This is a genomic window from Streptomyces sp. NPDC002958, assembly GCF_055563255.1.
The window spans coordinates 1-57,671 of sequence record NZ_JBVHDS010000026.1 but is presented as its reverse complement, the minus strand read 5'-3'; the positions used below and the strand labels follow the sequence as shown (position 1 = coordinate 57,671).

Genomic DNA, 57,671 nt, shown 5'->3' with positions numbered 1-57,671 from the left:
CCGCCCGCGAAGGGGAAGCAGTACAGACTGTGCGTCGCTGCGGCGGAACGGAAGCGGCGGTCGAACCACAGCCGTGCGTCGGGCCGGTGTACGGGGTGACGGCTCACCGCGCTTGCGTTTTCCGGGGAGTGAAGCGCACGGGCATGCTCTTGTAGCCGGGTACGAAGTGGGAGGCGACGTGCTGTACCTCGCCGGCGATCTCGACGGTCTCCACCAGGTCCAGGAGCTCGTCGAGGAAGATCTCAAGACCGACCTTGGCCAGGCCCGCGCCGATGCAGTAGTGCGGCCCCAGGCCGAACGCGAGGTGCTTGTTCGGCCGGCGCGTGACGTCGAAGGTGTACGGGTCGGGGAAGACGCGCTCGTCGCGGTTGGCGGCGCCGATCCAGGCGCTGACCGGCTCGCCCGCCCGGATGGTCCGGCCGTGCATCTCCACGTCCTTGACGGCGTACCGCATAAGTGCGGTGACCGGGGACGACCAGCGCAGGAGCTCCTGGAGGCAGGTCGCGCGGAGTTCGGGGTTCTCCCGTACGGCCTGGAACTGCTCGGGGTGCTCGGCCATGAGCGTCATCAGGGTGCAGAGCGCGTGCGGCGTGGTGACGTTGGCGCCGATGAGCAGCACGAAGGCGTTCAGGAGGACCTGTTCCTGCGACATCGGCCCTTCCGACAGGTCCATCTGGACCATCGCGCCGATCACATCGGGGTCGACGTCCTCGCGGGTTCGCTGCGCGTACTCCTTCTGGAAGTACTCGAAGAGCTCGTGCCGGGCCTGGCGCACGGTGGCCTGCGCGTTGCCGGTGGAGTAGTCCGGGTCGTCGTAGGCGATCGTCATCATGACCAGCTCGGCGAGCCTTTCCCAGGACTCGGGGGGAAGGCCCATGAGCGTGCCGGTGACGGCCATCGGGAACATCATCGTCTTGTGCGCGATGTCGTACACATCGGCGTCGAGCGTCGTCTGGATCAGATCGCGGGACAGGTCCCTGAGCAGCTTCTCCTGGGTGGCGACCACGGTCGGGGAGAACGCCTTGTTCAGCGGCTCCCTGAACTCCCTGTGCCGCGGCGGGTCGGTGTCGGCCATCATGTTGTCGGATGCGATGTCCGCTGTCTTGAGGTCGAGCACGCACAGGATCGTGCCGCGTCGTGAGGAGAACTCGCCGTGGCTGCGCAGGACCCGGCTGACGTCCTCGTGGCGGGTCACGACCCAGAACGGCTCACGGCCACCGCCGGGTTCCGCCCGGTAGAGCGGCTGGTGCTCCCGCATGTCGGCCCAGAGCGCGTGCATGTCCGTCGAGGCGTGGAAACCTGAGTCGAGCAGGTCAGAATCCTGGAACTGCACGGGGCAGAACGGCGGCTTCGAAATGATCATCTACCGTACCTTTCGGATTCGATCAACCAGGGCGCAGAAATTCATGGGCGAATCGGTGTGGGGAATTCAGGAGATCCGGAGCCGCCGCTCCCACAGGTACGTGTAGAACGGCAGGTGGTGTTCGTGGAAGCGCCGCAGCAGGGCGTCGTTGTCGATCGTCCTGTCATAGGTCCGCTCACGGCGCTGCACCGTGGAACTGACACTGACATCGGCGTGCCAGCGGGCGGACTGGCTCCACTCCGGTCGCTCCCCCGGCTGCCATCGCAGCGCGTCCGCGCGGAAGGGCAGGTCCACCGCCGCGCAGTATTCCCGAACCGCCTGCTCCGGGTGGTCGACGAAGTCGTCGGAGTCCAGGACCACCGGATTGCCGCCGGCTTCGAGCACTGCCTGGTAGATCCTGTACAGGTACTCGATGCCCACTTCATGGAGGGCCATGTCCGGCTTGAGTGCCGCGAACGACGGAATGATCTCCCGCGGGTTGCGCAGCAGGAAGGCGTGCCGTCCGCTCTTGAGGAAGTCCGGGCGCTCGAATATCGAGTCGTAGACGCAGTCGGTGGTGTCCTTGAAGAACACGGTCCGCTGAGCGGAGAGTTCGATCAGGGTGTCCGTCAGGGCGTCCGTGGAACGCACCACACGGTCACCGACCTCCGTACTGTCGTCATTGGCAATGTTGCAGAACGGTTCGTGCAGGGTCAGGAGGTCCTGGCGTTCCACCATCATCCGGAAGAACACGGTGGAGCGGGAGCGGGGCGCGCTCCACAGCGCGAGCAGCGTGGGGCGGCCGGCGGTCGTGCTCATTGCGCCGGCCCTTCCCGCGCCTCGATCTCGCCGACGGCCCAGTCGACGATCGATCCCGCGATGTCCATCCCGGTCGCGTCGATGGCTCCGTGGAACTCGGGGGTGTGGTTGACCTCGTTCGCGTACAGCTGCTCCTGCTGGTCGATCAGCAGGTCGACGCCGAGGAATCCGCCGCCCACCGCGTGTGCCGCCGCCACGGCGAGTTCCGTCAGTTCGGGGGTGATCGGGCAGGGTGTGGCCGCGCCGCCGATGGCGGTGTTGGTCCGCCAGTCGTCGACCGCGTTCTTGTAGATCGCGGAGATCACTCGGTCACCGGCGACATAGACCTTGATGTCGCGTCCGGGCTTGTCGATGTGTTCCTGCAGATAGAACACGTGCTGCTGCGGATTGGGCAAAGCGGCCCGGTGTTCGAGGATGGTCCGGCCCTGCTCCTCGTTCTGAACCCTCGCGGTCAGATGGCCCCACGATCCGGTGACCGGTTTGATCACCACGGGGTATCCGAGCTTGGGCAGGGCGTCCAGGGCGGAGTCGGTTCCCCAGGCGACCGCGGCCTGCGGCATCCGCAGTCCCGCGGTGTGGAAGGCGAGCGCGGTGCGGAGCTTGTCGCCGCAAGTCTCCAGTACGGCCGGCTTGTTGTACGTGGGAACTCCGAGCGCTTCCAGCGTGGCCGCGACGGAAGCGGCACGGCTGTGGCTCACCTCGCGCATGAGGGCTGCCCGGTAGGGCGGCTGGCCGTCGGTGAGCAGCACCTTCAGCTTCCGGGGATCGACGTGCTCGCAGCGCAGACCGCGCTTTTCGAACGACTCGAGGATCAGTCGCTCCTCCCGACGGATCCGGGAGGCGACGACGGCTATGGGCATGGCGGTTGTGTCCACGAGGGCCCTTCCCGATCCGCGCCGTACTGCCATGCGGTGCGGATCGTTTTCGGTGCAGATCGATGTCGGATGGGGGGGTGCCGTCGGCCTGCCGCAGGTCAGGTCCGCCGGGACAGCGCGTCCGCCGCGAGATCGAGCTGATCTAGGGCGACGTCGAGACGGCGGACGAGTTCGGTGCTGTGGCGGCGCAGCTCGTCGGGCCGGTGCCGCTCCCAGACCCGCCAGTGCGCGCCCGTCATGCGCACCGCGGTCCAGCCGTGTGCGACGGCGTCCACTCCGGCCGCGGCCTCCGCCAGTTCGGGGATCCGCCATTCCACCGACCGGGTACGCAGGAACTCGGCGTGCAGACCGGCCTGGGCCTGGATGTTCCAGCTGATGACGTACAGCTCGCTCAGGGCCTCGGAGGCGGCGTCCGTCCCGGGAGTGAGCGCGCACAGCTGGTCGAGGTAGTGACGCAGTCCCGCCTCCCCGGTCTGGGTCGGTGCGGTGGACCCCTGCCGGTACCGGGCGACGTTCTCCCGGATCACATGACCGACCCAGTCGGGGTCCGGTTCCGGAGTAGGTCCTTCCATGCGCGTCCGCAGCCAGCGTCGGCCGCTGGGGCTGGCGCTGAAGAACACGTCCGCGTCGTCCGGCGGGTTGAGCGAACCCCAGCTCGCCAGGAAGTCGGCGATGGGGATGGCGCCCTGGAAAGCGGGCGGCTGGGCGTCGGAGACGTACACCTCGGTGTCGGTGATCCGGTAGACCACCAGGAGGTGTGCGGCGTGCACGTCGTGGAAGGCGGGGCGGAACGGCAGATGGAAGTTGTCGACCGCGGCGATGGGCAGGTCGCCCGCCGCCAGCGCCTCGCGCAGATCGTCCAGTCCGTCGCCGCGCTGCCAGGTCGACTCGAACGGATGGAAGAGCGCGAGTCGCCGGGCCAGCGAGTCGGGCTCCGAGAAGAAGAAGTACTCCTCCGAGCTCCAGGCCCCGGGGTGCCGGCGGAACTCCCACGGTGCGCCCAGGACGGTGACCGGGTCATGGCCGTCGTGGATCAGCGCCGTCGCCAGAGTGCCGTGCAGGCAGCTGCCCAGATCGCGCGTCCAGAGCCGGACGGGCCGTGCGGTGGTGTCCGTGGTGGTCATATCGAGCCCTCCTCTGCGCGTCGCACGTCGACTCCCGTCAGCAGGGTGAGGGCGAAGACGTGGATCGCGACCGACCGCGGCAACCGCAGGGACACGGCGGTACCTCGGCGCGGCATCCCCACCCGGGTGAGCCACATCGTGGTGGGCAGCCGCTCCTGGACGTGGTGCGGGTAGTGCATTCGGGAGGTACGGAAGGCGGAGACCTCTCCGAACGCCGGCGTGCCGTCCAGGAAGTCCGACACCCCCACACGGAGCGGATCGGCGTGCCCGTCGTCGTAGTGCGCCCAGATCGTGTCCTCGCTGCGCCGTTCGGAGGCGGCGAGCAGATAGATCCAGTCGTACTGGCCCGGCGGGATCTCGATGAGCTGGGCCTCGCACCGCACGTTGTCCCCTTCCGGGGTGGCGCGCGCCCAGGTGAAGGGGATGCCGGCCACCTCGATCAGGGCGCCGGGCTTCGGGAGTTCATCCGCGGGGAAGGAGTTTCCCCATGCGTTCAGCCTGCCGGAATCTAGGTCGGAGGTGCTGGTCGTCGCTCGGTTGTTGAGCAGATCGTCGAGGTCGACCATGCGGAATTCCGCTGCCGACGCCGTTGCGGGCAGCCTGTGCACGCGCGGACCTGGCTTGGTGCCGGTGAGTACCGAATCGGTTGCCACTTGAGTCATCAATCCCCCAGTCACTGGAGCGAGCCGTGCGTGCGGCCTGCCACTCCAGCCGGATCAGGCACGGTGTTGAAATCGACGATCATGGTGTCGCGCCAGGCCGACTCGGACGTCTCGTCGGGCCGGATCTCGCTGACGTCGTGCTCCATCGCCGTGTCGGACAGGATCAGGGTTTCCAGTGGCTCGGTCATGGTGACCGAGTGCTCCGCCTGCGACGCGCCGTTCCGGAACACCTGGTTGCGTCCCCCGACACACTGGTGCCGGTCGATCAGGTGGATGGCCACGTAGGAGTGACCGTCCGAGTGGCGGCCCTCCGGCGCGGGTTCCGACCCTTCGTCGGCGTCCGCGAGGACGCGGATGAAGTGGATGCCGAGTTCCCAGTCCTGCTTCCCCGCCACCTCGTTGACCAGAGCGATGGTCTCGCGGAGTACACGAGGGAAAAAGCTGCCGGCCAGCACGGTGTCGGTCAGCGGCTCGAACACGCGCAACTGATCACCGAATGCCTGGTTGATCTCTTTGCTCTGGAAGAACTCGGTGCCGTGCAGCGGCTCCAGAGTGCCGTCGCGATGGGCGAGCACCCGGCCGAACCGGCGATTTCGACGGCACCGTTCCTGTCCGAGATAGGCATCGGGAACCAGTTCGTTCCATGAGGAGGCGAACTGCGTCCACTCGTGTCCTTCCGCCGGCGTGCGCAGGCGGCCGTGTGCCCAACCGTGTTGAGCGAAGTGATCGGCGCGCAAGCCTCCGGGCGTCGATGTATCGATCAGCACTGAGTCCTGACCTGGCATGCGCGGCTCCCCCTGGCGGTTCGACGTCAACACAGAACCCACGGTCATCCCGATCATTATACTACAAATACCACATGAGCGTCTTGTTGACTTTTCCGAGACTCTACAGTGGGCCGGGCACGGGACACGGATGGATCACACGGTCCCGGGCCCGGCAGGAGCGGGGTGGTGAGGTCGCCACCACCCCGGGTCGAACCGCCTGTCAGCCGGCAGCCGCCGTGGCGACTTCCCGCTGCCCCTGCGCGTCCGACTCCTCGTCGGCCACGGTGAGTTCGTCCGCTTCGCCCCCGACCTCGGTGGCCAGGAACTCCGCCAGCGCGCGGACCGTGGGGTTGCTCCACAGGATCGTCGGCGGCAGGTCCACCGCGAAGCACCTGTGCAGTCGCACCCGGAGCGCCACGGTGAGCACGGAGTCGACACCGAGTTCGAGCAGCGGTCGGTCGATCGCGATGTCGTCCACCGCGAGGTTGAGCTCGGCGGCCACCTGCTCGTGCGTCTCCTTCAGCACCAGCTCCGGCAGTTCCTGCGCCGGTACGGTGGCCCAGTCCACGCCGCCTCCGCCAGTGCTCTCCGCGCCAGCGTCGGTGACCGAGAGGTGCGAGAACACCGGCAGCGTGTGGTCGGGCATGACCCGCATCACCGCGACGTACGGCAGGCCGAACCGGTCGGCGTACGCCCAGCTGCGCAGCGCCTCGGAGACGGTGATCCCACCGAGTCCGCGGGACTCGGCCTCCAGGATCGTCGCCCTGCCCGTGGTCTCGCCCATGCCGCGGCCGATCCACTGCGCCCAGGCGAAGCTGGTCGTGCCTGGCTCGCCCTGGGAGCGCCGCAGTGCCGCGAGCGCGTCCAGGAAGGAGTTCGCGGAGGCGTAGCTGACCTGGCCGGTGAGCCGTGCCAGCTGGCCGCACGAGGAGAACATGGTGAAGAAGTCCAGCGTGCCGGCCGGGAAGAGCCGGTGCAGGACCATCGCGCCGTCGGCCTTCGGACCCATGGTGGTGTCCAGGTTCGCCGCGCCGGTCTTCTCCACCAGCGCGTCGGACACCACACCGGCGCAGTGCACGATGCCGCGCACGGGCGGCATGTCCAGGGCGCCGGGGTCGAGGGCGCGAGCCGCCGCCTCGGCATCGGAGATGTCCAGCCGCAGAACCCGCACGGTGGCTCCGGCCGCCTCCAGGGCGACCACCTCGGCGATCTGCGCGGCCACCGCCGGGTCTTCCACCCGGTCCCACTCCGACCGGGACGGAAGGCCCCGGCGGCCGATGAGCACCAGTCGCCTGGCACCCTGCTCGGCCAGGTGCCGCGCGGCCTCCAGGCCGAGCGCGCCCAGGCCGCCGGTGACCAGGTACGTGCCGTCGGGACGGCAGTCCACCGGCTCGCGCTCCGCGGGCCGCTCGACCTGCCGCAGCCGGGCCGCCGAGACGCCCGAGGGGGCGAGCGACAGCACGTCCTCGGTTGGCGGCAGGGCGCCGACCAGCCAGGCCACCTGCTGCGGCTCGACGCCCTCCGCGACGTCGATCACGCCGCCCCACAGGTCGGGACGCTCACCGGCGACGATACGCCCGGCGCCCCACAGCGGAGCGTGCGCGAGGGCGGCCTCCGTGAGACCCGCCCGTACCTCCTGGGTGAGCACCCACACCTTGGGCCGGCGCTGCTCGTCCGGGATCGCCGCCACCTGCTGCACGGCGTCGACGAGCGCCTGCGTGTTCCGGCGGGCCGCCTGCTCGGGGGCCTCCCCGGGCAACAGCGCCTCGGGCGCCACGATCACCACGTCGTCGGAGGTCAGCAGGCCGTCGCCGATCCCGGCCGCGTCCGTCACCGCCCAGGTCTCCACGCCGCGCGCGGCGAGTGCCTCGACCAGCGCGGAACCGGCGGCGGGCTGGCCCACCAGGAGGGCCTTGGCGGGCACCCGGGCGTCGGCCGGCACCTCCACCGGCTCCCAGACCAGCTCGTGCACCAGGTCGCGCGGGCCGACCGCGCCGGACCCGATGTCCTGGACCTTGACGTAGCGCAGCCCGCGGGCCTCGCAGACCACCGTGCCGCTCTCGTCGGCCACCGTCATGCTGATGGTGTCCGGCGTACGCGGGTCACGGACGGTGTGGACGTAGATCCGGGGCGGCGGGGGGCCGACGAAGGACAGCGACTCCAGGTGTGAACAGGTCCGCAGGACATTGGAGTTCTCGTCCATTACCAGCACGCCGCTGGCGGTCAGCGCGGCGTCGACGACCGCGGTCCAGCTGGACGGGTGCAGCTTCGGCGTGTGGTCCACGGTGATCGTGGACAGCTGCTCGTCCTCGCCGCGCAGGAGCTCCTCCACGACCCAGGGGAAGGTGTAGCCGTCCACGCCCATGGTCCGGAAGATCCCGTCGACCTTGGCCCAGGTCCACGACTCCGGGCAGCGGGCCCGGATGACGTCCGGGTCCTCCATCGGGGTCGCCCCGACCTCCGGCTCGTGCACGACGGTGGCGGTGGTGTGGGTCAGCCACTCGTCGTCGCGGATGCCGCCGCTCTCCTGGTCGCGTTTGATGCGGCTGGCGATGCGGACCTTGTCCTGCTCCATCACGACCTGCACGACACGCGTCGGGTGCGCGGCCAGCGGGATGCGGAACACGATGTCGCGGAGGCCGCAGGCCGGTTCGCCCTCGTTGGTGGCCGCGCGGATGAACGAGTTGAGCACCACGGAGGCGGGCACCGTCTCCACGCCGACGACCTTGTGCGACTGCGCGTAGGGGCGGTTCTCCATGTGCAGCTCGGTCTGCCAGACCCGCTGGACCGGGGCGCTGGCGACGGTGGTGCGTGCGCCGATCAGCGTGTGGGTCTCCGGGTCGTGGCCGAAGCCCGCGCCCTGCTCCGGTGCGGTGTCCGGGAAGATCCAGTACGACCTGTGCCGCCAGCGCACCGCCGGGACGTCCACCAGGTCGCCGTCGTACGACCACGCAACCGGGCTGCCGAGGCTGTGCAGGCGGGCCAGGCCAGCCAGCATGGTGCGCTGTTCCGGCTGCTCCCTGCGCAGGGTGATCACCACCTGTGCGTCGGAGATCCTCGCGTCCAGTGCGGTCTCGGTGATGGAGTGCGCCACCACCGGGTGCGAGGAGACCTCCAGGAAGACCCGGGTGCCGTCGTCGAGCGCGGCCCGTACGGCCTGGTGGAAGCGGACCGGGTCGGCCAGGTTGGTGGCCCAGTACTCGCCCTCGCGGGCCGCGTCGGAGCGCGGGTCCTGGAGGGCGGTGCTGTACAGCGTCACCCGCGGGGTGGCGGCGTGCAGCTCGCCGGCGGCCTGCCTGACCTCGTCGAGCACGTCGTGCACGTGCGGACTGTGGAAGGCGACGTCGGTGTTCACCCGGCGGGCCTGGATGCCCTCGGCCTCCAGGTCGGCCAGCAGCGCCTCGACCGCGTCGGTGTCACCGGACACCACGGTGGACAGGGGGCTGGCGGCGATCGCCGCGACCACGCCGTCCCGGTCGGCGACCCGCTGTTCGACGTCGGCGAAGGCCATCGGCAGCATCGCCATGGCGCCGCGTCCCGCGACCTGCTCCAAGGCGCGGGCGCGACGGCAGGCGAACCGTGCCGCCTCCGCCCGGTCCAGGCTTCCGGCCACCACGGCGGCGGCGATCTCGCCGACCGAGTGTCCGATGATCGCGCCGGGGCGCAGGCCCAGTTGCGACCACACCTCGGCGAGGGCGACCTGCATGGCGAAGGTCATCGCCTGGGTGCGGGTGACCGTCCAGGGGCCGCCCGCCTCGATCGCCTCACGCGGGGTCCACCCGAGCTCCTCGGCGAACACCGGGGCGAGTTCGTCGATGACCTCGGCGAACACGGGCTCGGTGGTGAGCAGTTCCTGTCCCATCCCGGCCCACTGCGCTCCGTGCCCGGAGAACACCCAGGCCGGTCCGGCCGCGCCGCTGTCGCCGAACGCGGACGCGGACTCCAGGGCCACCGCGGGCGAGGTCTCGCCGTCGGCCAGCGCGTCCAGTCCCGCCACCAGTTCCTCGGTGGTGCCGGCCACCACGGCGGCGCGGTGGGCCAGGTGGGAGCGGCGGGCGGTCAGGGTGTGGGCGAGGTCGTCCAGGTCGGCCTCGGGGTGCGCGCGCACCCACTCGGCGACCGAGCCGGCCAGTCCTCGTACGCCCTGCTCGGAGGCGGCGGACACGGGGAGGACCCAGGGTCGGGCGGGCCGCTCGGCGGCGGGGCGCTCCGCCGCGTCCGGGCGCGGCGGTGCCTGCTGCAGGATGGCGTGCGCGATCGAGCCGCCCACGCCGTAGCTGGAGACTCCGGCGCGCATGCCGTGCTCGCCCTGCGGCCACGGGGTCGGTTCGCCGACCAGGCGCAGCCCGGCGGCCTCCAGGCCGAGTTCGGGGTCGGGCTCCTCGTGCACGCTGGGCGGCACTTCGCCGTTCCGCATCCCCAGCAGGACCTTGATCACGCCGGCGATGCCGGAGGCGGCCTCGACGTGGCCGACGTTCGGCTTGAGGGTGCCGATCAGCAGCGGGTTGTCGCTGTCCCGGCCGGGGCCGAAGACATTGCCGATGGCGTGGGCCTCCGCGGCGTCGCCGAGCCGGGTGCCGGTGCCGTGCGCCTCGACGTACTGCACGGTGCCCGGGTCGATGCCGGCCCGCTGGTAGATCTCTTCCAGCATGCGCTGCTGGGCGGCACCGTCGGGTGCCATCATTCCGTCGGAGCGACCGTCCTGGAAGACGCCGCTGCCGATGATGAGCCCGTGCACGGGATCGCCGTCACGGACCGCGTCGGACAGGAGCTTGAGTACGACGACTCCGCCGCCCTCGCCGCGCCCGTAGCCGTCGGCGGCCTTGTCGAAGGACTTGCTGCGTCCGTCCGGCGAGGTCGCGGAGGCCGCGTCCAGGGCCACGACCAGGGCCGGCGAGGCCATGATGTTGATGCCGCCGACGATGGCGACGTTGGTCTCGCCGCTGCGCAGGGCCTGGCCGGCCACGTGCAGGGCGGTCAGCGAGCCGGCGCACGCGGTGTCCACGGCCATGCTGGGCCCGTGCGTGTCGAGGAAGTACGAAATGCGGTTGGCTATGCCGTAGAAGGTGGTGCCGTTCACGGCCCAGGCACCCGTACGGTCCAGGTCCTCGAGCAGTCGGCGGCCGTAGTCGTTGGAGTTCGCCGCCACATAGACACCGGCGTTGGTGCCGGCCAGTGAGGACGGCGGCAGTCCGGCGTCGCAGAGCGCTTCCCAGGCCATTTCGAGCATGATCCGCTGCTGCGGGTCGATGTACTCGGCCTCGCGCGGGGTGATCTGGAAGAACTCGGCGTCGAAGCCGTCGATGTCCTGCATGAACGAACCCTTGCGGGTGGTCTTGCGCAGGATCTCGCGGGTCCGGCTGTCCGTCTCGTACGGGTCCCAGCGCTTGTCGGGCATCTCGCCCACGACGCTGCGTCCCGCACGCAGGAACTCCCAGAGCTGGCCGGGGGTGTCGAGGTCGGGGGCGAACCGGCAGCTCATGCCGATCACTGCGAGGGGCTCCACGGACGAGTCCGGAGCCACGGACGGGTTCTGCACATTCTCAGCCAACGCGATCCGCTCCCTTGTCGACACCGGCGCGGCGCAGACTCAGCGGCCGCAGATCAGTCCATACCTGGGCGATGTGCGCCAGGCATGCGCTCTTGGGGCCGTCGAAGCCCTCCGCGGCCCAGCCCTCCGGGATGTTCTGCCCGGCGGGCCAGATCGAGTACTGATCCTCGTGGTTGCGCACCACGAGGTACGTACGCTCGTCCGTACTCACTCCCACTCCCATCGATCATGCTGTGATGTGCGGTCCTGCTGTTCAGCCGTGCGAAGGCCGGGCATCCTCCCGGCCGGTTCAGATCGCCGGAGAGGACGCTTCGAGCGTCCGGATGTACCCGGCCAGTTGGGCCGGGGAGTTCAGGGCCCACGTGCGCAACAGCTCGTCCAGCTCGCCCGGTTCTCCGGGGGCGGTGAAGCGGCGCAGGGTGCGGGGGGCCGCGACGGAGGGATCCGCGGCAAGCCGGGCGGCAACCTGGCCGGCGATGCCGGCCACCCAGACCCGGTCGGGGTCCAGGTCGCCCACTGCGGAGTACCACGCGTGGTCCGGGCGAGGACTCAGCGTGTGGCCGGCGGCGCGGATCGCCGCCACCAGGTCGCGGGTGGAGCCGACGGCCGCCGGGACGGCGTCCAGGTAGCGGGTGCCCGCCTCGGTGTGGTCGCGGTCGGCAAGCAGCACCGCCCGGGCGACGGCGTCGGCGGGCAGCGCCTGGAACAGCTCATTGCCCTCCAGCTCGAAGCTCTCCGGGAAGCCACCGGTGTCGATCATCGCGCGGGACCAGCTCCACACCGCGTCGGCGGGGTTGATCTGGAACCGCCGCTGGTCGCCGAAGACGCTGGGGATCCGGATCACCACGGCGGGTACGTCCAGTTCGGCGGCCAGGTGGAGGTACTGCTCGGCCATCGCCTTGGACCGTACGTATCCGTTGGCCGCGGACGGCAGTGCCCGCAGCGGCCCGGGCGGCACGGTGGAGCCGGGCGGGTGGGCGGCGGAGTCTGCCACCGAGCTGGTGGACACCAGGGTGAGGACGCTGCGCCGGCCGAGGGCCGCCAGTTCCAGCAGACCGGCCATGCAGTGGGTGTTCGTGGCGGCCAACTGATCGTACGGGTATACGTGGTTGACCCAGGCCGCGGTGTGGATGACGCGGCCCGCCTCCCGTGCCAGCCGGTCGCGGTCCGGTCCGGAGAGGCCGAGCCCGGGCGCGGCAACGTCGCCGTCCACCAGCTCCAGTCGAGCGGCGTGCTCCTCGTGCCACAGTCCGAGGTCCGTCATCCCCGCCACCAGCCGCTCGCGGCGGGCGGCCCCGCCGCGGACCAGACAGATCACCCGGCCGCCGTCGGTCAGCAGTCCGGCGAGCACGAACCGGCCGACGAACCCGGTGGCCCCGGTGAGCAGGACGGTGTTCCGGTCGGCGTCGGTACGCGGCCCCGGGCGCGGTATCCCGGCGGTGCGGGCGGCCAGGTCCTCGCGTACCTCCGCGAGCTCGGCCGTCGCGTCCGTTCCAGGTCCGGGGGCCGCGGTGCTCGCCGCGGCGGCGCGCACCTCGTCCACGGCGTCGGCCAGCGGCTGCAGCCGGGGGCAGCGGAAGAGGGTCTCCATCGGCATCTCGACGCCGAGCGCGGTGCGGATGCGAGCGACCATGTGCATCACCATCAGGGAGTGCCCGCCGAGCTCGAAGAAGCTGTCCTCGCCGCCCACCGCGGGTACGCCGAGCAGATCGCACCAGATAGCGGCCAGTTGCCGCGCCGTGTCGCCGCGCGGTGCCTCGCCGCGCGGTCCGGTCGGCTCCACCCGGTTCCTGCGGTCGGCCAGTGCCTGCCGGTCCAGCTTGCCGTTGCGGGTCAGCGGCAGTTCGTCGAGCACGGTGACCGAGGCGGGCACCATCCATTCCGGCAGCGAGCTCAGGAGCGCCCGGCGGATCGCGGTGCCGGTGATCCCGGCGCCCTCGGCAGGTACGACATAGCCGGCCAGGGTGGCCGCGCCGACCCGGTCGCGCTCCACCACCACGGCGGCGTGGGCGACGGCGTCGATCGCGTCCAGAGCCGCCTGCACCTCGCCCGGCTCGATCCGGTGGCCGCGGATCTTCACCTGGTCGTCGCTCCGCCCCAGGTAGACCAGTTCTCCGTCGTCGCGACGCACCGCCAGGTCACCGCTGCGGTACATGCGGACGCCAGGGCGTCCGGCGAACGGGTCGGGCAGCATGCGCTCCGCGGTCAGCTCGGGGTTGGCCACGTATCCCAGGGTCACCCCGTCCCCGCCGACGAAGATCTCGCCGGGCACTCCAGTGCCGACCGGGTGCAGCGACGCGTCCAGCAGGTAGAGCGACAGGTCGGGCAGCGGGGGGCCGATCAGGGACCCCGGCTCGGCCAGGTCCTTCTCGCGCACGGGGCGCACGGTGACGTGCACGGTGGTCTCGGTGATCCCGTACATGTTGATCAGTTCCGGCTGCCGGTCGCCGTGGGCGCTCATCCAGGGGCGCAGTGCGGTGTGGTTGAGCGCCTCGCCGCCGAACACCACGTACCGCAGCGCCAGCGGGCCGGAGTGCTTCAGCAGGGTCTCGCTGACCTGGCCGAACGCAGACGGGGTCTGGCTCAGTACAGTGACCTGCTCGTCGCGTACGAGCTCGGCGAACACGTCCGGGGCGCGGGTCGCCCACTGCGGGACGATGACCAGCCGGCCGCCGTGCAGCAGTGCGCCCCAGATCTCCCAGACGGAGAAGTCGAAGGCGTAGGAGTGGAACAGCGTCCACACGTCGTCCGGCCCGAGCCGCAGGTGCTCGTCGCAGGCGGCCAGCAGTCGCAGCACGTTGCGGTGCGCGCCGAGCACGCCCTTGGGGCGGCCGGTGGAGCCCGAAGTGTAGATGACGTACGCGGGTGCGTCCGGGGAGACGTCGACGGCGGCCGGACCGGGTGAGCCGTCCGCCCAGGCCGGGTCCTGCCAGTCCAGCACGAGGACGTGCGACCCGTCGTCGCGGGTGCCCAGTGCGGACGCCGACGCGGTGGCCGGGGTGGCCAGCACGGTCCGTACGCCGCACTCGGCGAACTGGTCGGCGGTGCGGTCGGCGGGGTTCTCCGGGTCCACGGGCAGGTAGGCGGCGCCCGCCCGGAGCACGCCGAGCACAGCGGCGGGCAGGTCCACGGTGCGGTCGAGGACCAGGGCAACGATGCTGCCGGGGCCTTCGCCGCGCGCCTGCAGGGCGGCCGCGATCCGGTCAGCGCGGGCGGACAGTTCCGCGTACGTGAGCTGTTGCCGTTCGTCGGAGACGGCGGGGGCGTCCGGGCGCAGGGCGGCTTGCGCGGCGAACGCGCCGTGCAGGGTCCGCTCCGCCGGGCCGGTGTCCTCGGACCGGGTCAGGCCCCGGGCGGGAATCACCGTCCGCTCGCCGGACGCGAGGATCTCCAGGTCGGCGACCGGGGTGTCCGGTGCGGCCAGGCCGGCGCGCAGCAGCGTCTCCAGCCAGCCGGCCCAGCGGGCCACCGTCGGCGCGTCCAGCAGTTCGTCGTCGTACGGCAGGTAGCCCACGACCTCGTCGCCCTCGCACCACAGTTCGGCCATCAGGTCGTAGTGGGTGGCGCCGCCGTCCAGTTCGGCGAAGGAGATCTCCAGGCCGGGCATCGCGGGCGGGGTGGGGGCGCCGTCGCGCAGCGAGAAGGAGGTCTGGAAGATCGGGGTCTCGCCCGGGCGCCGGGAGGGCTGCAGCTCGCGCACCAGCATGTCGAACGGCACGTCCTGGTGGGTCATCGCCTCGGCCAGGGCGGTCCCGGTGCGGCGTACCAGCGTGTGCAGGTTCGGCCGGTCGCCGACCTGGACGTGGATCGGCAGCCAGTTCAGGAAGTACCCAATCATCTGCTGCAGCTCCGCGCGCGGCCGGCCGGCCACCGGGACGCCGACGACCAGCGACTCCGAGCGCACCAGCCGGGACAGCAGGGCGATGTAGCCGGCGAGGAACGCCCCGAGCAGGGTGGTGTCGTGCTGCCGGGCCAGCTCGCGCAGTCCGGCGACCAGGTCGGCGCCGAAGCGTATGTGGTGGAACTGTCCCTGGCTGCCGCGGATCGCGGGCCGGGGGCGGTCGGTGGGGAGGTCGAGGCTGTCCGGGGCGCCGGCCAGCCGCTCGCGCCAGTGGTCCAGCGTGCGCCGCATCGTCGCGCCCTCGACCGTGGCCCGCTGCCACTCGGCGAAGTCGGGGTAGTGCAGGTCGAGCGGGGGCAGTTCGGCCGGTTTCCCAAGCTCGCCGGCGTACAGCTCGCCGAGGTCGTTCAGCAGGATTCCCAGCGACCAGTTGTCGGAGACGATGTGATGCTGCACCAGGACCAGCAGGTGCTCGCGCTCGCCCGTCCGGTACAGCGTGCAGCGCACCAGCGGTCCCGCCGCCAGGTCGAAGTCCTCCGTGACCAGTGCGGAGGCCTGCTGCCGGGCGGCGGTGGCCGGGTCCGCGGCGGTGCGGCAGTCGATCCGCTCCAGCGGGATCCTCATCTGCTCGCGGACGACCTGGTAGGGGCGGCCGTCGCGCTGCCGGAAGACGGTGCGCAGCGCCTCGTGCCGCTGGACGAGCTGTTGAAGGGCCCGCTCCAGCGCGTCGGGGTCCAGTTCGCCGTCGAGCCGCAGGGCGACCGGGACGTGGAAGATCTCGCGCCGGGTCAGCAGTTCGTACATGAACCACAGCCGCTCCTGCTCGAAGGAGCAGAGGGCCTCCGCGGCACCGCCGGCGCGGCGGTTGATGCCCAGGTCGGCGCCCTGGCGGGCCAGCAGCCGCTCCACCAGCCGGCGCTTCTGCGGGCTCAGTTCGGCCAGCCGTGACCGCAGCGAGGCCAGGTCGGGCGCAGCCGCGTCGGCCACCGGTGCATCCGGCCGGGTCTGCGGCTGCTCGGTGGGCAGATCCATGGCAGAAGACTCCTTGTCGGGTCGGTGAGCGGTCGGGCGGGCGATCGGGCAGACAGTCCGACGGTCCGGCGGTTGGTTCGCGTACGCGGTGCGTACGGGCGGTGTGTACGGGCAAGGTTCAGTGGGCCGTTCGGCGGGCGGCTCAGTGGGCGGTGAAGCCGCCGTCCACCACCAGCTCGGTGCCGGTGACGCCGCCGGAGTGCGGGCCGGCCAGCCAGAGGCAGGCGGCCGACACCTCGGCGGCGGTGACCAGCCGGCCGATCGGGTGCAGGGACGCGGAGGCGCGCTCGTAGTCCTGCAGCTCGGCGCCCAGCGAGGCGGCGACCGCGTGGGTGCTGCGGGTGCTCAGTCCGGTGTCGTCGGCGACGGTGGTCGGACAGACCGCGTTCGCGCGCACGCCATGGCGCCCGTACTCCAGGGCGATGGACTTGGTCAGTCCGATCACGCCGTGCTTGGAGGCCACGTAGTTGGCGTACCTCTCGAAGGCGACCAGCCCGCCGGTGGACGCGGTGTTAATGACGCGTCCACCGCCCTGTTCCACCATGTGCGGCAGGACCGCGCGGCAGCACCGCCAGGTGCCGCTCAGGTTGACGTCCAGGGCGAGCTGCCACTGCTCCTCGGTGAGCTCGTGCACCCGTACGCCGCCCGGGCCGAGCACGCCCGCGTTGTTCAGCAGCACATCGATCCGGCCGAACTCGTCGAGCCCTGCGTTCACCACCTTGTCCACGTCCTCCTGGTGGCGTACGTCGGCGACTCCGGTCAGCACCCGGCTGCCGAGCCTGCGGCAGGCGTCCGCGGTCTCCTCCAGGTCCCGCCGGCCGGCCATCGGGTAGGGGCCGCCGTCCGGGTCGCAGCGGTCGAGCAGGATCAGGTCCGCGCCCTCACGGGCGAAGGCCAGCGCGTGCGAGCGGCCCAGCGCGCGGGCGGCGCCGGTGATCATGGCGACGTTCCCGTCGAGCAGCATCATGCCTCCAGGAGATCGGGCGAAGCCGTGGCCTGCGGCGACTCGGCCGCCAGCTGGCTCGCGAGCCGGGGCAGGGCGAGTGCCAGGACGTCAATCGCGCGGTACAGGTCGGCGAGCGGGATGTGTTCGTCGGTGGTGTGGTCCAGGTGGGCGTCGCCGGGCCCGTAGGCGGCCATCGGTACGCCCCACGGGTCGAGGGTGTTCATGTCCGAGGTGCCGGCCTTGCGTTTGAGCGTCGGGCGGGCGCCGTGGGCGACGATCGCGGCGCGCAGCTGGCTGACCACGGGGTCGGCCCGCGGCCGGGTCACCCCGGGTACCCGCTCGTCCACCCAGATCCGGCTGTGCGGCCTGCTGCGGGCGAAACGTTCCAGCGCCGCGAAGTCGAAGCCGGGCGGCACCCGGCAGGTCAGGAAGGCCTCGGCCCTGGCCAGGTCGCCGTGCAGCCGGATGAGCGTCCCGGTGGCGACACCGAAGGCGATCGGGTCGTCCTGCTCCGGCGACAGACCGCGCAGATAGTCCTGTACGTCGTGGGCGAAGCGCGCGGCCCGTTCCACGGCGGTCGGCTCCGGGCTGCTGGTGTGCAGGGGCGGCTGACTGATCTCGTAGCCGATGCCGGTACGCCCCTTGTAGCCCAGGCAGACCCCGTCCCAGCCGCTCGGCTCACCGATCACCACCGCCGCCGGGGGCGGCACGGTGGCCAGCACGTGCCGGGCGCCGCGCGAGCCGGCCACTTCCTCGCCGACCGCGCCGATGACGTGGACGCGCACGCCGCTGGTACGGGCCGCGGCACAGATCATGGCGACGATGGAGCCCTTGGCGTCCACCGCACCGCGGCCGTAGAGCAGGTCGCCGACCTGGCACACAGGCACCTGTCCGGGGACGGTGTCGATGTGTCCGAGCAGCATGACGGTGGGGCCGGTGGGCGGGCCCGTCAGACCGTGCGCGTTGCCGACCTCGTCGACGTACGCGTCGAAGCCGAGCTCGGCCATCTGGTCGACGAGGAAGTGGGCGACCGGGAGTTCCTGACCGGAGACGGAGGGGATGCCGAGGGCGGTCCGTAACAGCCAGGCCGGGTAGTCCTCGTGGAGTACATGGGGGCGGACCCGGTCGGCCGTCCGCCGGCGGTCACCCATGCCGCTCCTCGTCCCGCAGCCAGGTGCCCGTTCCGGAGAGGGTCTGCTGGATAGGCCGGTACTGGTGCGCGGCGCCGATGACCACCTGCCGCACGGTCCTGGCGGCCCGCAGCCCGGCCCGCACCTTGTGTCGCATCCGTCCTCGTACGACGTCTCCGGTCAGGTGGTCGGGGCCCATCTCGGCGATCCGGGTGGACGGGTCCTCGGGGTCAGCCAGTACGCCGCACACATCGGTGAGCAGGACCAGGGCCGAAGCACCGAGGGCCGCCGCCATCCGGGCGGCCGCCTCGTCGGCGTCGACGTTGAGCAGGTTGCCTGCGGCGTCGCTGGCGGGCGGGGAGACCACGGGGACGTCCCCCCGGTCCAGCACCGCGCGCACCGGTGCGGGGTCGACGTGCTCGATCCGGCCGGACCGGTCGTCGCGGATGAGGACGGTCCGGCCGTCCTGCACGGAGCGCAGGGCCGGTTTGCGCGTGGCGGTCAGCAGGGCGCCATCCGCACCGCTCAGGCCCACCGCGCGGACACCGCGTGCCCGCAGTCCCGCGACCAGCTGCGGTTTCACCCGGCCGAGCAGGGCGAGGGTGATGACGTCGAGCATCGCCCGGTCCGTACGGCGGCTGTGCGTGCCGTCCGGTGACCGGATCACCTGGCGCTCCACGCCGAGTTGTTCGGAGAGCCGGTCGGCGACGGCTCCGCCTCCGTGTACCAGCACCGGCGGCCGGCCGGCGGCAGCCAGCTCGGCCACCTCGTCCAGCACTCGCTCGGGATCGCTCCCCCCGCCGATCTTGACCACGATCACCCCGCCGGGGGCGGAGTTGCCGATCAGCGCGTTCTCCGTCAGGTCCTGTGCCATGCCGCCGCTCACCTCCCCGTCATCGCGTGCCGCTGTGCGGACCGCTCTGCTCTCACGTGCGTCTTTCGGACCGGGTGTCACGCGGGGTGCAGCCCCGGGAACTCCAGTCCGGCGTCCTGCGGCATTCCGCAGGCCGCGTTCAGGCTCTGCACCCCACCGCCGGCCGCCCCCTTCACGAGGTTGTCCAGCGCGGCCACCAGAACGATCCGGCCGCCGTCCTCGTCGACGGCGCAGCCGATGTCCACGAAGTTCGTGCCGCCGAGGAACTGCGGGTCCGGCATCCGGTGCACGCCACGGCCACGGGCCACGATCCGGACGAACGGCTGGGCGCGGTAGGCGCGTTGCAGCACCTGGAGCACCTCCCGGCGGGTGACCGGCCGTGGCGGCGTGACGTGGCAGAGCACCTGCGCGCCGCGCACCGTCGGGACGGCCGTCACCGTCATCCGCGCCCGTACTCCGGCCAGTGCGGCGATCTCGGTCTCGTGCCGGTGTCCGGCGGGCTTGTACACCCGGAAGGCATTCCCGCGTTCCGCGTGGTGCGAGGCCGGTCCCGGCTCCGCACCGGCGCCGGAGGAGCCGGCCCGGGCGTCCACCACCACGTCGCCGGCCACCAGGCCGGCCCGCTGCACGGGAGCCAGGGCCAGAATGGCCGCGGTCGCCATGCAACCGGGAACGCTGATCCTCGTGGCGCCGACCAGTTCGTCGGCGAACAGCTCGGGCAGACCCGTACGGTAGGCGGTGCCGTCCGCCGAGAGACCACCGCCCCGGAAGTCCGGGCTCAGGTCCACGATCGCCGCCGTCCGTTCCCCGACCCTCGCCTCCACCTCCGCGGATGCACCGGAGGGCAGGGCCAGGAACGCGGTGTCCACCAGTTCCAGTTCCTCCGGGGACCGGAAGGTCAGTGCGAGATGATGCAGGTTGGGGTGGACTTCCGCCACCGGCCGGCCCGCGTGCCGCCGCGAAAGAGCCTGCACCAGCTCCAGCTTGGGGTGCGCATGCACCAGCCGCAGCAGCTCACCGCCGGTGTAGCCGGCCGCGCCCACAACGCTCACCTTCACTGGCCCACTCCTCATCGGTTCGTGGTCTGCCTCGGATCCGGCGACCGGACGGCACGGCAGGAGGACCCGGCCGTGCGGTGAAGTCCGAGAGACGCCGGGCGGCGTTGCCCGGGTCGAAAAGCGCGTGACGGCGGCCCGGCCCTGTGCGGGGCCGGCCGGAGAGGCCATGCGGTCATCGCGCTGCTGAACGGTGTGCGGCACGTTCGCCGCGAATGTCCGCCGCGTGCGCCGTGCCACCCGGGTGCGGATCGTGCCGCCCGGGCGACGGGCGGCACGATCCGGACGGCTACTCGCCCCAGTCCTCTTCGACCTCGGGGGCAAGAGCCAGTACCACGGGCCCGGTTGCCACTACTTCGAGCTCGCTCGAGCAGCGCTGGCAGATCACGATCTCCGCCGCCAGCACGTCAGGGCGCACCTCGAGCGCCCCCGCGCACTCGGGGCACTGCACGCTCAGTGCAGTAGCCATGTGTTGCCTCCTGCAGTTTGTGTGACTACTGTCTTTCGAGAACACGACAGAAACTAACACACGCTGCACGAGGGCACACCCCCGAGAGATCAATTTCCTCGCCGAAACGGGCGGAGAGGCCCGGCTGTTGAGGGTCGAGTCACGGATTTCAGCGAGCCGGGCGATGCAGACTGTCGACATCCCCTCCATGATCCGGCAACAATGGAATGGACAGTACGCAGACTCTGCATCGTGGGGTGCATCGAGGGGTGCTGGATGTCGGGGACGACAGCCTCCCCGTGCGGAACTCGCAGCGGTACAACCGGAGGTGCGCACCCATGTCCGAGACCACCCGCGTCCGCGGCAAGCACGGGACCGGCCTCGCCCTGCTCGGCGGCGACCGCGCCGTTCCCAGGGACAGTCCCGGCGGCACCTGGCCGCTCATCACCACGGACGACGAGCAGGTCGTGCTCCGGGTGCTGCGCGACGGACCGCTGAACGCCGCCTCGCCGGGCGAACCCGAGGTCGGCCGCCTGGAGCAGGCGTGGGCGGAGGCCACCGGGACCCGGCATTGTGTCGCCGTCGCCTCCGGCACCGCCGCACTGCACCTGGCCCTGCGCGGCAGCGGGATCGGTCCCGGCGACGAGGTGATCGTCCCGGCACTCACCATGAACGCCACGGCCCATGCCGTGTCCGCGACAGGGGCCACACCCGTGTTCGCCGACGTGGAACCCGACATGTACACACTCGACCCGCTGTCCGTCGCCGCAGTCGCCGGGCCGCGCACCGCCGCACTGCTGCCGGTGCACCTGCACGGACTGCCCGCCGACATGCCTGCGTTGAACCGGCTCGCGGACCAGCGGAGCATCCCGGTCGTGGAGGACGCGGCCCAGGCGCACGGCGCGGAACTCGACGGCCGCCGGACGGGCGCCCTGGGCAGGGCCGGCTGCTTCAGCCTGCACCCCCACAAGAACCTACCGACCTGCGGCGAGGGCGGGCTCATCACCACCGACGACGACGATCTGCACGAGCAGTTGGTACGGCTGCGCAACTTCGGCGAGCTGGATCCGACCGGGGCGCGCAGCTACATCGCCCACCGGGCCGCGTTCAACGCCCGGATCACGCCGATGGCAGCCGCGTTCACCCGTTCCCAGCTATCCCGCTTCGACGACTACGCCCGGCTGCGCGAGCCCGGGATCCGCAGCTTCCTGGACCGGCTGGACGCGCTGCCCGGACTGCGGGTGCCGCGGATCCCCGCCGGGCGCACCCATGCGTGGCACATCCTTCGTCTGATGCCGGATCCCGAGGCGTGCGGCCTGGATCCGGAGCACCGGTCAGGTCTGCGTGCCGCCCTGCACCGGGCGCTGCGGGCCGAGGGCGTGCCCGTGTCCCAGTACCAGGTCGCCCCGCTGTCCGTGCAGCCCGCGTTCCGGCCAGCCGGGTTGTCCGAGGCGGAGGCGCTGGACCAGGTGGACGAGCTCCTCCCGGTGACCGCCGCCGTCGTCGACGGCTCACTGTGTCTGCAGCGCCGGCACCTGGACCCGGCCGCCGGGCCCCTGCTGCAGCGGTACGCCGACGCGTTCGAGAAGATCTGGCAGCACCTCGACCTGATCCGCAGGATGGCCGTCGCCCGTTCCGCCCCCGGCTGGCGGGAGGCGTTGCGCCGGGGCTGACCCCCGCCCGTCCGTCCGCCCCTCCGCACGTCCGCCGATCCGTCCGATCCGCGTGCCGGATCCGCGTCCCGGCTCCACGTCGTGGACCGATGCCCGTCCGAAGGGAACCAGTCATGGCCGTGCCCACCACCACCGGTCCACCGCACCCACCAGCCCCCGCACACCCCCCGGCAGAAGCCGGCCACCACTCCCCCACGGCACCACTCAACCCGGCGGAGATGGCCCGGCAGATCCGCCGGGACGTGATCCGGATGGCCGGCGGCCCCGAGGGCGCGCACGCCGGCGGCAGTCTGTCCTGCGCCGATCTGATGGCCGTCCTGCACGCCCGACTGCTGCGCCCGGGCGACTCATTCGTCCTCAGCAAGGGTCATGCGGCACCCGCGCTGTACAGCGTGCTGGTCCAGCTCGGCCGGCTCCCCGCAGAGCAGTTGGACGACTACACCCGGCCCGGCAGCCGGCTGTTCGGTCACCCGTCGCACGACCTGCCCGGAGTCGAGTTCGCCACCGGTTCGCTGGGCCACGGGCTCGGCCTGTCGGTGGGACTGGCCATGGCCGAGCAGCTGCGCGGCGGTGACCGGCACGTGTACACCCTGCTCGGCGACGGTGAACTGCAGGAGGGGAGCGTCTGGGAGGCCCTCCTTCTCGCCGGCCACCGCAGGCTGTCCGGCCTGGTCGCGGCGGTGGACCGCAACGGGCTGCAGATCACCGGCGGTACGGAGGACTGCGTCGGGCTCGAACCGCTGGACGCCAAGTTCACGGCCTTCGGCTGGGAGGCGCGCGTCGTCGACGGGCACGACCTGTCCGCGCTGTACGAGGCCCTGCGGCCGTCCGCGGCCGGTCCGGTCGCGGTGATCGCCCGTACCGTCAAGGGCCGCGGGGTGCCGTTCCTGGAGGGCAAAGTGGCCGGTCACTACGCCAAGCTCAAACCCGACCTGGTACGCAGGGCCCTGGCCGCGCTCGGTCAGCCGCCGGTGGCAGGAGGTGCCGCGTGAGCCGCACTCCGACCGGCCCGCCCGCCACGGCGGACTCCGCGGCCACGGCACAGCCGGCCGGGCAGGACCAGCAGCCGGAGCTCGGCCCCGACCCCCGGGCCGCCTACCGCGAGGCCCTGCTTGAACTGGCCGCCGCCGACCCCCGGGTGATCTGCCTGGACTCCGACACCGGTGGCCTGGAGAACACCTTCGGCAAGCGGTTCCCGGAGCGTTACGTCAATGTCGGGATCGCGGAGGCGAACCTGATGACGGTGGCCGCCGGGCTCGCCCGCCGCGGCTTCGTCCCGTACGTGCACACGATGGCCACCTTCGCCACAATGCGCGCGGGCGAGTTCCTCAAGCTGGACGTGGTCGGGAACAGGCTGCCGGTACGGGTGATCGCCACGCACGGCGGCCTGTCCGCCGCGCACTTCGGCACCAGCCACTTCGCCCTGGAGGACCTGGCGGTGACCCGCGCCCTGGCTGACCTGGCCGTCGTCGTGCCGGGCGACGCACGCCAGATCGGCGCCGCCACCCACCAGTTGCACGAGCTGCCCGGTCCCGGGTACCTGAGGCTGGGCCGCTCCGCCACGCCGGTGCCGTCCGGGCCGACGCCCGAGTTCCGGCTCGGCCGGGCCCGTGTGCTGCGCGAAGGCGCGGACGTCACGCTGGTGGCGGCGGGTCCGCTGCCTCTGCTGTTCGCGCTGGAGGCCGCCGGGGAACTGGCAGCCGACGGCATAGCCGCGCAGGTCCTGGACCTGCACACCCTGCACCCGCTGGACCACGAAGGACTGCTGGCCGCCTGCCGTGGCCGCGCCGGGGTGGTGACCGTGGAGGAACACCGGCCGCAGGGCGGTCTGGGGGACGCGGTCACCGAGGTGGTCTCCGCCGAACTGGCTCTTCCCGTGAGTCGATTGGCCGTACGGGGCCGCCCCGGCGTGCGCGTGGCCGGCCAGCGCGCCGCGCTGGAGGAGCTCGGCGTCAGCACCGGCGCCGTGGTGGACGCGGCCCGGCGTCTGTACGCCCGTATCCCTGCTGTCCGCTGAAAGGCCGTCGGCCGGCGAGCGGACGACCAGAACACCACTCGAACCACCGGCGCACCACGCCGCGCCGGTCCAACCATGAGGTGATGACGATGGTGAGCCCCGCCCTGGTCCAAGACGAGGACCGAATCCGTTATGTGCAGAGCGTGTTCCAGCGGGTGCTCCAGCTGGAGAAGGAGGCGACCCCCGACGACGACTTCTTCGCGCTCGGCGGGACCTCGCTGGCCGCCATGGAAGTGATCGATCTGATCGAGGCCGAGCAGGGTCTGCGCATTCCGGTACGGAACTTCTACCGGTCGACCGTGGTCCGCGCGCTGGCCCTCGAACTCGCCCCGTCCGACGCCGAGCCCGAGGGAGAATCCCGATGACGATACAGAGACCCGCCCCGACCACAGCCCCTTCCGGCACCACCCTCCTGCAACGCGCCGAGAGGCTGCCGTCCCTGACCGGACTGCGCTTCTTCGCCGCGTTCCTGGTGGTGCTCTCGCACGTCGGGGTCAATCTACTGCCGCGGGTGGCACCGGACCAGATCTTCGCGATCCGGCTCTTCTACGAGGCCGGCGCGTTCGGGGTGTCGTTCTTCTTCATCCTCAGCGGGTTCGTACTGACCTGGGTCGCCCGGGACGAGGACTCCGTGGGCCGGTTCTGGCGGCGCCGGTTCTTCAAAATCTATCCGAACCATCTGGTCACGTTCATCGCCGCGCTGCTCCTCGCGGCGGGCGCGGGTCATGCGCTGACGGGTCGCGACGCGGGAGCAACGCTGCTCCTGGTGCAGTCCTGGATCCCGGACATGAAGCTCCAGTTCAACCTGTGGTCGAACACCCCGACCTGGTCGCTCTCCTGCGAGCTGCTGTTCTACCTGGCGTTCCCGTGGCTGCTGAAGCTGCTGCGCAGGATCCCGGCCGCGCGGCTGTGGCCAGCGTTCGTGGTGGTGTACGCCTTGATCTGGGCCGTTCCCCTGGTGGCGACCTGGCTGCCGACGTCCGGAGGGATGCACCCGGGTACCCACCAGAACTGGTACTCCATGTGGTTCATGACGTTCTTCCCGCCCGTACGGATGCTGGAGTTCGTGCTGGGCATCGTGATGGCGCTGATCGTCGTCAACGGGCGCTGGATCCGGCTGCCGCTCCCGCTGGCCCTGCTGTTTCCGCTGGTGCCGTTCGTCGCCGAGGGGAACCTGCCGAATGAGCTCGGTTTCGTGGCGCTCACGGCCCTTCCGCTCGCCTTCCTGATCGCGTCCGCCGCCGCGGCCGACATCGGCAGCGCCACCGGCAGGACGTGGCTCGGCAGCCGCACCATGGTGTTCCTGGGCGAGATCTCCTTCGCCCTCTATCTGGTGCACTGGCTGGTGGTGGCCTACGGCTGGATCGGCCGCACCTCCCCCACCTGGGGCGCGAAGAGGCCCACCGCTCCCTCGACGTGGTCGGAGATCCTCGGCCTGGCGGGACTGACGATCGCCACCAGTCTGGTGCTCGCATGGCTGGTGTACACCCTGGTGGAGCGCCCTGCTATGCGCTGGTGGAGCCGTCCGCGCACCGCACGGACGGAGCTGCGCACACCCACTCCGGACAGGGTCTGAGCCCTGTCCGGGCAGGACGATCCCGCACGGTTGTTACGGGCGGAGAGGGGACGCGCGGAGCCCGAGGAACTGGCCGCTCTCGCCGTCCTGCTGCTGGCCTGCGCAGCAAGACGGCGGCGGCCCGAGTCCGCCCCCCTCCGGCGCCCCCTCGCCTGCCGGCTGGCGTCGCCCGGTGCGCCTTCCGGTCTTCCGGGCGCCGCACAGCTGGCAGGCATGAGGGCCCTTCCGGCCCGTTCGTGATGTCGGGGATCAGCGCAGGTTCTGCAGGCGGACCTGCCCGCGGGCGACCAGACTGCCGACAGCGTCCACCGTCTCCACGGTCCAGACCTGCTGGGTGGCGCCCCGGTGGACCGGTACCGCCGTCGAGGTGAGCCGGCCGTTGGCCACGGTCACCGGGGCGAAGAAGTCCGTGCTGTTGTTGACCCCGACCACCGTGCCCTTGTCACCGAGCCAGCGGTCGGCGGCCACACTGGCCACGGACTCGACCACCGCACAGTGCACCCCGCCGTGCAGTATCCCGTGAGGCTGCAGCAGGTCACCGCGGGCGGACCAGTACGCCACCACCCGGTCCGGGCCGACCTCCTCGAATCGGAGGCCCAGGTGGTCGACGTAGGGCCCAAGTTCGCTTTGCAGCTTGTCAGTTGTCGTCATGTATCGAGTATTTCAGGTTTACTGTTGATTTCTTATCGCTTCTAGAAGGAGGTTCGACCGACCATGGTGGTGAGTCCCGGATCGTCTGCCTGCGGTGTGACCGTCCTGCTGACCGGTCTGCCGAGTGCCGGCAAGACAACCATCGCGTCCCTGGCCGCCGAGAGGCTGCGTGCCGCGGGTCGCCGCGTCGAGATCCTGGACGGCGACGCAATGCGGAAGACCCTCTCGACGGGGCTCGGATTCGGTCGCGAGGACCGGCACGAGAATCTGCGGCGGATCGGCGTGCTGGCCGAAGTACTCGCCCGCAACGGCGTGATCGTCCTCGTCCCGGTCGTCGCGCCGTACGCCGACAGCCGTGACGCCGTCCGGCGACGGCACGCCGAGAGCGCGACGGCGTTTCTGGAGGTCCATGTGGCCACGCCCGTCGAGGTCTGCGCGGAACGGGACGTCAAGGGGCTCTACGCCCGCCAGCGGGCCGGCGAGCTCACGGGCCTCACCGGGGTCGACGACCCGTACGAGGTGCCCGGGAAGCCCGACCTCGTCATCCCGACGGTCCGGCAGTCGGCCGGCGAGGCGGCCTCCCTCCTCGTGGACCTGCTCGCAGAGGAACGGTTCGTGGCATGACGGCCCCGGAACAGCGGTCCTCTCCCCGGCTCGGCCACCTGGACTCACTGGAGTCCGAGGCCGTCCACATCTTCCGTGAGGTGGCGGGCGAGTTCGAGCGGCCGGTGATCCTCTTCTCCGGCGGCAAGGACTCCATCGTCATGCTGCACCTGGCGCTGAAGGCCTTCGCCCCGGCGCCGATCCCCTTCTCGCTGCTCCACGTCGACACCGGGCACAACTTTCCCGAGGTGCTCGAGTACCGAGACCGCGCGGTCGCCGAGCACCGGCTGAGGCTGCATATCGCCTCCGTGCAGGAATACATCGACGCGGGCACGCTGCGCGAGCGCCCGGACGGGACGCGCAATCCGCTGCAGACGGCGCCGCTGACGGAGAAGATCCAGGCGGAGCGGTTCGACGCGGTGTTCGGCGGCGGCCGCCGCGACGAGGAGAAGGCCCGCGCCAAGGAGCGGGTGTTCTCGCTGCGCGACGAGTTCTCGCAGTGGGACCCGCGCCGCCAGCGTCCCGAGCTGTGGCAGCTCTACAACGGCCGGCACGCCCCCGGCGAGCACGTCCGGGTGTTCCCGCTCTCCAACTGGACCGAGCTGGACGTCTGGCAGTACATCGCCCGCGACAAGATCGAACTCCCGCAGATCTACTACGCGCACGAGCGCAAGGTGTTCCGCCGCAACGGCATGTGGCTGACCGCCGGCGCCTGGGGCGGGCCGCGGGGTGCGGAGCGCGTCGAGACCCGCCTGGTGCGCTATCGCACCGTGGGCGACATGTCCTGCACCGGTGCCGTCGACTCGGACGCGGTGACGCTCGACCAGGTCATCGCCGAGATCGCCGCGTCCCGGGTCACCGAACGGGGCGCCACCCGCGCCGACGACAGGCTGTCCGAGGCCGCGATGGAAGACCGCAAGCGCGAAGGGTACTTCTAATGAGCACGTCCACCGAGGAGCTGTCCGACCAGCTGGCGGCCGCCACCCTGCTGCGTTTCGCCACCGCCGGCTCCGTCGACGACGGCAAGTCCACCCTGGTGGGCCGCCTCCTGCACGACTCCAAGTCGGTCCTCACCGACCAGCTGGAGGCCGTCGAGGCCGCGTCCATCAAGCGCGGCCAGGAGGCGCCCGACCTGGCGCTCCTCACCGACGGTCTGCGGGCCGAGCGCGAGCAGGGCATCACGATCGACGTGGCCTACCGCTACTTCGCGACCCCGCGCCGCCGGTTCATCCTCGCCGACACCCCCGGGCACGTGCAGTACACCCGGAACATGGTCACCGGCGCCTCCACTGCCGAGCTGGCCGTGGTCCTCGTCGACGCCCGCAACGGCGTCGTCGAGCAGACCCGCCGGCACGCGGCCGTCGCCGCGCTGCTCCGCGTCCCGCACGTGGTCCTCGCCGTGAACAAGATGGACCTGGTCGACTACCAGGAGCCCGTCTTCGCCGCGATCGCCGGGGAGTTCACGACGTACGCCTCCGAGCTCGGCGTCCCGGAGATCGCCACGATCCCGATCTCGGCGCTTGCCGGCGACAACGTCGTCGAGCCGTCCGCGCACATGGACTGGTACGGCGGACCCACCGTCCTCGAACACTTGGAGACCGTCCGCGTCCACGACCACGGCCCGGCCGTCCGACCGGCCCGCTTCCCGGTGCAGTACGTGATCCGCCCGCAGACCGCCGAGCACCCCGACTACCGGGGCTACGCGGGCCAGATCGCCGCCGGCGCGTTCCGGGTCGGCGAGGAGATCACCGTCCTGCCGTCCGGCCGCACCTCGCGGATCAGCGGCATCGATCTGCTTGGCGCGCCGGTGGACGAGGCCTGGACCCCGCAGTCGGTGACGCTGCTGCTCGACGACGACATCGACATCGCGCGGGGCGACCTCCTGGTCCCGTCCGGGGCCGCGCCGGCGACCACCCGGGACGTCGAGGCGACCGTCTGCCACGTCGCCGACCGGCCACTGACGGTGGGTCAGCGGGTCCTGCTCAAGCACACCACCCGTACCGTCAAGGCCGTCGTCAGGGAGATCCCGTCGCGTCTCACCCTGGACGGTCTCTCCCCGTATCCGGAGCCCGGGCAGCTGGTCGCCAACGACATCGGCCGGGTCCGTATCCGTACCGCGGAGCCGCTCGCCCTCGACGACTACGCCGACTCCCGGCGCACCGGCTCCTTCCTGCTGATCGACCCGGCCGACGGCACCACGCTGACCGCCGGCATGGCGGGCGCCGCCTTCGCGCCGGCGGCAGCGCCCGCCACCCGCCCGGGGGGCGTACGGTCCGAGGACCCCGGGGCGGGCTGAGACCCGCCGGTCAGTCCCGGGCGGGCGCGGTGGTCACGTACTCGCCCGCTCCGGGCAGGTCCCCGATCGGGGTACGGGGTTCCTCCGCGGCCGCCGCGAGCAGCTCCAGCACCTGGTCGATCCGCCGGTGGCCGGACGCGCGGTCCCACAGGTCGGTGTTCAGCTCCACCATCGCCGACAGCCCGGAGGGGCGCAGCAACCCGTGGAAGGCCAGGTCGTAGCGGGCGGTGCCGTGGGAGAGGAAGCGGTACTCGCAGTCGAGGCCCGCGAACCGGGCGGGCATCCAGGACTCCAGCTGCAGTTCGCAGGTGACCTGGTAGATCGGGTGCTTGCCGGGCTCCCGCGACGGCTGGACGGCCTGCACGATCTCCGCGAAGGGCAGCCGCTGGTGCTCGTAGGAGCGCAGCACCGCCGCGCTCACCCGCTGCACGAGCTCGTCGAAGCGGGGGTTGCCTGACAGGTCCAGCCGGACCGGAACCACGTTGAGGAAGCAGCCGATCACCTGGTCGGCCCCCCGCTGCGTGCGGTTGGCCGTGGGGATGCCGATGACGATGTCGGTCTGGCCGCTCAGCCGTCGCAGCACGACCGCGACCGCCGCGCAGAACACGGTGAACGGGGTCGTACGGCAGGCGGTCGCCAGCTCGCGGACCCTCGTGGCCGCGTCGGCGGAGGCGGGCCGTTCCAGGAACTCGCCGCGGAAGCTCGCGCGGTCGCCCCGGGGGCGGTCGGTGGGCAGCCGCAGCGGGGCCGCCCCGGCCAGCTCGCGGGCCCAAAACCGGCGCAGGCGGTCGCCCTCCGGGCCGGCGAGGAAGGTACCCTCGGACCGGGCCAGGGTGCCGAGATCGAACTCGTGCGAGGCAAAGGCGGGAGCGTGTCCGGCCGTCCTGGCCCGGTAGGCGGTGCTCAGCACCCGCATCAGCAGGGTCATGGACACCTCGTCGGTGACCAGGTGGTGGAAGAGCAGCTGGACCTGGTGGCGCTCCGCGCCGAGCCGGATGATCCGGGCCCGCAGCAGCGGGCCGCGGGTGAGGTCGAATCCGGTGTAGGCGATCTCCTGCTCCAGGCGGTGCAGCTCCGCTTCACGGGCGGCATCCTCCCCGGCTCCGGTCAGGTCGATCACGGGTACGTCGATCGCGGTGTGCGGCTGGATCCGCTGCACCGGCACGCCGTCGACCTCGACGAACGTGGCGCGCAGGCCCGCCTGGTGCGCCACCACGTCGTTCAGCGCGGCGGCGAAGGCGTGCGGCTCCAGCGGTCCCGTGAGGTCCAGGAGCAGCGGAATGGTGTGGGTGAGCGCGTGCGGGTCGGCCTGCTGGGCCAGCCACAGCTGCCGCTGTCCGGACAGCAGGGGCACGTCCACGGCGGTGTCGTGTCCGGCGGACTCCGTGGTGTCTCCCGTCGTCTCCGGGGCCGGGGAGTGTGTGTCCTCCGGCGGTACAGCGGCGGCTTCCGCGTCCGTGCCGTCGGGGAGCTCGGCGAGGAGTTCGAGCATGGCGTCCAGTTCGGGACTGGCGTCGCGCAGGTGGGTGGTCAGCTCGGCCGGCGTCGGGTTCTCGAACAGGCTCCTCACCCGCACCTCAACCCCGAGCGTCTCCTGGGTCTCGGCCACCAGCGTGGTGGCGAGCAGCGAGTGTCCGCCGCAGGCGAAGAAGTCGTCATCCGGGGCGAGTCCCGGCAGTTCCAGCACCTGCGCCCAGATCTCCGTGACCAGTCCGAGGAGCCGGTCCGTACCCGTCGTCGTGCGGAGATCCGACGTGGGGCGGTCCGTCGAGGGGGTGTCCGCCACGGGGGCCGGCAGCCCGGCGACGATCTCCAGCCGGCCTCGCGTGTCGCGCCGGGCGGTGAGGCCGGTGGGGGCCTTGCCGAGCAGCAGCCCGGTGGGGTGGTGCACGGACCGGCCGGGCTCCAGTTCCAGATCCTCCGCTCGTGCCCCGCTCAACCCGGTCAGCACCGGCCACCACTCCGGTCCGCGGGAGCGGTCGAGCCGGAGCGTGAGCGGGGTGCCGTCGGGCAGGTCCACCCGAAGCTCCTCCGTCCGAAGCCCACCGGCCTGCTCCTGGCCGGCCGCTACGGGGCCGGCTGGCTCCGGCTCTCTCAGCTCCAGCTCCGGCAGTCGCAGCGCGGGCCTCGCCAGCCACTGCCGCAGCACCCCGGCGTAGTCCTCCACCAGCGCGTGTATCCCGTCCGGGGTGTAGAGGTCGCTGTCGTACTCCAGCCACAACCGGACCTGCTCGTCGGTGACTTCGATCTCGGCGACGGTGTCGAACCGGCCGCGGTCGCGTTCGATGTCCAGCACCCGCACCGGCTGCCCGCCCAGGCTCAGCTCGCCGACTGCGTCCATCCGGGGCATGAACATGTGCTGGATCAGCGGGGTCCGATCGGTCGGGCGCGGGGCGGCGGCGGCCTGGAAGATCCGGTTGAAGGGCAGCCGGACGTGCTCGACGGCCCCGGCCACCCCGGCCGAGCAGCGGGACACCGCCTCGGCCAGATCCGGCGCACCCCCGAGGTCCAGACGCAGCGGGACGGTGTTGGCGAGCTGCCCGACCAGCGACTCCAGCTGGGGGAGGGCCCGGTTGGCGGCGAGCACGCCGAGTATCAGGTCCTTGTCGCCGGTGGAGCGGGCCATCACGGCCGCCCAGCCGGCCAGGCAGAGTGCGTACGGAGAGGCGTACAGGGTCCGGACGGTGCGCCGCACGGCGGGACCGTCGACGCCCGGCAGGACGAACCCGGTGCGCCGGCCGACGCCGCGGCGGACGCGGCGGCGCGGCAGGTCCGGCCGTACGTCCAGGGCGGTCGGTGCGGCACGCAGGTTCTCGCGCCACCAGGCCGTGTCGGTGTCCTGGACGGCCGGGAGCAGTGATTCGTGCTCCCATTGGGCGAAGTCGCCATACTGCAGATCGGGTTCGGGGACCGGTGAGGGGGTTCCGGTCAGCGCGGCGGTGTAGTCGGCGGCCAGTTCCGCCAGCAGGAGCCGGACCGCGGTGGCGTCCGCGAAGATGTGGTGCACGGCAAGCGCCAGGGTGTCCTCGCCCGCCGGGCCGCCACCTCGCAGCAGGAGGAACGCGATTCCGCAGCCGGCCGCGGGGTCGATCCCGACGCCGGTGAACCGGGACAGCTCCCGGTCCCTGTCCTGCCGCGCGTCCGCGTCGCGCTCGTGGGCCGGGAGGGTGATCTCGGCGACCGGAAGCTCCTCGGGCACGGGGAGCACCAGCTGTCCCGGCCGCCCGGCGTGCAGGCGTATCGCGCTGCGCAGGATCTCGTGCCGGTTCAGCAGTGCGCGGACCGCGGTGCGCAGGGCAGCCGGATCAATGCGGCCCGGTACCGAGAGCGCCACGCACTCGGTCAGCGGGGCCTGTTCGGCCGCGGATCCCCCGGAGGACCAGAAGTGCTCCTGGATCACCGCGAGGGGAATGAAGTCTTCGTAGCCTCTCATGGAAATACGGTATCGTGGCATACAGACATTGCCCAGTCACGTCACGGCAGGACGGTGAGACCGTACGGACTGTGCCGTACACCTGTGCGGCACGGTCATCGTTCGGGCGATTTTCGTTCAGCCATGCCTCATCAGATCCGAACGAATCGCGTCTGTGCAGTCATAGCAAGGGAAGTTGCGGCTGTGCGCCGTTCTTCCCGACTTGCCGCCGCGACATGCGTGTTCGAATATGAGGAGAACCTCGTGGCCCTGCGGATCGATCCGCTCGGCCACGCCGACTGTGCGTGGAGACTGGCTGCTCGATGCAGAGTGGCTATACGGTGCAGAGTGGCTATACGGTGCAGCTTGGCCGTACGGTGCAGCCTGGCCGTACGGTGACGCCGTCCGTAGTTGTGGTGTGTGGTCGACGCACACCCATAACCGAATACGAGCGTCTAGCACCGAATTCCTGCTATGAGGAGCCATAGGGCATGACCTCAACCAACTCGTCATCCGGGACTGGAACCAACCCGGCAGAGGAAGAGAGCGCCGGCGGGGGGTTACCGCCCCAGTCACCGCCGAGTCCGTCCACCACCGCGCCGCCTCCGGCCGGTGCCCCGAGCGCGAAACAGCGCTCCGTCCTGTTCCGCAACCGTGATTTCGCCCTGGTCTGGGGCGGCGAGTCGATCAGTCTGCTGGGCAGCGAGATCAGTGTGGTCGCGCTGCCCCTGCTGGCCGTCATCGGCTTCGGCGAAGGCGCGGTCGGCGTCGGCATGCTGATCGCCGCGCAATGGGTCCCCTTCGTCCTGCTCGCCCCGCTCATGGGCGTGTTCACCGACCGGCTGAACCGGCGGACGATGATGCAGGTGGCCAACGCCGCCCGCTTCGTCGTCATCGGCTCGCTGCCGCTCGCCTGGGCGCTGGACGGCCTGACCATGACCCACCTGTACGTGGCCGCGCTGGTCAAGGGTGTCTTCGACGTCGTCTTCCAGCTCGCCTACCAGGCGTACCTGCCGCAGCTGCTGGCCCGCGAGGACCTGGTGGACGGCAACGCCAAGACACAGCTGAGCCGTTCCGTCGCGCTGATCTTCGGGCGCAGCGGCGGCGGCGCCCTGGTCGGCGCGCTCGGCGCCGCGCGGGCGCTCGCCGTCGACGCCGTCTCCTATCTGCTGGCGGCCATCGCCCTGAGTTTCGTGGGGTTCCGTGAGCCGGAGAAGCAGCAGACCCGCGCACGCGGCCTGAGCGCCACGCTGGCCGATCTGCGCGGCGGCATCACCATGACCTTCGGCAACAGGCTGCTGCGGTACCTGACGCTGATGGCCACCTTCGGCAACACCGCCGTGTCCATGGTCCTCGCCATGATCATCGTGTTCGGCTACGAGGACCTCGGGCTGACCGCCGCACAGGTCGGGCTGGTCCTGGGCATCGGTGGCGCGCCGGTCGTGATCGGCGCGATCCTGTCCCGGCGGATCAACGAGCGTCTGGGCATCGGCCGCACCCTGCTGATGACCCACTCGATGCTGGTGGTGGCGTTCGCGCTGCTGCCCCTCGCCCAGCTCGGCGGCACCGGGGTCGCCGTGACCGTGATGATCGTCTCGCAGGGCATCTCGTCGTTCACCACCCCTGTGGGGAACGTCGGGGTCATGACCCTCATTCAGAAGGCCACGCCGCCGCAGGCGATGGGCCGCGTCGGCGGGGTCTCGCTGCCGCTCGTCTGGGGCGCCAACGCCGCCGGTCCGCTCCTGGGCAGCGCGGTCGCCGTGACCCTCGGCAACGCCTCCGCCTTCTACCTGGCCGCAGCCCTCGCGCTGTGCGCCGTGCTCTGGGTCCTGGCCGGTTCGGTGACCCGGCTGACCGACGACGTACCGGAGGACATGCGGCTCGTCGTCGACTGACCGCCGGTCCCGGACCGACCGAGCAACCGGCCGTACGGCCGGACCGCCCTGCATGCGCTCCCCCCATCAGAGAGGATCACATGATCAGCCAGCAGGACGCCCCGGCCGTACGCGAAGCCGGCCCGACCACCACCCTGGTCTCCCGCATCGAGGAGTTCGCCCACAGCACTCCCGGAGCGCCCGCCGTCCGGCACGGGGAACTGGAGCTGACGTACCGGGAGCTGAACCGGCGGGCCGACCGGCTCGCCCGGGAGCTGGCCGGGTCGGACGTGCGGCACGGGGACATGGTCGCCATGTACCTGGGCCGCTCGGTCGAGTGGGTGGTCGGCATGCTCGGCTGCCTGAAGGCGGGCGGCGTGTGCATGCCGCTGGACCCAGCCGTGCCGGCGGAACGGTTCGCACGCGCGATCGGCGCCGGGAGCCCCACCGCCGTGGTGACCGCGGCCCCCGGCCGGAGCACCGGCACCCCCCTGCCTCCGGTCCCCGCGGGACTGCCCGTGATCACCCTCGACGCCGGTGCCCCGGAGCCGGACAAGATACCGGCCGAAGTCTCCGGTGAGACACCCGGCGAAGACTCCGGGAAGGGATCCGGCAAGCTGCCCCTACGTCGAGCACCCCTCCGCGAGGACCTCGCCTACGCGATGTTCACCTCCGGCTCCTCGGGCGAGGCGAAGATCGTGCTGGCCCAGCACTCGTGGCTGGCGCTCAGTGCCGCCCGCAGTGCCACCATCAACTCCACCACCGGTGCCGACCGCGGCTCCTGGCTGGGCGCGGCCGGCGCCGGCATCGCGCTGCACGAGGTCGGCGGTCTGCTCTGGCAGGGCGCGCACATCGTGATCGGCGACCACGAGGTGATCGCCTCCCCACCCGCGCTGCGGGACTGGCTGCTCGCCGAGCGGATCACCCAGAGCTTCGTGATCACCCCGGTCGGCGAGGTACTGCAGAACCTTCCCTGGCCGCGCGACTGCGCGCTTCGCCTGCTCACCCTCGGCGGCGACCGGCTGAACCGGTGGGGGCCCGCGGATCTGCCGTTCGAGGTCGCCGTCTCGTACGGCAGCCTGGAGGCCTTCCAGATAGCCAACTCCTGCCACCCCTGGCCCCTTCGGATCACCCCCACCACGGCCACCGACGCCGACCGCGCGAGCGCCCCGCCCGTGGGCCACCCGATCGACGGGGTCACCGTCCACCTGCTGGAGGACGACGGCATGTCGCCGGTCGTCGACAGCATCGGCGAGGTGTGGATCGACTCGGACTGCCTCAGCCTCGGTTATCTGGGCGATCCGGCGCAGACCGCGGACCGGTTCCGGCCCAACCCGTTCGGTGCCCCCGGCACCCGCATCTACCGCTCCGGCGACGCGGGCCGGTTCCGTCCCGACGGGATCCTGGAGCACCACGGCCGGATCGACAACATCGTGAAGATCCGCGGCCACCGGGTGGAGCTCGGTGACATCGAATGGACGCTCGGTCAGCACCCCGACGTCGACCAGGTCGCCGTGGTGGCGACGATGGACGGCGACCAGCGCCGCCTCGTCGCCTGCTTCGTCGCGGCACGGGAGGTCACGCCGCTGGAGCTGCGCAACCACACGATGGAGCGGCTGCCGGACTGGATGGTCCCGGTCGCCTACGTACAGCTGGACGAGTTCCCGCTGAACACCTCCGCCAAGATCGACCGCCGCCGGCTGCCCCCGGCGGACTGGACCCGGGGGCGCCCCTCCCGCGCCTGGCGGGCGCCCGCCCCCGGCGCAGAGACCACGCTGGCCGGGCTGTTCGCCGACCTGTTGCGGGTGGAGCGGGTCGGTGCGGACGACCACTTCCTGGAGCTCGGCGGCGACTCGCTACTGCTGGCCCAGTTGCAGGGCCGGGTCGAGCAGGACCTCGGCGTCCGGATCGAGCTGCCGGACCTGATGGCCGACCCGACCATCAGCGGCCTGGCCCGGCTGATCCCGGCGGCCACCGCCCCCGGCACCGGGGCGGCCGCACTCCCCCCGATCGCTCCCCGGCGGCGCTGAACACCGCCCGCCCGCAGCACCCCGACACCCCACGCACGACATTCATCGTCAGAACGACGACATCGGCACGGAGGCCGGCATGACCACCAAGGCCACGGACGCCACCGACAGGTTGGTGACCGCTTTCGACCACCACGACCCCGGATACACCCCGCAGACCGCGGAGCGGGTGAACAGCCGGATCCGTGAGCAGGGAGTGACCTGGTCACCGGCGTACGGCGGGATCTGGATCCTGTCCCGTTACGCGGACGTGCGCGCCGCCCTGATCGACTGGCGCACCTACAGCTCGGCCCGCGGCGTGCACTTCCCGCGGGCCGAGGGGATGCCGATGTTCTCTCCGATCGACTACGACCCGCCGCAGCAGCGCGAGATACGTGACCGGATGGCCGGCCCGATGACCGGGGACGCCGTCAGCGCGATGGTGCCGGAGCTGCGCCGGATGGTGGCCCGGCTGCTCGCGCCGGTGGTCGAGCGCGGCCACGGGGATCTGATGGCCGAATTCGCCGAGCCGTTCGCGATCGAGGTGCTGGGAGTGGCCTTCGGGCTCTCCGAAGCCTGCCGCAGCCGGATCCGCGAGGCAACGCGGACGATGTGGACGTACATCTCGACCGACCGGGACGCGAGCAAGTTCTGGCCCGCCTTCCACTCCCTGCTGGCCGAGGAGATCGACCGGGTACGGCGCGATCCGGACGGCAGTTACCTCGCCCGGCTGGCGACGATGGAGCGGGACGGCCGGCCGCTGCCGGACGAGGAGCTGTACTCGATCATCGTCAGCTTCTGCGTGGCGGGACACGACAACACGATGAACTCGATCACCCGTCTGGTGCACACCCTGGCCGGGGATCCCGCCCTGCAGCTGCGGCTGCGCCACGAGCCGCAGCTGCGCCCGGCCGTCGCGGAGGAGGCACTGCGCCGCTGGTGCCCCACCGACCGGTTCACGCGGGTCACCACCCGCGAGGTCACCGTCGCGGGCACCGTCATTCCGGCCGGTGCCCGGGTGGTGCTGCTGTTCGACGCGGCCAACCGGGATCCGGAGAAGTTCCCGGAGCCCGACGCGTTCGACCCCGACCGCGGCAACTCTCACCAGCACCTCAGCTTCGGGCACGGCATCCATCACTGCATGGGGGTGCACCTGGCCCGGGCCGAGTTCGCCGCCGTCCTCGACGAGCTGGCGCGGCTGCCGCTGTTCGACCTGAACGAACCCTGTGAACTGCACTTCGAGAACGGTCGGCACATCATGTTCGACCAGGTGTCGGTGCGGTTCCGCACCGGGGAGGAGTGCTGACATGACGACCGGTTCACGCACCGAGACGAGTAACGGCGAGCCGCAGCCAGCCCTGCTGATCGACCTGGCGACCGGGCTGTGGAAGGCACAGACCCTGACCGCGGCGATCGAGACCGGGGTCTTCGAGGCCCTGGCCACCGGCGCCGCCGACGCCCCCGAACTGGCCGCCCGGCTGGGCCTCGGCGAGCGGCCGACCGAGATCCTGCTGACCGCGTGCGCCGCGCTGGGGCTGCTGGAGCAGCGGGACGGGCGCTACGGCAACACCGCCGTGGCCGACCACTACCTGGTGCCCGGACGCCCCGACTACTTCGGCGACTACGTGCGGATGGTGGTCCAGTACACGACGCCCGGCTGGCTGCGCGCGACCGTGGCCGTCCGTACCGACGCGCCCACCAAGCCGGTGCCCGACCCCGACCGCAACATGTTCGAGGAGGGCAACCGGCCGGAGTCCTTCTGGGACGGGCTCTTCGCCTTCTCCACCCTGACCGCCCGCCGGATGGCGGGGGCGCTGGACCTCTCCGGTGTACGCAGGATCATGGACGTCGGCGGCGGCGCGGGGGCCACCCTGATCGAGCTCTGCCGGCAGCACCCGCACCTGACCGGCACCGTCGTCGACCTGCCGCACGTGTGCGCGCTCGCCCAGGAGCGGATCGACGCGGCCGGGATGACCGGACGGATCACCACGGCGGCGGCGGACTTCTTCGTCGATCCCATGCCGTCCGGGCACGACGCCGTACTGCTGTCGATGATCATGCATGACTGGGACGAGAACCAGAACCGGAAGATCCTCGCCTCCTGCCTGGACGCGCTGCCCTCCGGCGGCACCGTGCTGATCAGCGAACTCCTGGTGGACGACGACAAGTCCGGTCCGGTGGACGCGGCGCTGATGAGCATGAACATGCTGGTGGGCACCTGGGGGCGGAACTACACGGCGGCCGAGTACGCCGGCTGGCTGCGCGACGCCGGCTGTGAAGGGGTGCGGACGGTCCGGTTCGACTCGCCGGGGGCGAACGGCGTCGTGAGGGGAGAGAAGGCGTGATGGAGCCCCGACAGCGGCGCTGGTTCCTGCGCGAGCCGTCTCCCGACGCCCGGATGCTCCTGCTGTGCATGCCGTACTCCGGGTGCGGTGCCTCCATGTTCCGTGCCTGGCCCACTGCCATCGGCGACGCGGAGGTGGTCCCGCTGCAGTTGCCGTGGCGGGAGAACCGGATGCGCGAGCCGCACTTCGGCACCTACGCGGAGCTGGCCGGGGCCCTTCTCGACGACGTCGGAGAGCTGCTGACGGCTCGCCCGTACGCACTGTTCGGACACTGCGGAGGCGCCCTGCCGGCGTTCGAGACGGTGCTCGGGATCGCGGAGCGCGGTCTGCCGGCGCCGGTGCGGTATTTCGCGTCGAGTCAGGTGGCACCGCAGGACGGTCCCTGGGGCCGCTTCCTCGGCCTGGACGACGAGGGGCTGCGCGACGAGATCACCGGGCTGCTGACCGCGATGGGCGCGGCCGCGTCCGCCGCCGAGCTCGTCGACCTGTTCGTCGACGTGATGCAGGCCGACCTGGACGCCAACCGGAAGTACTTCCGCCCGGCCGGCACCGTGCCCTGCCCGATCACCGCGCTGGGCTGGGACGGCGATGTCGAGGTGCCGCACCACCTGATGGGCGGCTGGCAGCTCTGGGCACCCACGGAGAAGGTGGTCTTGCAGGGGACCCACTACAGCTTCCTGGACGCGCCGCCCGAGCTGGTCCGGATGCTGGCGGACCGGCTCACCGCAGATTCCGGCCCCCGGGAACCGTAACCCGCCGTTCGAGCGGATCACCCGCAGGCCGAGCACACGGGCCCGCGGGTGCCGCCGCACGCCCGCGAACCGCCGCAAGGGCGATGCGCGAACGCGCGAAATTCAAGTATTGCGCTGACTCTTCTGTTGCCTGTTGGGTAAGGCTTTAGATCATCTGTCGTGTTTCGCATGCTGACTTGGAGGACAGTGGCATGAGTCAACAGAGCGAGTTGCTTCGTCGACTGCGCCAGCTCCCGGGGGAGCGCCGGGACGCGCTGTTGGCTCGGCTGGAGGATGTCTCCGCCGGCGTCCGCTCCGCACCTCTGTCGTACCGGCAGGAACAGCTGTGGCTGTTCGACCGGTTCGCCCCCAGCAGCCTGGCCTACGGGCTCGGCTTCGCCTTCCCGATCGAGGGCCCGCTCGACCAGGAGGCGCTGCGCGCCGCACTGGCCGATCTGCTGCAGCGGCACACCGTGCTGCGCTCGACGTTCCCGGACGAGGACACCCGGGGCACCCAGCAGGTGAAGTCGGTGCCCGAGGTCCGACTGGAGGTCGAGGACGTACCCGAGGAGCGGCTGCGCCCGCGCGCGGACGAGGTGGTGCAGGGCGAGCTGCGCCGCAGACTGGACCTCAACTCCGGCCCGATGGTGCGCTTCCGGCTGCTGCGGGCCACCCCCGAGCGGCATCTGCTGGTGCTGACCAGTCACCTCATCGTCATGGACCCACGCTCGGCGCGGGTGCTCCAGGGCGATCTGGCCCATGCCTACCGCGCCCGGACGGCCGGCGAGGCACCGAAGTGGATCCATGAGCCGGTGGACTTCGGCCGGTACGCGAGTTGGCAGCGGGACTGGTGCGAGCAGGACTGCGCCCGCGAGACCACCGAGTACTGGCGGAGCACCCTGGCCGGCTGGGAGGGCACGGAACTGCCGGCCGACTCCCCCCGTCCGCGGCTCATCGACCTGAGCAGCGACGTGGTCCGGCTGCCGCTGCCGCCCGGACTGGCGGCCGCCGCCGACGGCCTGGCCCAGGGAAACACCGAGCGGCAGGACGTCCTGCTTGCCGCTTTCCTCGTCGTGATCGCCCGGCACACCGCCCGCGGGGACCTCACCGTCGGGCTGCCGTACGACGTGACGGGACCGCACGACGCCGACCGGCTGGTCGGCGACATCGGAAACCTGCTGCCGCTGCGGGTCGAACTGGACGAGGCGGACAGCTTCGCCGCCGTGGTGGCCCGCGTACGCGACGCCCGCCGGGACGGCCGGCAGCACTCCACCCTGCCGTTCAAGCTGATCCTGGACGCGCTCGGGGTGGAGCCGGACGTCGGTCGGCTGCCCCTGGTCCAGATCGGCTTCACCACGACCGGTGAGAGCACCGGACCGGTCGAGGCGGACGGGGTCCTGATCGGCTGCGAGCAGGTCGACGCCGGTGCCGGGACCTTCGAGCTCACGCTGGAGGTCCACGACGGCGGGGGGCAGCCCACCGTGGCGATACGTTTCGCCACCTCGCTGTACCGACGGGCCACGGCCGCCCGCCTCCTGGACCGCTTCCTGCAGACCCTGGGCGCGCTCTGCGAGCAGCCGGAACGACCGCTCGGAGACGCCCCGCTGGGCACCGTGCAGGAGCGCGCGACCGTACGGAAGCAGTGGAACGCTCCGATCGGCGCGCCGCTCGAGACCCCGCTGCACGAACTGTTCGCGCAGGTCGCCGCGGCCACCCCGGACAACACCGCGCTGGTCTGGCAGGACGGCACGCTGACCTACGGCGGACTCGACGCCTGGTCCGGGCACATCGCGGAGCGGCTGACGGCGGCCGGGGTCGGCCTCGGCGACCTCGTACCGGTGGTGATGGAGCGTGGCCCGGCGCTGCTCGCCTCCGTACTCGGCGTGCTGCGCGCCGGTGGCGCCTACGTGCCGGTGGACGCCGGCCAGCCCGACGAGCGGCTTGCGGTGATCCTGGAGGACACCGGGGCCCGGACCGTGGTGGTCTCCCCCGGCACGGAGGACCGGGTGCCGCAGCCGCTGCGCCTGGTCGTCGGCCCCGACCCGCAGGACGGGCCCCGGACGGGTGAGCGGCACACCCCGGTCGTCGTGCCACCCGCCTCCGCGGCGTACGTCATCTACACCTCGGGCTCCACCGGCCGGCCCAAGGGCGTGGTGGTCGAGCACCGCAACGCGGCCAACTTCACCCGGACCGTACGGGAGATGTTCGACCTCACCCCCGAGGACCGGGTCCTTCATTTCGCCTCGCCCGGGTTCGACGTCTCGGTGTTCGAGATCTTCGGGTCGCTGCTCAGCGGCGCCGTGCTGTACGTACTGGACGAGGACCAGCGGCGCTCCGTGGACGCCCTCGACTCGGTGCTGCGCGAGCAGCGGATCACCGTCATCGACCTGCCCCCGGCGATCATGGAGCTGCTCGCCCCGGACGGCTACCCCGATCTCCGGGTGGCGTTCGTGGGTGGCGAGGCGTTCACGGGTGAGCTCACCACCCGGTGGGCCCGCGGCCGGGACTTCTGGAACGGCTACGGCCCGACAGAGACCACGGTGACCGTGGTGGCCAAGCGGTGCGAGGGCGAGTGGACCGCCTCTCCCCCGATCGGCCGGGCCATGGCCAACCACCGCGCCTATGTGGTGGACGGTGCCGGTTCGGGTGTGCTCCCGCCCGGCGCGGTCGGTGAACTCGCCATCGCCGGCCTGGGGGTGGCGCGCGGCTACCTGGGGCGGCCCGACCTGACCGCCGACCGTTTCCGGCCCGATCCGGACGGCCCGCCCGGATCGCGCCGCTACCTCACCGGTGACCTGGCCTTCTGGGACGAGACCGGGGACCTGTGCTTCGTCGGCAGGGCCGACCGGCAGGTCAAGGTCCGTGGCGTACGGATCGAGCTGGGCGAGGTGGAGGCCGCGCTGCAGGCCGTGGACGGGGTCGCCCAGGCGGTGGCGGAGGTGGCCGCCGACCCGCGCACGGGCGCCCTGCTGATGGCGTACGTGGTGCCGGAGCGGCCCGGTGAGCTGCAGCTGGACACGATCCGCTCCGCAGTGGCCGGCCGGCTGCCGGCCGCGATGGTGCCCTCCGTACTGGTGCCGCTGAACGCTGTCCCCCTCACCCCGAGCGGCAAGATCGACCGGCGGCGGCTGCCCGCCGTGGAGTTCGCCGCCGTGGACGAACTCTCAGAGGCCGACGAGGAGAACAGCACGCCCACCGAGCGCACCATGCGCAAGGAGGTGTTCGCCCCCCTGCTGGGCGCCCGTGTCGGCAACCACGTGAACTTCTTCGCGGCGGGCGGCACCAGTCTGCAGGCGATCCAGCTGTCCTCCCGGGTGAACTCGGTGTTCGGGGTGGCACTGCCGATCGCCGACTTCTTCTCCGACCCCACCGTGGCCGGCCTGGCCGCGCTCGTCGACGCGGCGCAGACGGGCCGGGGGGCGCAGCGGGACGCGCTGGCCGAGGCGCTGGAGCTGGTGGAGGGGCGCAGCGACGACGAACTCGCCGAGCTGGCCGCCGAGCTGGACGGGAAGGCGGCGCGATGAGCGCGGGCGGCCCCGTGAAGGCGCCCTCGGACATCGGACCGGTGAGCTTCGCCATGGACTCGGCCTGGGTGCGCCGGGTGCCCCGGAAAGGCGCCCGGGTGCGGCTGATCTGTCTGCCGTTCGCCGGGGGCGGGGCGTCCGTTTACCAGCGGATGGCGGCACTGATGCCCCCCTGGGTGGAGACCCTGGCGCTCCAGCTGCCCGGGCGCGAGGACCGGTCCCGGGAGGAGCCGCCGGCCCGCGTCGACGCGCTGGTCACCGCCTGCGCGATCGCCCTGCGCCCGTACACGACCATGCCGTACGTGCTGTACGGGCACTGCGCGGGCGGGCTCCTCGCATACGAGATCGCGCACGAGATGGGCCGCCGGTTCGGGACCTGGCCGCAGCGGCTGATCGTCGGCGAGCAGCCCGCCCCGCAGGCGCCGCCGCCGGCGCGGCCGCTGCACCGGCTGCCGGACGCGGAGCTCGTCGCCGAGGTCGACGAGCGCGGCGGACTGCCGGAGGCGGTGGCCCGTAACGCGCAGCTGCTGGAGTTCCTGCTGCCGGTGCTGCGCAGCGACTTCGAGCTCTGGGAGAACTACCGGCACCGGCAGCGTCCCCCGCTGCCGGTCCCGATCACCACGGTCCGCGGCCTGAACGGCTCGGTGAGCGAGCCGGCCCTGGCCGGCTGGGCCGAACAGACCGAGGTGGGGCGCACCGGCGTGAGCGTCGAGGGCGGTCACTACTTCGTCGTCGGACTGACTCCTGAAGCGGCCCGCGAGATCGGCGGCCAGCTGCCCGCCCTGCCGCAGACCGACGCTGCCGGTTCGCTGACCGCCCCGAACGGAAGGACACCCGCGTGAGCATCACCACCAGCACCTCCACCACTCGGTTGCCGCTGGACGCCATCGCCGGAATCGCGGCTGGCGCCGACGGTGTCCGGGACGCAGCCGCCGTGTACGACCGGCGGCTGCGCTCCCCCGGCGCCGGCCGGGCGTCCGGGCCGGGCACCGGCGGCGTACCTTCCGGCACCGCCATCCCCGCCGACCGGCCGGCGCTGGTTCACGGCCCCGAGCCGGTCCTGCCGCCGGACGCGGTGGCGACGCTGCCCGAGGCGCTGGCCCGGGCCGCGCGGGTGGCCCCCTGCCGCGGCACCACCTACGTACTGCCGGACGGCGGCAGCGAGCGGCAGACCTACGCCGAGCTGTACGAGGAGGCCCGCCGCATGCTGGGCGGTCTGCGTCGTCACGGCCTGGCTCCAGGCGACACCGTGCTGTTGCAGTGCGCCGACAGCCGGACCTTCGTCACCGCCTGGTGGGCCTGCGTACTGGGCGGGTTCCTGCCCACCCCGGTGGCCCCCGCGCCGGAGTACGCCACGGACAACGCGGCGGTGCGCAAACTCGTCGCGGCCTGGGAGCTGCTCGGCCACCCACCGGTCGTCGCCGATCCCGGACTGCTCGACGGCGTACGCTCCCTGGCCGGGCGACTGCCCGGCGGCGAGGGCCTGCGGGTGCTGGCCGCCGACACCCTGCCCGATCCGGAACCGGCCGACTGGACGGTGCCCGACCCTGACGCGCTGATCGTCAACCTGCTCACCTCCGGCAGCACCGGCACGCCCAAGTGCGTGCAGCACCGCCATCGCACCATCGTCGCGCGGAGCTATGCGGCGATCGCCGCGAACGGGTTCACCGAGGACGAGGTCTCGCTGAACTGGATGCCGCTGGACCACGTCGGCGGCATGATCATGTTCAATCTCCGGGATGTGTTCCTGACCTGTGAGCACGTCAACGTGCGGACGGAGTCGGTGATCCGCAGACCGCTCCTGTGGCTGGACGTTCTGGACCGGTTCCGGGCCACCAACACCTGGGCGCCGAACTTCGCGTTCTCGCTGGTGTGCCGGCACGCGGAGGAGATCGCCGCCGGATCCTGGGATCTGAGCCGCCTGACCAACATCTGCAACGCCGCCGAGGCCGTGGTGGCCCGTACCGCCCGCCGCTTCGTGGAACTGCTCGGCCCGCACGCTCTGCCCGCCGACGCGATGGTGCCCTGCTGGGGCATGTCGGAGACCTCGTCCGGGGTGACGTACACGCGCATGCACCGTGACGACCCGGCGGCCGGCACCGTCTCGCTGGATCCCTCCTCGCTGGACGGCGCACTGCGCGAGCTGCCGGTGGGCACCCCGGGCGCGGTGGTGGTGACGGAGGTCGGCGCCCCGGTGCCCGGAGTGGCGCTCCGGATCGTGGGCCCTGAGGGTGAGGTCCACCCCCAGGGCGTGGTCGGCCGGCTGCACGTGTCGGGCCACACCGTGCTGAACGGCTACGCCCACAACGAGCGGGCAAACCGGGAGAGTTTCACGGACGACGGCTGGTTCGACACCGGTGACCTGGGGTTCCTGCGCGACGGCCGGCTGTTCCTCACCGGTCGGCAGAAGAACATGGTGATCGTCAACGGGGCCAACTTCCCCGCACACGAGATCGAGGCGGTGGTCGAACAGGTCCCCGGCGTGCTGCCCGCCTGCTCCGCGGTGGCCGGAGTGCCCGACGAGGAGACCGGCACCGATGCCCTGGTGATCTTCTTCGTGCCCGACAGCGACGACGTACCCGCCCTGGTGGACGCCATCCGCTCCGCCCTCGCCCGCGACCTGGCCCTGCGCCCCGCCTATCTGGTTCCGGTGACGGGCGAGGAGTTCCCCCGGCAGAACGGCGGGAAGGTGCAGCGCGAGCAACTGCTCGAAGGCTGGCGTGACGGGCGCTTCGACGATCGTTGTTACGGCGGTGAGGGGGACGACGCCGTCCCTGACGGTGCGTCGGGCGACGAGGCGGGAATCGCGGCACTGGCGGTCACCTGGGAACCGGCCGGGACGCCGCTGCGGCAGCGGCCGCCCGGTCCACTGGTCGCCTGTGCCGCAGGCGTCGGTGTCGTCCCCGACTGGCTGGACCGGGTCACCGATGCCCGTGTCCCGGTCGGCACGGACCCCGTGGAGCTCGCCCGGGCCCTGGAGCAGACCTTCGAGGGACTCCGCGAGCAGCTCACGGACGACCGGGCCGGGGAGGGGCGCGGCCTGGTGCCGCAGGTGCTGTTCGTGGCCGCCGGGGACCCCGCCGCGGCGCCCTCCGACGGGGACGGCGGAGTACCGGCGCAGTTCCTTGCCGTGGCGTCGGCTCTGTCGCGGGTACGTCCCGACGCCGAACTCACCGTGCTGACCCGGGGCGGCGCGCAGACGGCCCCCGGCGACCTGGTGGTGCCGGGCAGGGCTGGGCTGACCGCTCTGGTGCGTACCGCGCGCTCGGAGCGGCTGCTCGCCCGTGCGGCGATGATCGACGCCCCAGCGGACGCCGACGCCGCCGAACTGGCCGCGCTCGCGGGGCTGCAGCACGAGAGCGACGTGGTCGCCGTGCGCGACGGCGAGCCGCTGCGCCAGCGGCTCCGCACGGTGTCGTTGCCGGAGGTCTTCGACGTGCCCACCGATGTACTGCCCCGTGGCGGGACCTGTCTGCTCACCGGCGGGCTCGGCGGCCTGGGGCGGACCGTGGCGGAGCACCTGGTGGTCGCGCACGGGGCCAGGCTGCTGATCGTCGGGCGGACCCCGCAGACGCGACTGGAGCCCGAGGCCCGGGAGGCTCTGGAGATCCTGTCCGCGGTCGGTGAGGTCCGCTACCGCGCCGTCGACGTCGCCGACCCGGACGCGCTGGCCCGCGAGGTGGCGGAGGCGGAGGCCTCCTGGGGCCGGAGGCTCGACCTGGTGCTGCACCTTGCCGGAGCCCCGGTCGCGGCGCAGTGGGAGTCGCTGTCGGACCACGAGCTGCGGACCGAGTCCGCGCAGTGGCTGGACCGGATGCTGCGCCCGAAGGCCGGTGGATGTGTGGCCGTGGACGGGCTGCTGGCCACGCGCCCGGACACCGCGGTGGTGCTGTTCTCTTCGGTGAACGGGTTCTTCGGCGGCACCGGATTCGGTGCCTACGCGGCGGCCAACGCGGTGGTGGACGGCTGGGCCCAGCGCTGGGCGGCCACGGGCCGGCGGACGCAGAGTCTGGCCTGGAGCATGTGGGACGGTCCGGGGATGAACCAGGGCAGTCCGCTGGTCGCGGCGGCCCGGCATCGCGGGCTGACTCTGATCGATCCGGCCCAGGGCACGCTGGCACTGCTGGGCGCCCTGCGCTCCGGAGCGGTGCACCTGCTGATCGGTGCGGAGCCGGCGAACGAGCAGATCAAGACGTTCCTGGCGGCGGACCAACTGCGGGGCGGCACCATCGCGGTGGCCGTGGTGCCCGAGCCGGGCGAGGAGGCTTCGCGCGTGCGGGCCGCGGTGTCGGCCCGACTGGCCGGTCGGGGAATCTTCGCCCGGGTGGTGGTGACCTCACGGATCGAGCGCGACCGCGGTGGCTCCCCCGATCCGGCGGCCGTCCTGGCGGCTCTCGGCGCGGGTGCCACCGGCTATGTGGCGCCCGACGGGCAGCTGGAAGTGCTGGTGGCCAAGGCCGCGGCCGAGGTGCTCGGGGTGTCCCGAGTGGGCCGGGACGATTCGTTCTTCGGTCTGGGGTGCGACTCGATCAGGGCGGTGCAGCTGGCGGAGGCGCTGAGCGAGCTGCTGGGCGACCGGGTCACCGTGGGCTCGCTCTACGAGTCGCCGACGGTCCGCTCCCTGGCTGCCGGTATCGCCGGCTGACCAGGGGTGCCTCCCGGGCTGTGGGTGGCCCGGGAGGCACGTCTGGCGTGAAGATCTCGCGAATGCTCCTCGGCGGCACCTGAATTCCGCAGGCGGACACATACGCTCGTCATCATCGTGCCAGTGTCTTGCTGTCTTGCTCGCGTTGTCAGCCGCGCGCCCGTCGGGTGCTCGGCTTCCCGTCGTCCAGGTGGCCCATACGACGCAGCCTGTCCACCCACGCCTGTGCGGTGTAGCGGGGGACACCGTAGTGCTGTGCCACCTTGCCCACGCTGCTGGTCTTGATGAAGACCGCCTTCACCTCTTCCGCACCGGGCATCTTGCGGTAGGGGCGTTCCGTCTGCTGCTCGATCGGAGGAGCAGACACCGTTGCATGCTTGTGGCTCTCCGGTCTGCTCAGGGAGCGGGCGGAGGACGGGGCGGTGACCCCGCTCACTGCTTGAGCCAGCATCTCGAAGTCGATGTCGAGTGCCGCTCGTGGTGGGATCCCACCTTCTTCCGAGGCCCGGACCACCAGCTCAACTATGCGCGGCGGCCCACCGGGAACGCTCTGCATCACTGCGGTGATCTTCGCCGGTTCCTCTTCGGCGCCCGCACCGGACGCCTCGACAGTAATGGTCCATCTCATACAACACCTGCAATCATGGTCCCTCTGATCGTCACTCGCGCGGGCAACGAGGGCGAGGATGCGACCTGCGTGGAGCCACACGCGAATGACTGCCTCCAACCCCGTCATGTGAGGGCTATTCGCAGTTTCGACTATAGCTACCTTCTGACTTGAAAAGCTACAACCAAGTCAATAAATGGCTCACAAACACTCCACCGATCCACTAGGATACGCCCCCCGGCACCGACGAGTTCCGTCCCATACGATGAGACGACCGGGCATGTCCGGGTCGTCCCGGTCGATGACCACGCGGCCTCGCGCGGGGTCATCGCACCGAAAACACGAGCGAGTCGAGGCCCCTACACGACAACGGCTGTGGCCAGGTGCCCTTCCCCCGGTCCGGCCGAGGTCCGCCACAGCCCGGCGAACCGGTCGATGCGCACGCCGGCGACCACCGGCCCGGGCACGCGCAGCGTTCCGGTGAAGGTACCGAGTTCGGGGTCGGGGCTGATCACGCACTCAGGGAAATCGAGCCATCGTCGAGTGAGGGGGGTACCGCGTCTTGAAGACACTCTCCTTCGCGCTGAACACCAGGCGGTCCCAGGCGACTTCGGGATGCGACGCGGAGAGCCGGGACACCGTGTCCCGCTCTTCGGGCAGCATCACCGTGTCCACGATCTTCCCGGGCAGCGGCAGGTTCGGCTCGGCGTCCACGCCGACCGAGGCGACCGCTCTCCCGCGTGCCACTGCCGCCGCCCGGTAGCCCTCGCAGTGCGTCATGCTGCCGACGACGCCGTCAGGCCAGCGCGGGGCGCGGCGGGCCCAGGGCGGGCCGTCCGCGGCGGGCAGAATCGGGCCGGGTTCGAGCCCCAGCCGCACGAGTGCCCTGCGTGCGCAGAGCCTGACGGTGGCGAACTCTCTCCGTCGCCCGGCGTCGGAGCCGGTCACGAGCTCGGCTTCCTCCGGGAACAACTCGGCCTCGGGGTCGGCGAACAGCTCCTCCAGGACGATCTCCGGCGGAAGCACCCCTTTCAGCAGTCGGCCCGCGACAGGGGTGACCGTCATGCGGACCTCTCCATCACCGAGGCGGGAACGATGCGCGCGAGTCCCTGCGGCGGCGCGGGACGACGGCGCCACTCCCGCGGGTACCCGAGGGAGACCTCCCGGTGCGGAACCCCGTCGCATTCCATCGTGCGGGGTATGTGGAGATGCCCGTACACGACACTGACCGACCGGTACCGCACATGCCAGTCGGCGGTCCCCTCCGTCCCGCACCACTGGGCGAACTCCGGGTAGCGCAGTATTCGGGTGGGCTCGCGGACCAACGGGAAGTGGTTGACGAGAATGGTGGGCAGTGCGGGATCGATCGCGTCCAGTCGTGCGCGCGTGTACTCCAGCCGGGCCCTGCACCAGGCGTCACGGCTGGGATACGGATCAGAATGCAACAAATACTCGTCGGAACAGACCACACCCGCCTGGTAGGCGGCGTTCAGCGCCTCCTCCTTGTTGCGGGCACCGGGCGGCCGGAACGTGTAGTCGTACAGGACGAACAGCGGCGCGACCGCGACCGGCCCTTCCGGACCCTCCCAGAGCGGGTACGGGGCCTCCGGCGTGAACACCCCCATGTCGCGCATCACGTCGACCAGGTACGAGTAGCGTGCCTGGCCCCGGAGCTGCACCGGGTCCCCCGGAGGTGTCCACAGTTCATGGTTTCCCGGCGCCCAGACGACGGTCCCGAAGCGATCGCACAGAGTCTTCATCGTGTCGATGATGTCTGCAGTGATTTCACCGACGTCCCCGGCGACCAGAAGCCAGTCGTCGTCCGACTCCGGTCGCAGCTCCTCGACGATCCTGCGATTTTCCGGGTACTGAACATGCAGGTCACTGACCGCGAAGAGGTTCGTCACAGCATCACCGCCGATACGCACGACCGCACTGTTCGTTCCAGGCACATGCCGCCTTCTCTCTCACGGAGACTTCGCTGACATACCACACTCATAGTGTACGAGCAGATGTCGTATGTCAGCTCCGAACCCGGGCGAGGGGATCGGCTCCCGTTCGCGCGGTACCCGCGACCCGAAGAACCGGTGCCACCGCCGGCTCCCGACCGATGAGAGTCGTCAGGGGCGCTGTCACGTTGTTGGGTGTGTGAGTGCCTGACGGCGAGTCGGGGCGTGGCGGGGGTCGGGTTTCGGGCTGGTGCTCAGGCTGCGGCGGGCTGGTCGGCGGCGCCGGTGACCTGGTCCCAGATGGTGAAGCGGTGGTCATCTCGGCTCGGTAGCTGGGAGCGGTCATCAGGTGGCGGCGGGGTCGGAAGTGGGGTGTACACAGCCACAGCGCATCATCGGTCCGCTCGTGGCCAAGCGCGGACGACCGAAGCGTTGTGAAGATGATCTCGGCTGGGCAGACCCGGAGCCCCGAACGGGGCCGGTTCAGGAGAAGGACGGCGCCAGAGGAGAATGACTCAGGAGGCGGACGGCTCGATCTCCCCCGCGAAGACGATGACCTGGTCGATGAGGCTCCGCCGCAGATGGACGACGTCCGTTCCCGCCAGGCGGGGGCCTCCATCCGGCGTCGTGAAGACCCACTGGTACCGGGCCCACTCGTCCGGCATGTCCACCGCCGAACAGCGCACCATCGTGCCGGTCCCCGCGGGGTGGCGCCGGATGTCCAGCACGAACCGCTCGACCGCCTCGATACCCTCACTGCGGCCCAACGGTCCCCAGAAGACCACGTCCGAGGTTAGGGCCTGGGAGAGCAGCGCAGTCACATAGCTGTCGGCCGAGGCGTTGAACGCGGAGATGAACGTGTCGATCGCGGACCGCGCGGTCTCTTCCTGCATGCACCAGTAATACCACTCGCCTCGCGGACCGCGCTCGTCCCGTGAGCCGTCTCCCGACCACGGTGAACCATCCCGGTCACAGCACTAGCTCCTCGCGCCACCCGGCGAACAGTTCCTCGATCTCTGCTTCGCTGGGCGGGATACGCAGCTGCGGTTCCACCGCAGCCCGGGGCCGGTTCATCTCGTCCAGCGGGCACTCGACCACACGGCCGGTGAGGTTGTGCAGCTCGACCTTGTGCCGCAGCTCAAGGAACTGGAAGAACACCGCCAACGCGCCAGCCCGGCCGGTGCGGGTCGACGGTTTGGCGTCGCGAAGCACCTTGCCGAAGTAGACGTCAGCGTCGGCCGGCTCCATCTCCCACAGCGGACGGCCGAACCAGTCGCGGATCAGGTCCAGATGGTTGGTGTCGTTGCGGATGGTGCTGTCGACCAGACCGGCCGATGCCCGCGCGAGCACGAACCCCGCCAGCACATCGGTCTCGGACTCGACGAGATCCTCCTCGCTCACCGGCGCCCGGTACTCGCGCAGATCGCGTACTACGGCCAGAGCCCACCCACGCCTCCACGACTTCACCCAGACTGAAGGAATCCCGAGAGGAATGAGGGTTGCGCACTACGGACGAGGTTGGGTCAGAACGGCCTGCGGTCACCCGGAAGAGGTAACAGATCCAAGTCCAGGCACTCTCAGCAGCGCCAGGGAGCCACGAACGAACGCGGAACTCGGGGACTATTGCTCACCCGAGTATCGGCGCTGCGGGTTCTTCGCGAACTGACCACTGCCGGTCAGGACCATCCAAGGGTGCGCCCCGGAGACGCGTCGCAAGAACAGTGGGGTGACCTGATGGGCTTCCGGCCGGGCTCACTCAGGCTCAATGCTGTCGGAGCTTGAAGCCCGTTACCGGGAAGCACCGACGGCAGGACAGCAGGTCTGCCTACTCCTCCACCTGGTCGGCGCACGTCGACCAGATTTCCTCCAGCAGCTCTGGGTAGTGCTCGCCGTACGTGCCCACCGCGTGCCACACCGCGTCCAGCGCCGCCTTCAGCGGGTCGGGCCCGGCGGCGGCGAGCACGGCGGGAAGAGCGAAGTGCGGCTGTGAGATCCGCTCGGGGCCGCGCGGAGTGCCGGAGGCGTGCACCGCCGCCGTGCCGTGCCCCACACCCTCGGTCGGTGTCGGCCTGCCGCCGGCAGGCACCGTCGGTACGAACGCACCCAACGCCCGGCCGAGGCCCCGCCGCCTCCGCCCGTTGTCCCCCGACTCCGCGGCCGGGAGCCACGTCCACCCAGCCGCCGCCGGGGGCGTCTGTGGACGGTATGGCGGCCGCTCGGGAGGTACCGCCTTGAGCACCGACCGCCTCGGGACCTGTGGATCGGAGCGCAGGGCCTCCCACATCCGGGCCGTGTCGTCGAACGGCGGCGGCAGCGGACGTCTCTCCGTCAACGCGGTGAGTGCCTGGGTGACCCACGAAACGCCGATCAGGCCCGCCGCCTCGCAAGCCCGCCGGGCGGCCAACGATGCCACCGCGCGCTGGACCTCGGAACCCGCGGTATCAAGCGCGTGCACCAGATCGCTGTCGAAGCGGAGCAGACCGCGGACATTGCCGCCGACGCCGCGCAGCCCCTCGCTCGGCAGCCGACCGCCCCACTCCCATCGCTCGTGGTGCAGTCGCCGCTCCTCGGCGGCCCGCTCCTCCGCCTGACGGGCCAGGCGTTCGGTCTCGGCGCGCTGCTCCGGTGTGGCCCGTGGTGGAAGTTCGCGCGCGTAGCGGTGCCAGTAGGCGGCGCTCTGTGAGGTCTGGCGGACCACGCGGTCTGCGCGAGGCGGCGCGGGCCAGAACTGCAGGAGGTAGCTGTCCGCCTGTGGCTCCCCGGACACTCTGGTGACGAGCTTCCGTCCCTCGTCCATCCCCTGGGCGCAATACCGCACCCGGTAGTCGGTCCGGGCGAGATTCAGGTCCCACGCGACCTCGCCCGCCCACTGCACCAAACTGGTGCTTTCCGACACCGGGCGGAAGGACACCTCCACCACGTCCTCCCAGACCGGGTCCAGCGGAGGATCCTCGTCGTGGACCTCCACGACGAAGCCAACGTTGCCCGTGTGCAGCCCGGTGATCAGCCAGAGCACACCCGGGACCGCCGCCCCGCACAGCCCCCCCGCTCTGGCCTGCGAACGCCTCGGAGAGGTCCGGGATCGCATTGTCCGGATCGCTCTCGGCGTAGATCTGACCGTAGTGAACGTGCACCTCGCCTGTGACCGGCCTGCGCACAGCACCCCTCCCCATATAGCCAACGACCTCGAAAACCCTCGGTCGGACGGGCCGTCACATGCCCCGCATCATGCCGCAAGCCACTGACAACCGGTCCGACGACAAGACGGACTTGGCCGCAGAGCCTGCCTGCCCCGCTGCCAGCAAGGGTCCCCCGGGCATGAGAGGCGAGCAGCACCGCGAACACCACGGCGAAGACAGCTCCCGACGTCATGACCGTCCCCCTCACGGATGCGCTCTGGGACGAGGTGCTGACGTTGGACAACCGAGACGGGTCTGTACGAACGGATCTGTCCCGTAATCGGTGGTAGCGCTGTGTAGTGATCACTGGAGGAGGATGCGGTGGCGGAGCAGGGGGAACCCGGCTCGGCCATGCATCTGCCTCATGATCCGTTTGGTTCGTGTGTTGACGCCCTCGGTGCGGCCGTTGTGGTACGGGAGGGTGAGGCCGGCGTCGACGGCGGCGCGGTCGAGCTCGAGGCCGTTCGCGAAGGAGTGCAGGTGGGGCAGGTGGGGCAGGTCAGCGGTGCGAACCGTAGTGATCCAGTTGGTGAGTTTGGCATAGTTGCCCTCCGCCGGGGCCAGTAGCTGGGCGAACTTGCCGGCGAGGGAGGCGAGTTCGGTCATTTCGGGGCAGGTTCCGGTGAGTTCTCGCAGTAGCGCGGTGTCCTTGTCACGCAGGTTCTCCGGGCGTGTGAGCAGGAGACGGGCGAAGCGCTGCGGGGTGGTGACCGGCTTGTCGCCCTCGGCGCGACCCTGGGTGATGTAGCGGTAGAGCAGGTTGAGGCTGCCGGTGTAGCCCAACTCCTTGATCTCCCGGAAGAGCTGGAGGACGGGGACGGCCGGGTCCGCGGCGCGGCGGGTGCGCAGGTGGTCGCGGTAGGGGTCGACGAGCGTGGGCTTGTAGCGGGGTGCGCGGCGGTCCCCGGTGGGCTCCTTCATGCGGGAGTACCGCTTGACGGTGTTCAGGGCGACATCGAGGCGGCGGGCGCATTCGAGCAGGCCGACGCCTTGGCCGAGCAGGTCGTGGACGCGCTGCCACCGCTCGCGGGTGGTCTGTTCGCGTACGCCTCCGGGCCGGGCGGGGTTCACGGCGGTTGCCCAGCAGGCCGCGTGGGAGCGGACTTCGGCCAGGACCTTGCCGCACAGGTTGGACCAGAGGTGCCACCGGTCGCTGACCTGCACCGCTTCGGGCAGAGCCTGGCGGATGGCCTCAGCGTAGGTGGCGGAGCCGTCCTGGCACACGTACTCGACCCCGGGATGCTCGCGCAGCCAGGTGACCAGGGTCGGGGCGGTGCGGTCGGGCAGGACGTCCATCCGCTCGCCGGTCTCGGCGTCGATGATCACGGTGGCGTAGCGGTGCCGGCGCTTGAGGGCGAAGTCGTCGACGCCGATCACCCGCGGCACACGTGGCGGTGGTGTCCGCAGGCGCGTGAGCAGGCGCAGAGCCGTCGAACGAGAGATGCCGCAGCCCCAGGCACGGGACAGGCGGGCACCCGCCCGGCCGGCTAACCCTTGACTACGAAGCCGAGTTGGCGGGCGAGGAGTGGGGTACGGCGCTGGTAGCGCTCCACCAGGCCCGGCACCTGTTCGCGGAAGGTCTGCCGCGGACATCCCAGCACCGGGCAGACCAGACGCCGAACCCGCACCGACACCACGACCCGCCGCCCGTCCACCGGCACGTCCACGAGCGTCCGGCCGTGCAGGCCGTGCACCTTGGCCGTCGGCGCCCCGCATGCCGGGCACGGCACCGGATCATCCCGGGTCCGCGCAGACACCCGGATGACCTCGCCCTCGTCCTGTACACCCTCGACAACGAGGGCTGACAGCCCCGAAAACACCACACTCACAAGCTCGTTGACATCACGCACACCAGAACAACGACGACCGTCACCCTTCGTCACCACCGATTACGGGACAGAGCCGTTCGTTTGACAGACCCGATGTCGGCGGGCCGGCTGCGTGGCGGGGTGGTGGTGAAGAAGGCGCGCAGGGGCTGGTTGATGTGGTGTTCGCGGCCTGTGCCCTGGGCGCCGGCATCGAGCAGGGGCGCTAGGTCGTCGGTGTCGGAAGGAGTCAGGACGAGCCAGCGCAGGATGATCTGCAGGGTGAGGAGCCGGAGGGTTCGCAGCTCTTTCAGTTTCTCCTGTTCTGTCTGGTCTTTGATCACGTCGCCGTGCACGTAAGTGGATCGGGCCTTGTAGGCGCGCTTGACGATGGCCTTGGCCTCATTTTGGTGGTCAGGGGTGAGGAACAGGGCGGACGCGCGGGAGCGGATGTTATCGGCGGTGCCCTCGCGTTTGTCGTTGGGGCTGATCAGCAAGGCTTCCAGGGCGATGACGTAGTCGAGGTACAGTTCGTCGGCCTCCACCTCCCAGACGCCGTAGTCGGTGTAGGTGCGCTGGTAAGCGGCCAAGAGGCGCCGGGCGCGCCGGTTGAGGATGCTTGGCTTGTGGGTCGCGCCTGACATGACCGCGTCGATCTTCGCCGAGATAGCGGTGCAGAAGTCAGTCAGGGCCGGGAGGTCTGAGGCCGAGACATGGAAGTCGCCGGTGTCGCGGACCTCGACCTCTTCCTCTCTTCCGTACCGGCCTTCATACACCTGGATGGCGGTCGGCACATCTCTGGGGTCCAGATCGAAGCGTCGTCCGCGCGCGACGGTGAAGACCGAGGCCACCCGGAGAAGCTCGCTGTCCCACAGCATCAGTGGAAGGAGGGCCTGCCAGTGCTGGGCTTCCGCGCGCGGGCCGGTGAAGTCGAACCAGGTCGGTCGACGGGTGACCGTGCGGCCGGGATCAGGAACATGGAGGAACGGTGCGCCGGTGATCAGGCCGAGATCATGGCTCCGGCGCTGCAGGACGTTCAGCGCTGGCATCGGGACCGTCTGACGGAGCTCGTCCGCAGTGAAGGTCTGCAGGGTGTGCCGCCCCAGCGGAATCCGTGTTCCCTCGGGGAAGGTGCCGTTGAGGAGCAGCCATCGCTCGTGGACCGGCGTCGGGCCGGTGCAGAAGGTGACGAAGTTATCCGCGACCTCGGAGACGGGGACCGGTGCGCCTTGGGCAATGAGACGTGCCGCCTCGCCCAGGCCCGACTCCCCCAGCAGCGTTCGGGGGTCCGGGACCCAGTCTCCGTTGACCTTGGCGTAGAGATCGGGGTGCTCTTCCCTTGGCGCTGCGGCGGCCAGCGCTCTCTCCACGTCCTTCCAGTGGGGCTGGAGCATCAGTACCACGATGGACTGGGGCGTCGGCGAAAGCTGCCCGCGTACTCGAGCCACGACAACACGGCCTCACGCAGGGGAAGATGCTTGCTCATACCGCCTGAAACTAGCTGCCCCAGTCGCCCGCGGGCAGTAGTTTTCCAACGGCGGAACCAGTAGCGGCCGGTCGTCCTCGATGTACACGACAAGGGTGACCATGCCGGGCCCGGTATCCGGGCGGCCGGCCCGAAAATGAGGGACGCCGCTCGTCGACGTGGATGTCCGCGCGACCCGGCCCCGTCTGCTCGCCGAGCTTGTCGACCGGCTTGCCGATGACGCCCGCCGCGCGGAACACGCCCCCAGTACTACCAGGACCTCGAAATCCTGTCGCACGAGGAGAGCACCCTCGCCCATCTCGAAGGGTGCCTCGTCCGAGCCCGCCACCACACCCGTCTGCTGAACCACGAGAAGGACGCGACCCACATCTGTGTGGTCAACCGGGCACGTCGAGAAAGTGCTACACGTCGTCCGGCGGCACCGCTAGGGCACGTCGGCCAGCCAGGCGGCCGCCAACGAGGCAGAGGCCACGAAGCGCGCTCAAGGCGCAGCTGTTTCACGACGCTCGGCAAGAGCCGGGAAAGCCGTGTCCGTGCGAAGAATCCGGCGAACTGCACGGCGAGGAGTGCGCCCCTGCTGATCAGCTGAAGCAGTCAGAGCCGCGAAATGTAGAAGAGGAGCGCGTTGGTCGCATTTTTTTGCTCTCTTCGCAATAAGTCTCCCCCTGCCCAGCGCGGAAGAGGAGACTAACCACTCCATATGAGTGATCAGGGGAGACACATGGCGCCAACACCGTTGCGTTTGGCCCCTGAGCTGTACGTCAAGCCCTGCTGAACAGCGCAACGGGACCACCTGATAGATCAACGATCGGCGAAGAAAGTC

General features: G+C 71.1%; 42 protein-coding genes and 1 pseudogene (1 of these 43 running past the window's edge). 17 read left to right on the top strand and 26 right to left on the bottom strand.

All coding sequences use genetic code 11. The features are described 5' to 3' along the window. The 15 genes from ACZ3IC_RS29065 to ACZ3IC_RS28995 all read right to left on the bottom strand — a co-directional run. A protein-coding gene (locus ACZ3IC_RS29065; RefSeq protein ID WP_467420911.1) for a thioesterase II family protein crosses the window boundary here: on the bottom strand, positions 1–107 show its beginning. 658 nt of this gene lie to the left of the window's left edge; the window shows 107 of its 765 coding nt (coding positions 1–107); its start codon is at positions 105–107; its stop codon lies beyond the left edge, outside the window. Further along, the gene (locus tag ACZ3IC_RS29060; protein ID WP_467420909.1) at positions 104–1,363 is read right to left on the bottom strand and encodes a cytochrome P450; all 1,260 of its coding nucleotides are present in this window, start codon (positions 1,361–1,363) and stop codon (positions 104–106) included. Before ACZ3IC_RS29060 ends, ACZ3IC_RS29065 begins: the two co-directional genes overlap by 4 nt. A 66-nt stretch (positions 1,364–1,429) precedes the next feature. Continuing rightward, positions 1,430–2,161, bottom strand: coding sequence for a sulfotransferase-like domain-containing protein (locus tag ACZ3IC_RS29055; RefSeq protein WP_467420908.1), 732 nt, complete (start codon positions 2,159–2,161; stop codon positions 1,430–1,432). Continuing rightward, positions 2,158–3,021 (bottom strand): lysine biosynthesis protein LysX, encoded by an 864-nt coding sequence (gene lysX / locus ACZ3IC_RS29050; RefSeq protein WP_467420907.1) that lies wholly within the window; start codon positions 3,019–3,021, stop codon positions 2,158–2,160. Before lysX ends, ACZ3IC_RS29055 begins: the two co-directional genes overlap by 4 nt. Before the next feature lie 113 nt (positions 3,022–3,134). Then, positions 3,135–4,160 carry a BtrH N-terminal domain-containing protein gene (locus ACZ3IC_RS29045; protein WP_467420906.1) on the bottom strand — a complete coding sequence of 342 codons (1,026 nt, stop codon included), beginning with the start codon at positions 4,158–4,160 and terminating at the stop codon, positions 3,135–3,137. Beyond that, entirely contained in the window at positions 4,157–4,813 is a 657-nt protein-coding gene (locus tag ACZ3IC_RS29040; RefSeq protein ID WP_467420904.1) for a hypothetical protein, read from the bottom strand. The genes ACZ3IC_RS29045 and ACZ3IC_RS29040 overlap by 4 nt, the downstream gene beginning before the upstream one ends. A 20-nt stretch (positions 4,814–4,833) precedes the next feature. Continuing rightward, a complete protein-coding gene (locus ACZ3IC_RS29035; protein ID WP_467420903.1) occupies positions 4,834–5,664 on the bottom strand; it encodes a 2OG-Fe dioxygenase family protein in 831 nt (276 codons plus the stop codon). A gap of 145 nt (positions 5,665–5,809) precedes the next feature. Beyond that, positions 5,810–11,140 carry a type I polyketide synthase gene (locus ACZ3IC_RS29030; protein WP_467420902.1) on the bottom strand — a complete coding sequence of 1,777 codons (5,331 nt, stop codon included), beginning with the start codon at positions 11,138–11,140 and terminating at the stop codon, positions 5,810–5,812. After that, a complete protein-coding gene (locus tag ACZ3IC_RS29025) occupies positions 11,133–11,363 on the bottom strand; it encodes an MbtH family protein (RefSeq protein WP_467420900.1) in 231 nt (76 codons plus the stop codon). The genes ACZ3IC_RS29030 and ACZ3IC_RS29025 overlap by 8 nt, the downstream gene beginning before the upstream one ends. Positions 11,364–11,429: 66 nt before the next feature. Then, on the bottom strand, positions 11,430–16,013 hold the full coding sequence (locus ACZ3IC_RS29020) for an amino acid adenylation domain-containing protein (RefSeq protein ID WP_467420897.1): 4,584 nt from the start codon (positions 16,011–16,013) through the stop codon (positions 11,430–11,432). Between the two features lie 142 nt (positions 16,014–16,155). Further along, complete coding sequence (locus tag ACZ3IC_RS29015) at positions 16,156–16,980, bottom strand: SDR family oxidoreductase (RefSeq protein ID WP_467420895.1); 825 nt, start codon at positions 16,978–16,980, stop codon at positions 16,156–16,158. Continuing rightward, the gene (locus ACZ3IC_RS29010) at positions 16,977–18,110 is read right to left on the bottom strand and encodes a M20/M25/M40 family metallo-hydrolase (protein ID WP_467420893.1); all 1,134 of its coding nucleotides are present in this window, start codon (positions 18,108–18,110) and stop codon (positions 16,977–16,979) included. Before ACZ3IC_RS29010 ends, ACZ3IC_RS29015 begins: the two co-directional genes overlap by 4 nt. Beyond that, the gene (locus ACZ3IC_RS29005; protein ID WP_467420890.1) at positions 18,103–18,963 is read right to left on the bottom strand and encodes a [LysW]-aminoadipate kinase; all 861 of its coding nucleotides are present in this window, start codon (positions 18,961–18,963) and stop codon (positions 18,103–18,105) included. The genes ACZ3IC_RS29010 and ACZ3IC_RS29005 overlap by 8 nt, the downstream gene beginning before the upstream one ends. 77 nt (positions 18,964–19,040) lie before the next feature. Next, positions 19,041–20,021 carry an N-acetyl-gamma-glutamyl-phosphate reductase gene (gene argC / locus ACZ3IC_RS29000; protein ID WP_467420888.1) on the bottom strand — a complete coding sequence of 327 codons (981 nt, stop codon included), beginning with the start codon at positions 20,019–20,021 and terminating at the stop codon, positions 19,041–19,043. Between the two features lie 286 nt (positions 20,022–20,307). Beyond that, complete coding sequence (locus ACZ3IC_RS28995) at positions 20,308–20,487, bottom strand: lysine biosynthesis protein LysW (RefSeq protein WP_467420886.1); 180 nt, start codon at positions 20,485–20,487, stop codon at positions 20,308–20,310. Between the two features lie 317 nt (positions 20,488–20,804). On the opposite strand from ACZ3IC_RS28995, the gene ACZ3IC_RS28990 reads away from it, so the two are divergent. The 6 genes from ACZ3IC_RS28990 to ACZ3IC_RS28965 all read left to right on the top strand — a co-directional run bounded on the left by ACZ3IC_RS28990 (position 20,805) and on the right by ACZ3IC_RS28965 (position 25,972). Continuing rightward, a complete protein-coding gene (locus tag ACZ3IC_RS28990) occupies positions 20,805–22,139 on the top strand; it encodes a DegT/DnrJ/EryC1/StrS family aminotransferase (RefSeq protein ID WP_467420883.1) in 1,335 nt (444 codons plus the stop codon). A gap of 113 nt (positions 22,140–22,252) precedes the next feature. After that, positions 22,253–23,131 (top strand): transketolase, encoded by an 879-nt coding sequence (locus tag ACZ3IC_RS28985; protein WP_467420880.1) that lies wholly within the window; start codon positions 22,253–22,255, stop codon positions 23,129–23,131. After that, positions 23,128–24,156 carry a transketolase family protein gene (locus tag ACZ3IC_RS28980; protein WP_467420878.1) on the top strand — a complete coding sequence of 343 codons (1,029 nt, stop codon included), beginning with the start codon at positions 23,128–23,130 and terminating at the stop codon, positions 24,154–24,156. Before ACZ3IC_RS28985 ends, ACZ3IC_RS28980 begins: the two co-directional genes overlap by 4 nt. Positions 24,157–24,245: 89 nt before the next feature. Beyond that, positions 24,246–24,521: an acyl carrier protein gene (locus tag ACZ3IC_RS28975; protein ID WP_467420876.1), complete on the top strand. Its 276-nt coding sequence runs from the start codon at positions 24,246–24,248 to the stop codon at positions 24,519–24,521. Then, complete coding sequence (locus ACZ3IC_RS28970) at positions 24,518–25,732, top strand: acyltransferase family protein (protein ID WP_467420874.1); 1,215 nt, start codon at positions 24,518–24,520, stop codon at positions 25,730–25,732. Before ACZ3IC_RS28975 ends, ACZ3IC_RS28970 begins: the two co-directional genes overlap by 4 nt. A 30-nt stretch (positions 25,733–25,762) precedes the next feature. Further along, a complete protein-coding gene (locus ACZ3IC_RS28965; protein ID WP_467420872.1) occupies positions 25,763–25,972 on the top strand; it encodes an acyl-CoA carboxylase epsilon subunit in 210 nt (69 codons plus the stop codon). 9 nt (positions 25,973–25,981) lie between these two features. Here ACZ3IC_RS28965 and ACZ3IC_RS28960 read toward each other — a convergent pair whose 3' ends face one another. Next, positions 25,982–26,383 (bottom strand): PaaI family thioesterase, encoded by a 402-nt coding sequence (locus ACZ3IC_RS28960; RefSeq protein ID WP_467420870.1) that lies wholly within the window; start codon positions 26,381–26,383, stop codon positions 25,982–25,984. A 63-nt stretch (positions 26,384–26,446) separates the two neighbouring features. Here ACZ3IC_RS28960 and cysC point away from each other — a divergent pair, with 63 nt between their 5' ends. Genes cysC through ACZ3IC_RS28945 form a run of 3 tightly spaced genes read left to right on the top strand, consistent with a single transcriptional unit; the run spans position 26,447 to position 29,282 of the window. Beyond that, entirely contained in the window at positions 26,447–27,007 is a 561-nt protein-coding gene (cysC, locus tag ACZ3IC_RS28955; RefSeq protein WP_467420867.1) for an adenylyl-sulfate kinase, read from the top strand. Beyond that, positions 27,004–27,924, top strand: a complete 921-nt coding sequence (gene cysD, locus ACZ3IC_RS28950) for a sulfate adenylyltransferase subunit CysD (RefSeq protein WP_467420866.1) — start codon at positions 27,004–27,006, stop codon at positions 27,922–27,924. The genes cysC and cysD overlap by 4 nt, the downstream gene beginning before the upstream one ends. Then, positions 27,924–29,282, top strand: coding sequence for a sulfate adenylyltransferase subunit 1 (locus tag ACZ3IC_RS28945; protein WP_467420864.1), 1,359 nt, complete (start codon positions 27,924–27,926; stop codon positions 29,280–29,282). Before cysD ends, ACZ3IC_RS28945 begins: the two co-directional genes overlap by 1 nt. A 10-nt stretch (positions 29,283–29,292) precedes the next feature. Here the strand turns inward: ACZ3IC_RS28945 and ACZ3IC_RS28940 are convergent, their stop codons facing one another. Further along, positions 29,293–32,715, bottom strand: a complete 3,423-nt coding sequence (locus ACZ3IC_RS28940; protein ID WP_467420862.1) for a condensation domain-containing protein — start codon at positions 32,713–32,715, stop codon at positions 29,293–29,295. A gap of 470 nt (positions 32,716–33,185) precedes the next feature. Between ACZ3IC_RS28940 and ACZ3IC_RS28935 the strand changes: the two genes are divergently transcribed. From ACZ3IC_RS28935 to ACZ3IC_RS28900, 8 genes are all read left to right on the top strand, one after another. Next, a complete protein-coding gene (locus tag ACZ3IC_RS28935; RefSeq protein WP_467420860.1) occupies positions 33,186–34,589 on the top strand; it encodes an MFS transporter in 1,404 nt (467 codons plus the stop codon). Positions 34,590–34,669: 80 nt separating this feature from the next. Further along, positions 34,670–36,598 carry a non-ribosomal peptide synthetase gene (locus ACZ3IC_RS28930; RefSeq protein ID WP_467420859.1) on the top strand — a complete coding sequence of 643 codons (1,929 nt, stop codon included), beginning with the start codon at positions 34,670–34,672 and terminating at the stop codon, positions 36,596–36,598. 79 nt (positions 36,599–36,677) lie between these two features. After that, positions 36,678–37,883, top strand: a complete 1,206-nt coding sequence (locus ACZ3IC_RS28925; RefSeq protein ID WP_467420857.1) for a cytochrome P450 — start codon at positions 36,678–36,680, stop codon at positions 37,881–37,883. Position 37,884: 1 nt separating this feature from the next. Next, positions 37,885–38,922, top strand: coding sequence for a methyltransferase (locus tag ACZ3IC_RS28920; protein WP_467420855.1), 1,038 nt, complete (start codon positions 37,885–37,887; stop codon positions 38,920–38,922). Then, the gene (locus ACZ3IC_RS28915; protein ID WP_467420940.1) at positions 38,922–39,674 is read left to right on the top strand and encodes a thioesterase II family protein; all 753 of its coding nucleotides are present in this window, start codon (positions 38,922–38,924) and stop codon (positions 39,672–39,674) included. Before ACZ3IC_RS28920 ends, ACZ3IC_RS28915 begins: the two co-directional genes overlap by 1 nt. Before the next feature lie 191 nt (positions 39,675–39,865). Continuing rightward, on the top strand, positions 39,866–43,177 hold the full coding sequence (locus ACZ3IC_RS28910; RefSeq protein WP_467420853.1) for a non-ribosomal peptide synthetase: 3,312 nt from the start codon (positions 39,866–39,868) through the stop codon (positions 43,175–43,177). After that, on the top strand, positions 43,174–44,019 hold the full coding sequence (locus ACZ3IC_RS28905) for a thioesterase II family protein (protein ID WP_467420851.1): 846 nt from the start codon (positions 43,174–43,176) through the stop codon (positions 44,017–44,019). The genes ACZ3IC_RS28910 and ACZ3IC_RS28905 overlap by 4 nt, the downstream gene beginning before the upstream one ends. Further along, positions 44,016–47,822 carry an SDR family NAD(P)-dependent oxidoreductase gene (locus ACZ3IC_RS28900; protein WP_467420849.1) on the top strand — a complete coding sequence of 1,269 codons (3,807 nt, stop codon included), beginning with the start codon at positions 44,016–44,018 and terminating at the stop codon, positions 47,820–47,822. The genes ACZ3IC_RS28905 and ACZ3IC_RS28900 overlap by 4 nt, the downstream gene beginning before the upstream one ends. A gap of 148 nt (positions 47,823–47,970) precedes the next feature. Here ACZ3IC_RS28900 and ACZ3IC_RS28895 read toward each other — a convergent pair whose 3' ends face one another. The 9 genes and pseudogenes from ACZ3IC_RS28895 to ACZ3IC_RS28855 all read right to left on the bottom strand — a co-directional run bounded on the left by ACZ3IC_RS28895 (position 47,971) and on the right by ACZ3IC_RS28855 (position 56,756). Next, positions 47,971–48,450 (bottom strand): hypothetical protein, encoded by a 480-nt coding sequence (locus ACZ3IC_RS28895; RefSeq protein WP_467420848.1) that lies wholly within the window; start codon positions 48,448–48,450, stop codon positions 47,971–47,973. A gap of 338 nt (positions 48,451–48,788) precedes the next feature. After that, positions 48,789–48,944, bottom strand: coding sequence for a hypothetical protein (locus ACZ3IC_RS28890; protein ID WP_467420846.1), 156 nt, complete (start codon positions 48,942–48,944; stop codon positions 48,789–48,791). Positions 48,945–48,948: 4 nt separating this feature from the next. After that, on the bottom strand, positions 48,949–49,494 hold the full coding sequence (locus ACZ3IC_RS28885; protein ID WP_467420845.1) for a 4'-phosphopantetheinyl transferase family protein: 546 nt from the start codon (positions 49,492–49,494) through the stop codon (positions 48,949–48,951). Beyond that, a complete protein-coding gene (locus tag ACZ3IC_RS28880; RefSeq protein WP_467420843.1) occupies positions 49,491–50,381 on the bottom strand; it encodes a metallophosphoesterase family protein in 891 nt (296 codons plus the stop codon). Before ACZ3IC_RS28880 ends, ACZ3IC_RS28885 begins: the two co-directional genes overlap by 4 nt. 512 nt (positions 50,382–50,893) lie before the next feature. Then, on the bottom strand, positions 50,894–51,271 hold the full coding sequence (locus ACZ3IC_RS28875; RefSeq protein WP_467420841.1) for a nuclear transport factor 2 family protein: 378 nt from the start codon (positions 51,269–51,271) through the stop codon (positions 50,894–50,896). 76 nt (positions 51,272–51,347) lie between these two features. Then, the gene (locus tag ACZ3IC_RS28870) at positions 51,348–51,779 is read right to left on the bottom strand and encodes a hypothetical protein (RefSeq protein WP_467420840.1); all 432 of its coding nucleotides are present in this window, start codon (positions 51,777–51,779) and stop codon (positions 51,348–51,350) included. A gap of 424 nt (positions 51,780–52,203) precedes the next feature. Next, positions 52,204–53,394, bottom strand: a complete 1,191-nt coding sequence (locus tag ACZ3IC_RS28865) for a hypothetical protein (RefSeq protein ID WP_467420838.1) — start codon at positions 53,392–53,394, stop codon at positions 52,204–52,206. 466 nt (positions 53,395–53,860) lie between these two features. Beyond that, a pseudogene (locus ACZ3IC_RS28860) lies at positions 53,861–55,407 on the bottom strand (ISL3 family transposase). A 29-nt stretch (positions 55,408–55,436) separates the two neighbouring features. Continuing rightward, a complete protein-coding gene (locus ACZ3IC_RS28855) occupies positions 55,437–56,756 on the bottom strand; it encodes a hypothetical protein (RefSeq protein WP_467420835.1) in 1,320 nt (439 codons plus the stop codon). Between the last annotated feature and the right edge of the window lie 915 nt (positions 56,757–57,671).

Excerpts from the sequence above, each read along its gene's own strand:
- cysD (WP_467420866.1), top strand. The coding sequence starts at position 27,004 with ATGACGGCCCCGGAACAGCGGTCCTCTCCCCGGCTCGGCCACCTGGAC.
- lysX (WP_467420907.1), bottom strand. The coding sequence starts at position 3,021 with ATGCCCATAGCCGTCGTCGCCTCCCGGATCCGTCGGGAGGAGCGACTG.
- ACZ3IC_RS29015 (WP_467420895.1), bottom strand. The coding sequence starts at position 16,980 with ATGATGCTGCTCGACGGGAACGTCGCCATGATCACCGGCGCCGCCCGC.
- ACZ3IC_RS28875 (WP_467420841.1), bottom strand. The coding sequence starts at position 51,271 with ATGCAGGAAGAGACCGCGCGGTCCGCGATCGACACGTTCATCTCCGCG.
- ACZ3IC_RS28855 (WP_467420835.1), bottom strand. The coding sequence starts at position 56,756 with ATGCTCCAGCCCCACTGGAAGGACGTGGAGAGAGCGCTGGCCGCCGCA.
- ACZ3IC_RS28960 (WP_467420870.1), bottom strand. The coding sequence starts at position 26,383 with ATGACGACAACTGACAAGCTGCAAAGCGAACTTGGGCCCTACGTCGAC.
- ACZ3IC_RS28985 (WP_467420880.1), top strand. The coding sequence starts at position 22,253 with ATGGCCGTGCCCACCACCACCGGTCCACCGCACCCACCAGCCCCCGCA.
- ACZ3IC_RS29035 (WP_467420903.1), bottom strand. The coding sequence starts at position 5,664 with ATGATCGGGATGACCGTGGGTTCTGTGTTGACGTCGAACCGCCAGGGG.
- ACZ3IC_RS28940 (WP_467420862.1), bottom strand. The coding sequence starts at position 32,715 with ATGAGAGGCTACGAAGACTTCATTCCCCTCGCGGTGATCCAGGAGCAC.
- ACZ3IC_RS28930 (WP_467420859.1), top strand. The coding sequence starts at position 34,670 with ATGATCAGCCAGCAGGACGCCCCGGCCGTACGCGAAGCCGGCCCGACC.
- ACZ3IC_RS28920 (WP_467420855.1), top strand. The coding sequence starts at position 37,885 with ATGACGACCGGTTCACGCACCGAGACGAGTAACGGCGAGCCGCAGCCA.
- ACZ3IC_RS29025 (WP_467420900.1), bottom strand. The coding sequence starts at position 11,363 with ATGGGAGTGGGAGTGAGTACGGACGAGCGTACGTACCTCGTGGTGCGC.
- ACZ3IC_RS28895 (WP_467420848.1), bottom strand. The coding sequence starts at position 48,450 with ATGAGATGGACCATTACTGTCGAGGCGTCCGGTGCGGGCGCCGAAGAG.
- ACZ3IC_RS28925 (WP_467420857.1), top strand. The coding sequence starts at position 36,678 with ATGACCACCAAGGCCACGGACGCCACCGACAGGTTGGTGACCGCTTTC.
- ACZ3IC_RS28885 (WP_467420845.1), bottom strand. The coding sequence starts at position 49,494 with ATGACGGTCACCCCTGTCGCGGGCCGACTGCTGAAAGGGGTGCTTCCG.
- ACZ3IC_RS28905 (WP_467420851.1), top strand. The coding sequence starts at position 43,174 with ATGAGCGCGGGCGGCCCCGTGAAGGCGCCCTCGGACATCGGACCGGTG.
- ACZ3IC_RS28910 (WP_467420853.1), top strand. The coding sequence starts at position 39,866 with ATGAGTCAACAGAGCGAGTTGCTTCGTCGACTGCGCCAGCTCCCGGGG.
- ACZ3IC_RS29010 (WP_467420893.1), bottom strand. The coding sequence starts at position 18,110 with ATGGGTGACCGCCGGCGGACGGCCGACCGGGTCCGCCCCCATGTACTC.
- ACZ3IC_RS28945 (WP_467420864.1), top strand. The coding sequence starts at position 27,924 with ATGAGCACGTCCACCGAGGAGCTGTCCGACCAGCTGGCGGCCGCCACC.
- ACZ3IC_RS29005 (WP_467420890.1), bottom strand. The coding sequence starts at position 18,963 with ATGGCACAGGACCTGACGGAGAACGCGCTGATCGGCAACTCCGCCCCC.
- ACZ3IC_RS29045 (WP_467420906.1), bottom strand. The coding sequence starts at position 4,160 with ATGACCACCACGGACACCACCGCACGGCCCGTCCGGCTCTGGACGCGC.
- ACZ3IC_RS28935 (WP_467420860.1), top strand. The coding sequence starts at position 33,186 with ATGACCTCAACCAACTCGTCATCCGGGACTGGAACCAACCCGGCAGAG.
- ACZ3IC_RS28995 (WP_467420886.1), bottom strand. The coding sequence starts at position 20,487 with ATGGCTACTGCACTGAGCGTGCAGTGCCCCGAGTGCGCGGGGGCGCTC.
- ACZ3IC_RS29060 (WP_467420909.1), bottom strand. The coding sequence starts at position 1,363 with ATGATCATTTCGAAGCCGCCGTTCTGCCCCGTGCAGTTCCAGGATTCT.
- ACZ3IC_RS28975 (WP_467420876.1), top strand. The coding sequence starts at position 24,246 with ATGGTGAGCCCCGCCCTGGTCCAAGACGAGGACCGAATCCGTTATGTG.
- ACZ3IC_RS28990 (WP_467420883.1), top strand. The coding sequence starts at position 20,805 with ATGTCCGAGACCACCCGCGTCCGCGGCAAGCACGGGACCGGCCTCGCC.
- ACZ3IC_RS29055 (WP_467420908.1), bottom strand. The coding sequence starts at position 2,161 with ATGAGCACGACCGCCGGCCGCCCCACGCTGCTCGCGCTGTGGAGCGCG.
- ACZ3IC_RS28915 (WP_467420940.1), top strand. The coding sequence starts at position 38,922 with ATGGAGCCCCGACAGCGGCGCTGGTTCCTGCGCGAGCCGTCTCCCGAC.
- ACZ3IC_RS28970 (WP_467420874.1), top strand. The coding sequence starts at position 24,518 with ATGACGATACAGAGACCCGCCCCGACCACAGCCCCTTCCGGCACCACC.
- cysC (WP_467420867.1), top strand. The coding sequence starts at position 26,447 with ATGGTGGTGAGTCCCGGATCGTCTGCCTGCGGTGTGACCGTCCTGCTG.
- ACZ3IC_RS29020 (WP_467420897.1), bottom strand. The coding sequence starts at position 16,013 with ATGGATCTGCCCACCGAGCAGCCGCAGACCCGGCCGGATGCACCGGTG.